Consider the following 57,014-nt stretch of genomic DNA (forward strand, 5'->3'; position numbering starts at 1 on the left):
AGCCCGGCTCGGGCACTCGAACCATTTTTGAAGACGCCTTGCGCCGCCACAACCGCACCCTGAATCGCTTTTCCAAAACAACAACCATCAGCGATTTTTCTACCATCAAATCTCTGGTTGCGGATGGTCTGGGGATCTCGTTTCTATACGAGGCAGCAGTATCCAAAGAATTGGATTCCGGGGTGCTGGCCCGGTTTGATCTGGCAGAAACGCCTATGAGCGGGGCCTTCTACTTTGTGTGCCTAAAAGAGAATCTGTTTGCCACCGACTGGATTCACTGGATGGAATGAGCACCTGCTTTGGGGTGCGGCCTTCTATGGTATTATCCTAACTTCAATCCGATTAACAATCTTTGGTCTGAGGCAAAGGCTTTTTGCACAACTTCAAGTCAGATGCCTGGGCGAATTACCGGATACTATTCAAAATACTTTTTGCTCTTTGGACGGCATCCGATTGTTCAGGGCGGTCTCGTTCTTGTAAAAATTTGCTTTAATTCTGAATACTACTAAATTGTTTTTCTAATTTCTAAATCGATTGCAAAAACGCGCCGCACAAATCGTGCGACACGTTTTGTGCCTATGGCATCAGCAGCTCCAGCAGCTGCCGGATATTCTTCTTTCCGAAGGAGATCTTCTCCCCACTGTTAACCACCAGGCAGGGCACGCTCATCACCTGATATCGCTCCCTCAAATCGGGAAAGTGATTCAAATCATATACTTGAGCGGAAATATCAGGATGAGCCGCAGCCAAACGCTGCGCCGCCGTCACCAGCTCCGGGCACATGGTACAGGAGAGGGACACCAGCACCTGAAGTTCCACCGGTTTCCGGATGGCCCGGATGGCCGCCTCAGTCTCCTCATCCAGAGCCTGGCCCGGTCCAGCCGCATTGTAGAGCCCCAGGACAAAGGAGGTAAACTCATGGCCGCCGGGCACGCCATGAAAGGCCAAGCCTGTCCAGCTGCCGTCGGAGCGGCAGATCAGGACACAGGGAAGATGCTCGACCTTGGACGGATCGCCCTGCTCCACCGACAGCTTGTCGCTCTGGGCAGCCAGCTCCTGCATATAGTGCTCCAGCTCGGCGGAGACAGGTGTTTCGTCCAAGCAGAGCCGCAGAATCAGGGAGGAAACCATCCGATCGAATACCGTGTGGAGCTGGGAGAGCATCTCCCCAGTAAACAGACCGTCTTTCGTCTGTGCCTGGGCCTCCGGTTCCGGTGTCCGGCTCTTGGGAGCCTGGGGCCGCAAACCGGTTTTCTGCTGCATGGCAGCGCACAGCCGCTCCAACTCGGTGGCAGCCAGAGCGCCGTCGCCCACAGCAGTAACCACCTGGCGCAGAGGCTTTACACACACATCACCAGCGGCATACAGACCATCCAATGTGGTCTTCTGGCTGCGGTCGGTAAGGATATATCCCTGTCCGTCCAGTTCAGCCAGACCACGGACCAGTTCGGTGGCCGGCTCATACCCAGCAAACACGAACACACCGAAGGTTTCCCCGTCCGCCGCCTGATGCTCCGTCTCCTGCCCGGTCTTGGTGTTGCGCATCCGGATGCTGCGCAGCGCAGTATCTCCGGAAACTTCCTCCACCACCGTATTGGTGAGAATGGTGATCTTCTCATGGTTCCGGGCAGCGTCCGCCGTGGCCTGGGCGCAGCTGAAGTCATCTCCCCGGATGAGGATGGTCACATGCCGGGCGTACTTAGTGAGAAACACACTCTCCTCCGCTGCGGCAAAGCCGCCGCCCACCACAAAGACATCTTTTCCGCTGAAAAACTCTCCGTCGCAGGTGGCGCAGTAGGCCACGCCCCGGCCCCGGAACTGCTCCTCACCCCGGAATCCCACCATGCGGGGATGGGCGCCGGTGGCCAGCAACACGCCGAAGCAGCTCAGCGCCCCACGGCTGGTGCGGACGGTTTTCACATCGCCCTCCAGCTCCAGGCCGGTGACCTCTGCCAGCAGGAATTCCGCGCCGAAGCCTTCCGCCTGTCTGCGCATGGTCTCGGTCAGTTCAGCACCGCTGGTGTGCTCCACGCCGGGGTAGTTGACCACCTCCGAGGTAATGGTGATCTGTCCGCCGAAGCGTTCCTGTTCCACCACCACCACACGATAACGGGCACGGGCCAGGTAGAGGGCGGCAGTCAGTCCCGCCGGGCCTCCGCCGATGACCACCACATCATAGAGATGTTCCATCTGTTCCATAGCTTACAGCTGCCCCACCAGATCCAGGCTGGGCTTCAGGGTCTCGGCGCCGGGCTGCCACTTGGCGGGGCAAACCTCGTCCCCATGCTCCGCCACAAACTGGCAGGCCTGAACCTTCCGCAGCAGCTCGTCGGCATTGCGGCCCACGTTGCCGGCGTTGACCTCGTAGGCCACAATCTTCCCCTCCGGGTTCACGATAAAGCTGCCACGCTCTGCCAAACCATCGGCTTCGATGTAGACCTCAAAATCCTTGGATAGGCAATGGGTAGGATCAGCCAGCATGGGATACTGGATCTTCTGAATACGCTCAGAGGCGTCATGCCAAGCTTTGTGGACAAAGTGGGTGTCGCAAGAGACTGCATAAATCTCGCAGCCCACCGCCTGGAATTTCTCGTAGAGGTTGGCCAGATCCTCCAGCTCTGTGGGGCAGACAAAGGTAAAGTCGGCAGGGTAGAAGAAAAATACGCCCCACTTGCCCAGAACATCCGATTTGCTAACGGCACGGAAGGTGTTGTTCTGATAGCACTGAACGGTAAAATCAGCAATTTCTTTCTGAATCAGGGACATAAGGCTTGCCTCCATTTATTATTTTGTTCGTTAGTTATAACTAACCTTGTGATGATTATACAGGACTCACAACCTGTCGTCAAGAGAAATTTTTGTAGTTGCCTATGGATCCCCCTGCCCTTTTTATTCTTACAACTTCAGATGGATCATTTTTACCATCCGCAAACGGTCTGAAACCAACATACTGATCCTTGTGGAAAATTGTAGGCCGTTTCTGGGGGTATGGCGATAGTAGGCTTCCTCAGCAAGAACCTTGACCCCGCCGCCGATTTTTTCGGCCAGCTCCACCGCTGAATTCACATAGAAGAACATCTCAGCATCCGCATGCCCCATCTGCTTCATATACTTCTTCCTCATCATGGTCATGCCGCTTTTGCTCACCGTGTCAAAAACAATCTCTATATCTCCAAACTGGCAGAGCATTCGGAACATTCCCAGGACTTTAGTATCTTGGAAATAGTGAAATAGACCGCCCGCAATGATCAAGAGGGGGGCATCTGGCACATCGGCTCGGACTCTCCTGATCCAATTCTCAGCAAAGGCATCACCAACAAGATAGACTTCTCTTTCTGCCTTTGGCAGCAGTTTTCGACGATATTCCATCACTTGTGGCAGATCCACAGCATACCAGAGTGTTCGTCCATCATCGCAACGATTATAGGTTGTTTCCAAACCGCATCCAATTTGGACAATCACACCATTTGGTTTGCGCGCCAGAAACGCCTGGATGAACCGATCCATATTGGCAGATCGAACAGCAGAGGCGATCAAGGTATACTGGCTCTGACTCTCCTGTTGCAGCACATTGGACGGCAGCTTTTCCTTCAGCTCAAGAGCCTTTTTATCATATAAGATTTGCGGGCAATGCTCACTGGCGTAGAACCTGCCCAACATGGGGATAAATAGCGTATCTTCCACAACACCTAATTTGGGCATAGCGACTCCTCCTTCTTTTTAGGGATTCTTCCTGACAGCATATATAATGCACCACAAGAAAATTCCATGGATAGAATTAAAAACTTCCTGTTTGAATCTTTCGTTGGGGTGTTAATCAGAGCGTGTTTTGATAAATTCGGTCACCAAGTCTATATAGTCCTCCAACCGCACCATCAGAGCCAAATGTCCACCGGTCAGCCTTTCAACTACTGTGGGGTTGGGCATCAGGTTAATTAGGTCATACTTACAGGCAGGGGTGAATGTTGTATCGTCTCTTGACAGAATCAACAGCACCCTACCTTCCCATGTAGCGAAATCATCCCGGGTCAAATCAAGGTAGTGCTTCGCGTCTATCAGAAAGTCGATCATATGCGCCTCATAAGGTTTAGTGAGCAGCTCCAGCATGGAATCGCACATTTCCTTTATTCCTGCCTTTTCCTCTGGCGTAAAGTCTTCCGTTGTGTTTTTCAGCACCATCCACTTCATAATCTGTTTAATGACGGAAAAAGGCAGGATAGACAGCCACTTTCTGAACTTCTGTTGGCCCTCAAGTATTCTCATCAGGTCCCGATATCCGGCCTCGCTCATGCTGCCGGATAATGAACAGGTATTCGAGAGAACCAAACCCTCTACTACATCCGGGTGACGCTGAGCAATAATTTGAGCTACAACGCCGCCCAAGGACTGTCCCACCAACCAAACTTTTTCCCTCAGACTGTGTAGCAGTTCCACTACAGCATCAGCAAACTCGCCATTGTCCGCAAAGGGAATTTGATAATCAAAGGTCAAAACCGAAAAGTCTCTGGAAAATCGGTCAAAGTGCCGGTAAAACAGATCCGATAAGCCAATACCGCCAGTAAGCAGCACCAGAGTTGCTCTGGCTTCAGGATTTTTATAGTAACGATAGAAAAATGTTTTTCCACTACTGACTATAAAAGCATCCTCAGGATAAACCTGGCGAAATTCTGCAAGTGTCATAAAAATACTCCTTTCAGATCCGGACGAACAGAGATCCGAAATAGTTTGATTTCATTTAGAATAGTAAAAACGTTTGCTTACCCCCTATCTGTGGCAAGTATTTTAAATCCATTTTGTCCCCCTTTGCCGATGTTCATTTAAGCTCCCAGCGCCACAGTTGGTGTTAATTTCCCAGACAGCTTTTGATTTTCTCAACCACTAAGCCTCCGCGATGCAGATGCGGTATTAACTGTTCTAACCCCAGCAGGAATACCATGCCGAGCCAGAACTCAACAACTGCAGGTACAAAAGACCATCTTTCCATGTCAGATGTTTGTTCCATTGCAGGCAGCAGACTCCAGATGGAAGCCTCTGCTATCACCCCGCAAAGCCGATAAGTACACGCTATACCAGCCCACTTTAAATTATCTTTTATAAAAAAGCGCAGAACGCACCCAATGTCGTCCCCGCAAAAGGAATCAGCAGTCCTTGCCATAGTTCAATCAGCATAACCTACTCCAATCTAATCGTAAATGTATTCTGCAAAGTCTATCCGGACGATCTGTAGGTGCATGAGTTCATCGGCCATCTTTGCCAGCAGTCGGTGGATAGGCCGAACCGCTGGAGCATGAAGCGATTGATAGCCCAGCATATAGCCCCGACTGGAAACCAAAAAAAGCTGCGACCAAGGTTCCAACTCCTGTTTGGCGTTCTTTACGGAAAAATAGGCGCCCACATCTCGAATACCCGCCTGCTTCACCCAAGTTTTCAGCATCAGTCGAACCGCTGCTTGTCCGGCTGCATCAAAAACAAGTCGCCCTCCAGGGAATCGTTTTGCGATATCTATGGTCAAAGATTTAACTGCTTCTGTTGTAAAATAGTAAAAAACTCCGGAGGCAAATAGTACTGCCCCCTCCGCAGGGTCGGTGCAGACGGCTTCCATCCAGCTCGGATTTTTCAAATCAAAGGCCAGGTTTTTTTCTCTTTCTCCGGCAGGAAGCAGGCGATCCCGAATCTCAATGACTTCCGGCAGATCGATGTTCCAGATGCTGCAATGGCCATTGTCACAGATTCGCCCGGTATTGTCCAAACCGCATCCCAGATTGATGACTGCAGCTTTGGGATGGACTTTAAGATAGTTTCGCACCTCCCAGGCGAGGTCATTCTGGCGCATAGCAACCTCCAGAGCACCGAAGGTATGCATCAAGCTGTTTGAGTGCCGTTCCAGCCGTGAAAAGTCATACTCTACTTTCTCTATCAGCATTGCCGCCGTTGTATCCTGATAAAGTTCGGGAAATCGTTGCGAGCAGAGCCGTCGGCCATACAGCGGGATAATAAGCGTTTCCTGAACAGAATTCTTCTCAATTTTGTATTTTTCCATACTCCCTCCTTAAAAATTGTGGTACTCTATATACGATTATAGTTAGCACTAGTTAACCGGTCAAGTCTTTTTCAATTCATTTTCACCCTGAATAACAGCCCTCCAAGACAACATAGTAAACATCCATAGCTCTCCATCTCTCCTGCTGTGTTAGAGATGCCTTAAAGAAACAAGCTCCTCAGATGTTTTCCTCTTGACAATTTCTAATTCCAACTATATAATAATCGCATCGGTTAGTTATTAATAACTAACCGATGCGATTAGATAGCAATCGGCAGATGCTTTTCTGCGCTGTGATTAGCCGTAGTAGCGAGGGAAAACCGTCGAGGATTCATCACAGCTTGATGGTTCAAACTCTAAAAACAAAAAAGAAAGGTTGTTATGTTCTATGCGTAAAGTTGCAGTTGTTTACTGGAGCAGCACTGGCAATACCGAAGCTATGGCTTCGGCCGTTGCTGAGGGTGCCAAAGAGAAGGGTGCAGAAGTATCCCTAGTTACGGCCGCCGCATTTTCTCCAGAACAGGTAAACGAATATAATGCTATCGCATTTGGCTGCCCCGCTATGGGAGCAGAGCAGCTGGAAGAGTGCGAGTTCGAGCCCATGTTCAGTGCCTGCGAAGGAAGACTGAGCGGAAAGAGCATCGCATTGTTCGGCTCTTACGGTTGGGGCGATGGTGAATGGATGCGCAGCTGGGAGAGCCGCTGTCAGGATGACGGAGCCAATCTCATTTGCGATAGCGTAATTTGCAACGAATCTCCGGATGACGATATCCTGTCGGCCTGCCGCGCATTGGGCGCATCTCTGACATAAACATCCCAAATACACTGGTAAGAGTGTTTTCCTCCCCTATTTCAAGCACTCTTCAAAAAAGCGAACCGGTTGAATTCCTCCCATTTTCCGCCGGTTCGCTTTATGTTGTATTGATTCTCGTTAGAACAGTTTTTAAAACACATCTTGTTTGTTCTGTCCTATTTATCCTATGGGAGAGCAGATATGTTGTACGAGTACTTATCCAATCAAAAACATATTTCATGGAATTCCAGTCTGCCCGGCGTAAAAATTTGCCAGTTTCATCTACAAGGTTGTTCCCAAGACAAGCGCTTGAAGCTCTCGGTTTTATCCAACACACATCATTTTGAAGCGTTCTTTTGCTCAGGCGGGCAACTGATTGTCGAATCCACAAGCACCTGTCCCGTTATACTTCAAGCACAGGGAATATTCCTTCTTTCTGATGAATCCAAACTGTGCTCTATTCAGATTAGTCAGGATCTGCAAGGCGTTCTAATAGCCGTGAACCCCAGTGCTGCTCAATCCAGTCTGTCCTCCATCTGCCATATCTTGGGGCTGAAACTGGACATCCATGCGATACGCAAAAAAATAACAAATCAAAATGGTTATGCCATTCTCACAGATATTCCCTGGGCTAAAGCGTTATTTGAGGATCTGAGACGTTTGCCACCGGATCATCGTGAGGGATACTGTGTGTTTAAAACGGTAGAGTTACTGTATTTATTTTGTGCCAACACTTCCACTGCCGGAGTTCTTTCTGAAACATCATCCAACGCCTATCCATCCCTCTCAATTTCTCAAGTAAAAGCTTATCTGGAAAGCCATTTGGAAGAAAAACATACTATTCCTTCTCTATGTCACCGTTTCTCCCTCTCCCCCACTTCTTTGAAAACTGGATTTCGCCGTATGTATGGGCAGCCTCTCCACCGCTGGCTGACACAGCAGCGGATTCATCGTGCGTGCGAACTTTTGCGTCAGTCAAATTTGCCCATCCTTACAGTCGCGCAAGCTGTAGGATACGACAGCGCCAGTCAGTTCAGCGTTGTATTCAAAAGATACTGCGGTATGACACCGGGCCAGTTCAAAAAAATGTCCGATTCCGGCGATCCGAGTCTTTTTTAATAAAGACAATTGCAACATCTGTCTGTATAATGATTAAAATACAGCCTGAAACTTGAGATGGGAGGCATTGCAGTGAAACAGCATCGATTTTGGGCTTGGGGTGCGCTCCTCTGTATGATCATGGTTATGATTACAGGTTACAAACGCAAATAAAGGAGGACATATATTGCGATGAACATTTACACAAAGTTGGCTTGTTTTGTAGGCGGGGCCCTTTTCGGATCTTTTGGCGTGAAGCTGTTGTCCAGCAAGGACGCCAAAAAGGCGTATGTACATGTGACAGCTGCCGGGCTCCGAATGAAGGATTCCGTGATGGAAACCGTTACTACCGTTCAGGAAAATGCCGCAGATATTCTGGCCTCGGCCAAAGATATGAACGAGGCCAGAGCAGCCTCGGAAGCAGAAGAGACTACTGCCGCCAGCCTTGAAAGCGACGAAACCTGATATATCCTGAGAGGGAGCTGCATGGGCGGCTCCCCTTTTTTGTAAAGGAGAACCGAATGAACGCAACCATATTGCATGAAAGCCGTGGCCGTATCCGGCTAAAACTGAGGCAAAAACGGATGACACTCACACAGGCGGATCTTCTGGAGGCCTGGCTTCAGGCAAAGCCATGGACTCGGCAAGTCTCTGTCCATGAACGTACCTGCTGTGTAATTCTTTATTACAGTGGCTCCCGGCAAACCGTCCTGGACGAACTCCGCCGTTTTTCCTGGTCGGACGCCAAGTTGTCACCCACACTTTCTGCACACAGTACCCGGGCATTAAATCGGGAGTTTGAAGAAAAGCTGGTGAGCAAAGTCTTGTGCAAAGCCGCATCCGCCTTGTTTCTCCCGCCGCCTGTACGAATTGTCCGGGTCTTGTGGCATATGATCCCTTTTGTAAAGCGCGGACTACTCTGCATCCTCCATCGAACAATAAAGGTCGATCTTCTGGATGCTTTTTCCATCTCCATTTCCGTGTGCCGCAGGGACTTCGGGACAGCAGGAATGGTCATGTTTCTTCTGGAAATAGGCGAACTGCTGGAGGAGTGGACCCGAAAAAAATCGGTGGAAGACCTTGCACGGTGTATGTCTCTGAATGTTGATCGAGTGTGGGTACGAACTCCACAGGGTGAAATTCTGGTTCCGATTTCTCAAGTTCAGCCGGGAGATGCTGTGATTGTTCGTGCAGGGGGAATCATTCCAGCAGACGGATCGATACTGGAAGGTGAATGCACGGTCAACCAGTCCTCCCTCACCGGCGAATCAATCCCTGTACCAAAACATCCTGGAAGCATGGTCTATGCAGGAACTGTACTGGAAGAAGGCGAGTGCGTTCTGGAAGTAAAACAATCCTCCGGACAAAGCCGTTACGACCAGATCGCCCACATGATTGAACAGTCGGAGCAACTAAAATCCTCTGTTGAAAGCAAAGCAGCCAACCTTGCCGACAAACTCGTTCCCTATACATTTGCCGGCAGTATTCTTAATTTTATTCTCAGTCGGAATATTACTCGGGCGCTATCCGTGCTGATGGTGGATTTTTCCTGTGCTTTAAAATTAGCCATGCCGCTGGCGGTAATTTCCGCCATGCGCGAAGCTGGAAAATCCCATATCACCATAAAAGGCGGGAAATTTCTGGAAGCAGTGGCTGCTGCGGACACAATCGTTTTTGATAAGACGGGCACCTTGACCCACGCATGTCCAAAAGTCGTTCAGGTGATACCCTTTGGCGGGAAAACAGAGACCGAGATGCTGCGCCTGGCCGCTTGTCTGGAGGAGCATTTTCCCCATTCTATGGCCAATGCCGTTGTGGAAGAGGCAAAGATCCGCGGCTTGATTCATGAAGAATATCATTCCAAGGTGGAGTATCTAGTAGCACATGGGATTGCCAGTACTGTAAATGGTGAACGTGTCCTCATCGGTAGTGCCCATTTTATATTTGAAGATGAACATTGTGTGATTCCAGCTGGAGAGGCCGAACGTTTCGAAAATCTTCCTCCGGAGTATTCCCATCTATACCTGTCGATCGGCGGGCAGTTAGCTGCAGTAATCTGTATTTCTGATCCCTTGCGGGAAGAAGCAAAAAGCGTTCTTGCTGCGCTCCGCACACTGGGCATTACTAATCTTATTATGCTTACAGGAGACAGCCATCGAGCGGCTTCTACGATTGCTGCTCAGGTTGGAGTGGATGAATTCCGCTCCGAGGTGCTCCCTGCTGACAAAGCCGATTTTATCGCACATCTCCGGAAATCTGGCCATACGGTATTGATGGTTGGAGACGGTATCAACGATTCCCCTGCTCTATCGGAAGCAGATGCCGGCATCGCTATTAGCGATGGTGCAGCCATAGCCCGGGAAATCGCGGATATTACCATCGCCGCCGACAGTCTCTGGGAATTGGTGGAGTTGCGTCGAATTTCCTTGGAACTCATGACACGCATTCACTCCAACTATCGTTTTGTTATTGGTTTTAATGGCACCCTGATCGCTTTGGGTATGGCCGGCATAATCTCCCCCGCCACATCCGCGATGCTTCATAATCTTTCCACTTTGGCTGTCAGTCTGCGGAGTATGAGTTCATTGCCGAAAAATAAAAAACCAGTTCTTTTAATTCCTGGTAACATTAGCAAAAGTCTCTAATCCAGCCGTTTTCTTCTTAGATAATTCAACTTAAAAACTGCGCATTTCTACTCAGCCCTGGAGTTCTAAAACATTTCGGCATTCTGTTAGTTGTTGAGGTTCAGCTCACATATGGCGGGCTTCCGGATGAAAAATAGTTTCGGGGCCAGGGCGTGGTCTACTGTGCCAACTGTAACGGAAAACTTTTCACCAGGAAGGATGTCTTTGCAGTCTCCCGCCCCATATCATGACGAGTGTTCCTACAGCATTTGAAAAGCTGTAAGAGCACTCGTTTTTATTATTTTTATCCAGCGATTTCAGCCGGGATGCAGTTAATGAACACTCTCTTCTGGGTATTGAGACGGTCACATCAGGAATTGGCAGGAGTAACATTTTAGAAAGCGTGCTTTCTCCCACATGGTTATAGTAGATGCGAAGCCTCTACTCCCACATACCGTTCATTTTTCCGCATTGTAAATCTCTACCTTCTCGACCAATCTGTTGAACATCCAGAGCGTAAGCTTGTATACTCAGGTATACTTTCGCACCAAAGAGATGGATAAGTTCCTGTCTGCCATTGGCCAGAACAGAAACCAAATCGCCAAGCGGGTCAATGCTCCGCTTATCAGGCCGATATGGAAGAGCTCTGCTGGAAAAGCTGATTCAGATATGGCACTTACAAAGACACATCCTATTAAGTCAACGCTGAAAGAGGCCATTGACAACATCTGCAGTCCTAACAAGATGATCAGAAAGCTATTAGTACCCTCATTGGAAGAGATGATGTACACCGACGGCGGCACTGCCGCCGAGACCGCCGTCAAGGCTGTCATCGCCGTAGGCGGCGCCGCCGCCCTGCTGGTGGTGGGCTGCATTGCGGCCCGGGGCATCCTGAGCATCTTCGGCGGAGTGGATTCCGCCATTGACAGCTCGGTGGACGCCGGCAAGAGCTTTATCGGCGGGGCCCTGAGCGCCGGCCAGAATTTCCTCAACACCCTGATGGGCCTGTAATGCCGGCCCGAAACATTTCAGATATCTTCTCTTTCCATAATCATGTTCCGGCGCCCTGAGAGGGCGGAAAAGCAGGACGTTCCCACCCGGGAGCGTCCTGCTTTTTGCTGCCGCTGCTGCAATGGGTACCGGCGCACAAAAGGCAGCCATCCCCCACAGGGGCCCAAAGAACATCTTGGACACGGTCAAATCGAATCAACGCCAAACAGCCCGCATCCTGCGCAATACAGGATACGGGCCGTTCCGTTGGTCTGCCTGTGGCGGCCTTTCTGACGGGAAAGCCGCTCTTAATGTTTTGGCGCAGGCGGGGTTACGAGATGCTGCGCTTCACCTGCAGCAGCACCAGCACCATGCTGACGCCCAGCAGGATATGCCCCACACCGGCCATGCCGGAAATGGCTGCATCCATGCCGGAGGAAAGGCTGGTGCCCAGCACCTGGAACACGCCCCGGATCACCAGCATCACCACCGTCAGGTTCAGGCCCACATGATAGACGGCCAGCACCCGGCCGGTCTTGGGACCGGTGAAGGACAGGTTCTTCTCCAGCAGGACCAGCAGCAGGAAAAACACCATTCCCAGCATAAAGTAATGGGTGTGCACAAAGCCCAGACTGGTTCTGCCGGTGAAACCAACGATTTTGGTGAACTCCCGGTAGAACACGCCGCCCACCATGGCGAGAATTGCGTAGATCAAAGCGGCATTCATATAGCGTTTCATCATGATGTATTTCTCCTTATCATTCGGCGGGCGCAGGCCCGTCGCCGCCCTGGGTTTCTTCAATATGAACGACGTTCATTATACAGCAAACCGCCGCATCTGTCAAGCGCTCCCCTTCCTTTGGGCTGGGTTCTCTTTTGCGCGTCGCACCGTTCCTTCCGCTTCTGGAGTGCAGCCTGTCGCCCCAAAAGTCCCACCGGTATACGGTTGACAAACGCCGGGGCCGGCTTTACAATATCTCTAATCGATAGATTGGGGGATGACATGGAATATCTGCTTTTGGGGCTGCTGATCCTGTCCCCCATGACGGGGTACCAGCTGCAGCAGTTCATCAAGAACAATCTGGCCCTGATCTGTTCCCACAGCGCGGGCAGCGTCCAGACAGCCCTGGCCAAGCTGGAGAAAGAGGGCAAAATCACGGCTAGCGAAACCGCCGAGGGCAAACGGCGGAAGAAACTCTTTGCCGTCACCGACGCCGGGCGGGAGGCCTTTTCGGTATGGGCCGCCCAGCCCATGCAGGCGGACAGGGTGAAAAACATGGAGCTGTCCCGGCTGTTTTTCGCCGGGCTGACCCGGCCTGCAGAGCGGCTGGACGCCATCCGGGATTACATCCGCCAGATGGAACAGACCCGGGGGATTCTCTGCGGGATTCGGGCCCGGTTTCAGCAGATGAACCCCGGCGAACTGCCGCCGGGGATCGACTGGCCCCAGGTACTGCGGTTTCAGGGGTACACCATCGAGTACGGCATCGCGGCCGCCGGCTTTGAAATCAACTGGTACACCCAGCTGCTGCACGAGTTGGAGAAGCAGCCCTGACCGCCCGCTCCCCGGGAAACGTCCGCTGACAGTGGAGCGGGACTTTTCCCTCTGCTACCCGAACTCTGCAAAACGATGGCCCAACCGGCCGGAAAGGAATTTTCCATGAATCTGTTATCCATTGCCATGTTGGTATTTATTGTGATGGAATCGGCCAACGTGGCCATCCTGTATTTCTGGCCCGGCAGCCGACTGGGCAACGGCGTGGGGGTGTTCAACGCCTTCCATCACAGCGAGAATGACGAACAAAAGCTGTTTGCCTCCTACCTGGTGAACTGGGTGGCCGGGGTGAAGCTGATCTTTATTTTTCTGCTGGGGGTCATCCTGATCCTCGGCGACGAAACGGTCCAGCTGTGGGCGGTGGTGGCCATGATTTTGTCCATTGCCACCTACTTCTGGCGGCTGCACCCCATCATCCGGAAGCTGGACGCCATGGGCTGCATTACCCCCAAGGGCTATTCCAAGGCCCTGGACGGCATGATCGCCGGCTTTCTGCTTCTGTTCACGCTGGCCCTGGCGGCACATATTCTGACAAAGGGGATCTGACCATGCAAAAAACTTCGAACGCCCTTGCCCGGCTGAAGCGGGCCGCGGTCATTCTGCTGGTGGTTGCGGCGCTGTGCGCCGGGGGCTTTCTCTGGTATGTATCCGACTACTACCGCGCCGAGGATGTGGCGCTGGAAGTGGCCGTCCAGGGCGTCAACCTGTCCACCCAGGGCAATCTGACCATCCTGAGCCCCAGCCAGCCCAGCGACACCGCCCTTCTCTTCTATCCCGGCGCCAAGGTGGAGGCCGAAGCCTATCTGCCTCTTCTGGACCAGATCCGCCAGCAGCTGGGCGTCACCTGCATCCTGGTGGATATGCCTTTCCACATGGCCATTTTCGACGCCGGCGCGGCGGAGGACGTCATCCCGCAGTTTCCTGAAATCCAGCACTGGTACATCGCCGGCCACTCCATGGGCGGCGCCATGGCTTCCAAATACGCCGCCGAACACCCCGACCAGGTGGAGGGGCTGATTCTTCTGGGGGCCTACATCTACGGGGACTACCCGGAGGAAAACACCCTGACCGTCTACGGTTCCCTGAATCAGAGCGTGGAGGATCACCTGGACTACACCCGGAACATTGTGGAAATCGAGGGCGGCAACCACGCCCAGTTCGGCAACTACGGCCCCCAGAAGGGGGATCCGCCCGCCGCTATTTCCGCCCAGGAGCAGCAGGCCCAGACTGTGGACGCCATCGAGGCCTTTCTGGACCAGCAGGCCGGGGACACGGAATAAACAAGACGCCGCGCCTTTGTCCGGGCGGCATCAAAACCAGCACAGCAGCCCGGGCACTGCGGAACACGACCGAAAACAAACAAGGAGGACCCAACCATGAAACTGGACACTTCCCGCCTGCAATGGACCCGGCAGCCGGCAGGCTGCGTCATTTCGCCCGACCGCATTGAGATCGTCACCCGCCCCCACACCGATCTGTGGCAGCGGACCTATTACCACTTCCGCAACGACAACGCCCCGGTGCTCCAGATGTCCACCGAAGAAGCCTTCTTCTCCTTTGTGGTCAAGACGGAATTCGCCGAGAGCCACCACCGCTTTGACCAATGCGGCGTGGTCCTCTATCTGGACAGCGAAAACTGGCTCAAGGGCTCGGTGGAATACGAAAACGACCGGTTTCAGCATCTGGGCAGCGTGGTCACCAACCACGGCTATTCCGACTGGGCCACCACCGAAATCCCCGCCGGCGTGAAATCCATGTGGTACCGGCTGAGCCGCCGGGAGGACGATTTCTGCATCGAGTGTTCCGAGGACGGCGCCGTATTCCATCAGATGCGGGTCTGCCACCTGCACGAGGCAAAGGGAGAAATCCGGTTTGGAATCTACGCCTGCAGCCCGGAGGACTCCTCTTTCCGCGCCGTGTTCACCCACATGGAACTGACCGAGTGCAAGTGGCTGGCCCACGACGGCCAGGCCCCGGACAAGGAGGTCTGACCCAGTCCCCCGACACCTGCAAAACAGGGCATCTTCTCTTCGATATCCCGCCCGCCGCTCTGCGGCGGGTTTTCCTTTGTCCGCCCGCTCCCTGCCGTCTGAAATACTGTGAAATCACACAACATTTGCTATAATGAATACATCCCCCGGTGCAAAAAGGCAGAACCGTTCCAGGGGCCGGCACGCCGCCGCCACAGCGGACGTTCAGGGGTATTACACGGAAAAGAGGGACCAAAATCGTGTTGCTGGTGCAGTTGAAAGAGATGAAAAACTCCACAAACCACGAAAAGGACATTGCAAACTACATTCTGGCCCACATGGAGCAAATTCCCGACATGTCGGCCGGCGAGCTTGCCAAATCCACCCTGACCAGCAAGGCCACCGTGGTCCGCCTGAGCCAGAAGCTGGGGCTTTCCGGGTACCATGAGTTCAAGCTGAAGCTGATCGCCGAGGTCAACCAGAACGAGCGGATCGGGCAGATTTTGGCCAACGAGCCCATCACCCCCCACAGCTCCTATACCGACATCATCCACACCCTGCCGGGTCTCTACGACAAGGCCATCACCAACACCCGCCTCACTCTCAACAAAAGCGATATGCTGCGCATTGACCGCCTGCTGCGGGAGGCGGAGTGCATCGACATTTACGCCACCGGCATCAGCTACACCCTGGCCCAGGCGGCCGCCTTCAAGTTCGCCACCCTGGGGGTGGAGAGCTCCGCCTATGAGAGCATCAACGGCCACTATCTGGCCGCACGCAAACACAAAAAGACCGTCGCCTTTGTCATCAGCTTCACGGGGGCCAACCGCACGGTGGAAACCATGGCCAAATACCTGCGCACCGCCACCCACAACCATGTGGTGGGCATCCTGGGCCCCCACAATCAGGTGACCCGGTCCTGGTGCCACGAGGTGGTGGAAATCCCCAACCGGGACTCGGTCCTCAGCCTGGACGTCATCACCTCCTTCGCCGCCTGCAACTACGTCTTCGACGTCTTTTTCTCCCTGCTCCTCTCCCACTGCCAGGAACAGCACGTCCAGTCCTCGCTGGAAATGATCCGGCACCGGGATCTTCTGCTGAACGAAAATTTCAACGTCTGAATCCCTTCCATTGAACCAATTTGAACCGATGTTTCAAGAACATCGGCTCTTTTTTGTTTATTTTGAACCACAGGACCAGAATGGGCCCATTATATTGTATTCAAGTCAAACCCATGCTATGTTTGTGTCACCGCATATCAACACACCCATAGACAGGAGGCAGATCATGGGTAAATACGCAGAACTGGCCAAAGACATTGTAAAAAATGTCGGAGGAAAGGAAAATGTGGTGGGGCTCGTCCACTGCATTACCCGGCTTCGCTTCACCCTCAAGGATGAGAGCAAAGCCAACGACGACGTGCTCAAGGCAATGAGCGGCGTCGTCACGGTCATGAAGAGCGGCGGACAGTACCAGGTGGTCATCGGCAACCACGTGGCCGAGGTCTACGACGATGTGTGCGCTCTGCTGGACCTGAAAGAGGACGGCTCCGCCCCCGCCGAGGTCAAAAAAGGCAAGCTGCTGGACCGGGCCATCGACGTGGTGTCCGGCATCTTCCAGCCCATCCTGGGCATCATGGCGGCCTGCGGCATGCTGAAGGGCTTCAACACCCTCTTTGCAACCCTGGGCCTGTATGCCACTTCCGACGGCATCTACATGATCATCAACGCCGCAGGCGACGCGCTGTTCAACTTCCTGCCGCTGTTCCTGGGCTATACCGCCGCCAAAAAGTTCAAGCTGAAACCCATGCTGGGCCTGGCCATCGGCGCCGCGCTGTGCTACCCCGCCATCCAGTCCAGCGCCCTGTCCGCCTCGGGCGAGGCCCTCTACACCCTGTTTGAGGGCACCATCTTCGCTTCCCCCGTGTACATCGACTTCCTGGGTCTGCCGGTGATCGCCGTGGACTACACCGGCACCGTCATCCCGGTCATTCTGTCGGTCTGGTTCGCATCCAAGTGCGAAAAGTTCTTCAACCGGATCGTGCCCGAGCTGATCAAGTTCTTCTTTGTCCCCATGCTCACCCTGCTGGTCACCCTGCCCATCATCCTCCTGCTGCTGGGACCTGTGGCCACCTTTGGCTCCACCCTGATCTCTGAGTTCACCCTGACCATCCGCAACTTCAGCCCCCTGGTGGCCGGCGCCGTCGTGGGCCTGACCTGGCAGATCCTGGTGATCTTCGGCATGCACTGGGGCTTTATCCCGGTGTACATCAACAACGTCATGACCCTGGGCTATGACAACGTGATGATGCCCTTCTTTGCCTGCACCTTCGCCACCTCCGCCGTCGTCCTGGCCATCTTCTTCAAGACCAAGGACAAAAAGCTGAAGGAAATGGCCATCCCCAACTTCATTTCCGGCATCTTCGGCGTCACCGAGCCCGCCATCTACGGCATCCTGCTGCCCCTCAAGAAACCCTTCGTCATCAGCTGCATTGCGGGCGGCATCGGCGGCGCATTCTACGGCCACTTCAACTTCCGCAAGTTCATCCTGGGCGCCATGGACCAGCTGACGCCGGAGGGGACCGTCTCCGACGACTACCGCATCGACTACTTAAAGACCCACATCCAGGCCATGATCCAGGCCATCGACCAGGACGGCGTGGACATCATGGGCTACACCGCCTGGGGCTGCATCGATCTGGTCAGCGCCACCACCGGCGAAATGTCCAAGCGGTACGGGTTCATCTATGTGGACCAGGACAACGACGGCTGCGGAACCAAAAAGCGCATCCGGAAGAAATCCTTCTACTGGTACCGGGACGTCATTGCCCATCACGGCGAAAATCTCTAAAGCGGAGCAGCAAAGCTCCATCCTTCATCCCTACACACCCGGAAAGAGCGGCCAGGAAACTGGCCGCTCTTTCTGGTTTTATCTTCTTTTTGTGCCGGGTCAGGCTTCGATTGCCCGGCGGAACATGGCCCAGGTGCTGACAAAATAACATCCCAGCAAGAGGGTCAGAACCGCCGCCGTGATGCCCAGCTGTACCGCCAGGGCGCCAAAGCCGATGTAGGCGACGATCTCGGCCTGCACCACCAGGACAAAGCAGCCCACCACTGCGCCTCCGGCCAGGGCCGCCGCCCCCACCGGCAGCCCGAACCAGAAGCCCAGCTGCCGCACCACCAGCCGCCCGATCTCTTTTTCCCCTACCCCCAGCTTGCGCAGCACCGAGAAGCGATACCGGTACTGCCCGGCGTCCAGCAGCTGCTGCAGGGACAAAACCGTCAGGCAAATCACCATCAGCACCACCGCCCCATAAATCATGGCCGCCTGCAACACAAAGTTGCCGGCCCGGGTGCTGTTGACCTGCAGGGTCCGCAGCCGAATGGAATAATTTACCCCGCCGGGGGCCTGTTCGGGGTAATGGTCAACAAAAAACTGTTCCAGAGCCCGGGCCGTCTCATAGGGTAACGGCTGGGCCGTCATGCTGTACCGGCATCGCATCACCGGCAAGAGCTGCTGACAGACGCTGTCCGGGAACACATACACCACATCGGTGTAGCTGTTGTAGAGGGTCTCCCCCATCGGTTCGTCATGCCAGGCCTGTTCCGACAGGGTCAGGACGCCGGCGTCGGTGGAAACAGTGGGGTGTTCGGCGAGGAACTGCTCCCGTTCCTCCTCCGAGGCGATGGTCTGCCACTGGGTGGTAAACTCCCCTTCCGCCAGCTCCACCGGCTCAAGGCCCAGCATGGCCCGCAGGGCGTTGTAGTCGCTGAGGGAAATCACCGCCGCGGGAAAGTCGTATTTCACCCGCTGGTGAAAGTCCTCCCGCCGGGGCAGATAGAGGCTGAAGGTCCGGTCTGCGGTGGTTTCGATTCCTTTTTCCGAGAGAAACGCGGTCACCGCCTGATAGCCGTCCCGGGGCAGGTCAGCCTCATTGTAGACGTTGTTGTAGCGGGAGTAGATCTGGATATCGTACATCGACCGGGCTTCCAGATAGCCGTCGGCCCAGCCCACCAGCACCGGGGCCGCCATGAAGAGAAAGATGGACAGCACCAGGGTGATGCTCACCAGGCTCATGGTCTTGCTGGTGGTGCGGAGCTTGGAAATCATCTGGCCGAAAAAGAACAGGTTGGTGCCCTGATAGCGGCAGGCAGCGCTGCGCTCTTTGCGCCAGACCAGCAGGGTGCTGGCCAGCCAGATCACCCCGCAGAGCAGGAAAAGCAGGTGGACCAGCAGAGCAGTCAGGGCCTGGCTGACCCAGCCCTCCCCGAACGCCAGCATATAACGGCGCCGGACCACCGGCACACTGGCCGCCGCCAGGATGCAGACAAGCGCCCTCGCCGTCAGGCCCAGCACCAGAACCGGAAAGCCTCCTTTCCGGCGGCGCACAGCCCAGACCGCCGTCCAGGCCAGCAGCCCCGCCGGGGCCAGAATGTTGGCCCAGAACATGACCTGCACCGGCGCCGGGAACCGGCTGTCCCCGTAAAAATACAGCATCCGGCCGGCCTGAACCGTCATGACCGCCGCAAGCGCCAGATACAGGGCGGCCACCCCCTGCATCCAGCGGCTTTGGGTGAGAGGGGCTTCGTTTTCACGGCCGGCGGTCAGCATCGAGAGGATGCGGGTCCGGCGGATGGTGCGGGTCTGGAGCAGCCCCACCGCCAGAAAGCTCAGCAGGAAAAAGCCCACCGTCCAGAGGACGGTATCCGGGAACAGGGTCCACGCCGGCCGATAGGGCTGGCCGTAACTGGTCAGCAGCAGGGCGGTGATGAACTGGGAGCACACTGCCCCCAGGCCGATGCCCAGCACCACCGACACCCCGCCCATCAGCAGGGTTTCGGCGAAAAACAGCCCGGCGATGGTCCGCTGGTCCATCCCCAGAATGGCCTCTAGGGCGAATTCCTTTTGGCGGCTGCGGAGCATATAGTGGTTCACAAACCGGATCAGGAACAACAGCAGCAGGGTCACGGCGCAGATGGCCATTTTCATCCCGCCGCTGAGGAGGGTGAAGTCGTACTCCACCCCGATGTCCGGCTTATAAAACCGGCTGGACACCGACAAAAACGCATAGAACAAGGCGACGCAGAGGGTCATGGTGACCAGATAAATCAGGTAATCCCGGGCCGAGCGCCGGGCGCTGCGGAGAATCAGTTTAGCGTACATCCGTCCCGCCTCCTCCCAGCGTGGTCAGCACCTGCAGAATCTTCTCAAAGAAGGCCCCGCGGGTCTGTCCGCCCCGCCGCAGCTCGGTGAAGATTTCCCCATCCCGCAAGAACAGAATCCGCTGGGCATAGCTGGCGGTAAAGGCGTCATGGGTCACCATCAGGATGGTGGCACCCAGCTGGCGGTGGATTCCCTCAAAGGTGGTCAGAAGCATCTGGGCCGAATGGCTGTCCAAGGCGCCGGTGGGTTCATCCGCCAGCAGCAGCCGGGGCCCATGGATCAGCGCCCGGGCGCAGGCGCACCGCTGCCGCTGGCCTCCCGACACCTGATAGGGATATTTTTCCAGAATCCCCTGGATATTCAGCCTCTGGGCCATGGCCTGGACCTGCGGCTCCACCCGATGGGCCGGGGTCTTGTTGATGGCCAGCACCAGGGCGATGTTCTCCCCGATGGTCAATGTGTCCAGCAAATTGAAATCCTGAAAGACAAAGCCCAGCTTTTCCCGGCGGAACCGGGCCAGATCTCCGGGCTTGATTGCGGTGACGTCCTGGCCGTCCAGGTAAATGTGGCCGGCGCTGACGGCATCTATGGTGGAGATGCAGTTGAGCAGGGTGGTCTTGCCCGATCCCGACGCCCCCATGATCCCCACAAACTCCCCTTCCTCCACCGTGAAGCTGATATCCCGGATGGCTTTGGTGATGCTGCCTCCATTGCCGTAGATTTTCTGGATGTGTTCCAGTTTGAGTATTTCTTTCATCTCGTTCACCTCCGGCTCCATTGTAAGGGATCGGCGGCCCGGAGTGTATCGGGTTTCCTTGCGCAGTTCTTACAAAAATGAAAGACCAGGCACAGCCTGGACTGTTTCGCATCGTCATACCACCTGCGCCCCGGCCGAGGGAGCGCAGCCGCGGACCAGGTGGGTTTCGATTTTATCTATGCACGCCGGCAATGGCATCGTTGACCGTGAAAACCAGACGGACGGCGGTCCCTTCCCCTTCCCGGGAATGGATTTCCAGCCCGATGCCCAGCTTGTCGCACAGCCGGCTGCACAGGTACAGCCCCATCCCGGTGGAGCTGTGGACCGTGCGGCCATTCCGGCCGGTGAAGCCTTTTTCCAGCACCCGGGGCAGGTCCTCCGCCGGGATGCCCATGCCGTTGTCCTCCACCACCAGGCAGACCTGGCCCGGCCGCTCCTCCGCGTCAAAGCGCAGCCGGGGCGACGGGCCCCGGTACTTGACCGCGTTGCCGATGATTTGATCCAGAATGAACCGGACCCACTTGTCATCGGTGCAGACGGTGCCGGCCAGGTTGCCCACCTCGATGCACATCCCGCCCTGCCGCAGCAGATATTTGTTTTCGGCGATGGCGCTGGAAACCAGGCTGTTCAGCTGGATTTCACGGATCAGATAATCTTTCTCGGTGTGCTCGCTGCGGGCATAGTAGAGGGCCTGCTCGGTGCAGCGGGTGATCCGTTCCAGCTGGGCCAGGATCTCCCGGGAAAGCGGGCTGCGGTGGTTTTCACAGAGAAGCTCTGCCGCCGTGATGGGCGTCTTGATCTCATGAACCCACTGCTCGATGTATTCCCGATAGGCTTTGCGCTGCCGCTGGGCCTCCGCAACCTGTTCCAGCATCGACTTTTCCGCCATCTGCAGCAGCCGGCGGTATACCGCTTCCTCGGCCGTCACCGGCGGAGGAAGGATTTCGGGCAGCAGATACCGCTCTTCCAGCTGTTCCGCCTGGCGCAAAATGGCGTCCAGACGCCGCTTTTCCAGAAGGCACCCGGCAATCAGCCAGCAGGCCAGCACCGCCAGCCAGACGGCGGCGATCAGCACCACCGTTCCCACGGCATTGCCGCCGGCCAGCAGAAACAAAGACAGCATGGTCAGCCCCACCAGATTCACCACCACCGCCGGGAGGCGGTCCTGCACGTATCTCATATCTTGTACCCCTGCCGGTGTTTGGTCTGGATGAAGTCGGTCAGCCCGATGGAGGCCAGCTTGTCCCGGATGCGGCTGACGTGGACGCTGAGGGCGTTGTCGTCGATATAGAGCTGGTTGTCCCACAAAAAGTCCACCAGATCCGCCCGGGCGCAGATGGTCCCGGCGTGCCGGAACAGATAATACAGGATTTTCTGCTCGTTCCGGGTCAGTTCCACGGTCCGGCCCCGGTATTCCAGCGCGCCGCTTTCCAGGTGGAGAAGGGCGTCCTTCCAGCAGAGGGTTTCTTCCGCCGCGGCGGGATAAGCCCGGCGCAGCAGGGCGGCGATTTTGGCCAGCAGGATGGCCGGGTTATAGGGTTTGGTGAGAAAGGCGTCGCCGCCCAGCAGGATGCTGTTCAGCTCGTCCAGGTCGGCGTGGCTGCTGGTGACAAAGACGATGGGCACCTGTGAAAAGCCGCGGATCTGCGCGCACAATTCAAGGCCGCTGGCTCCCGGCAATCCGATATCCAGGAGCACCAGCTGGGGCGCAAAGGTTTTCATCCGGTCCAGCGCCGCCGGGGCATCCCCGGCGGCCTCCACCTGGTACCCGCTGCCGGCCAGCAACAGCTGCAGCTGCTGCCGGATCACCGGGTCGTCCTCCACCACAAGGATTTTATAGGGCATAGGCAAAACTTCCTTTGGGTTGGTTTGAGCCTATTATAGCAAAACAGGCCCCCGAGCACAAATGCCGGGGCAGAAAGAAACCCTGCCGGCGAACGCACGGCGCCCCTGCAGGGCGGTGGAGGGGCCACGGAGAAAGTAGCTTAGTCCGGCTGGTTTGCGGCGTGCATGCATTTTGGGCATCTTCGCGGATAAGGAATAAGTATTCGACATTTCACCCTGCTGATTTTATAATAGAAGCAGAAAAAGTCTTGGGGCCGCCGGGCCCCTGGAAACATCAGCCGCTTCCATGGAGAAAGGAGAATCCATCATGCAATACACCACCCTGGGCAACTCAGACCTGAAAGTCTCCCGCATCTGCATGGGATGCATGGGGTTCGGCGACGCCAAAAACGGCCAGCACAGCTGGACCCTGGACGAGGAACACTCCCGGGAGATCATCCGCCGCGGCCTGGAACTGGGAATCAACTTTTTCGACACCGCCATTGCCTACCAGAGCGGCACCAGCGAACAGTATCTGGGCCGGGCCCTGCGGGACTTTGCCCGCCGGGACCAGGTGGTGGTGGCCACCAAGTTCTTGCCCCGCACCCCGGAAGAAATCCAAAACGGCATCTCGGGCCAGCGCCACATTCAGCAGATGATCGACACCAGCCTGAAAAATCTGGGGATGGACTATGTAGACCTCTACATCTACCACATGTGGGACTACCAGACGCCCCTGTACGACATTCTGGACGGGCTGAACCGGATCGTGAAGGCCGGCAAGGCCCGCTGCATCGGCATCTCCAACTGTTTCGCCTATCAGCTGGCCAAGGCCAACGCCCTGGCCGAGAAGGAAGGGTTCGCACAATTTGTCTCGATTCAGGGGCATTACAACCTGATTTTCCGGGAGGAAGAGCGGGAAATGGCCAAGCTCTGCGCCGAGGACAACATCGCCATGACGCCTTACAGCGCCCTGGCGGGCGGACGGCTGTCCAAGCACCCCGGAGAGACCTCCAAGCGGCTGGAGGAGGACAGCTATGCCCGATTCAAATACGACGCCACCGCCCAGCAGGATGCGGTCATCATCCAGCGGGTGGCCGAGCTGGCGCAAAACCACGGCGTCACCATGACCGAAGTGTCCCTGGCCTGGCTGCTGACCAAGGTCACCGCGCCGGTGGTGGGGGCCACCAAACTCCATCACGCGGAGGGGGCCGCCCGGGCCGTCGATCTGGTCCTGACTCCGGAGGAGCTGCTCTATTTGGAAGAGCCCTATGTCCCCCACAATCTGGTGGGCGTCATGGCCCAGAACACCCCCGCTGCCGCCAGCCAGGACCACGTCTGGTCCACCGGCAGCCAGACCATCGAATCCTGAATCCTGCCGGGTGCCGTGTGCGGCGGCCCTGAGAACAACCAAAGGCGCAGCCCTAAACCGGCTGCGCCTTTATTTCATGAAAAGATCCGGCAAAGCGGACGACGCCTGTCTGCAAAAGGGCGGGCGTGGGTTTTGCGGCTCTCCCAAACCAGCACAGGCCCCCGGCTGGACCGGAGGCCTGTGTGCGTTTGATGGGTTCAGACAGTCACCCGCAGCCCTTGTGCGGGGAGGTCGAGGGGTTCCGCCGACACCACCAGGCGGAAATGCCGGGTGAGGTACAGGCGGTACTGCCGCGCGTTCTCCTCATTCCACTGGACGCTCTCCCCATCGCGGTACAGGGCATCCGGGTCCAGCGAAAAGCCCAGGCTGTCGGGCAGGTAAAAATCCACCCATCTGCGCCCGGTATCCTCGCCGATGCCTCTGTACCGGGTCACCGGCCGGGGCTGGCCTTCGGTATACGGGCCGGGGAGCTGATCCTCCTGAAATTTGGGGCTGAGCCAGACCGTGACCTCCTGCAGCTGGCCGCTTTCGATCTGGGCCAGGTCCTCTCTGGACTGGAAAAACAGCCCGGGCACATCCTCGATCGCCAGCATGGCGCCGCCGATCAACAGCGGAAACACTATGCACACCGCCGCCAGCGTTACCGGGACGCCGCCGCTTTTCCGGACCGCCAGCGCGGTCCCAACCGCCGGCAGCGCCACCGCCGCAGCCACGGCCAGCATCAGCAGAACATACCAGCTGCTGTAGCCCTGGAGCAGAGCCTCCGGCGTTTGGGCGCCGTTCAGCAGCCCTTCCAGCAGAATGGGGCTGATGGAAAGCCAGAGAACCACAAACCCCAGAAACATCCCGGCAAACGGGAGAAAGATGGCCGCCATGGGCCGGACCGCCTCACGGACAGGGGCCGGCTCCTCCAGCGTGGGGTCCATTCTCTCAAGACGCCGGGCGTCTTCCTCATAGGTGGTGGGGACGAAATGGTCGGCGGTCATGTCGCCCGGCCTCTCTGCGCCGCCCGTCCGGAAGGCCCCTTGCAGCGCAGGCACCGCCCCCAGCAGGGTGAACAGGTAGAGCATGACCAGATTGCCCCAGTAGGCATTTTGGCGCAGATAGCCCGCCTCTAGCAGGTCATCGATGGCCCGGAAGGCGGTGAACACATCCACCCCGGCCCAGCCTGCGATGTTCACCGCAAAATCCACCCGGTTGGCCACATAAACCATGACCACCGCAAGGGCACAGACCAGCACAGCGCCCTTTCGGCTCATGGTGCCGCTGAACCATGCATAGCCCCGGAGGGCGCAGACCACCATCACCAGTCCGCTGACGGCCGCCACAACCCCCAGCTGTCCCAGGAGCACAATACAAGCCACTCCGATCAGGGAGCCAAGAAAGGCTCCCACCAGTCCGGCCACAACGTTTTCGGTTTTCTTGGGTTCCATGAAATTCCTCCTGTACAAACCGGGCGGCTCAATCCGCATGAAGCTTCACGAACTTTGATTTCAGACCGGCCCCATTCATCACCACCGCATAGCCCCGCCCCGGTTCCGCCTGAAACGAAACCTGCGTCCGGATGGAGCGCGGCCTCTTGCCCATATACAAATCTTCCACCCAGGAGGCTTTGACGTCCAGCTCCACCGGACCCGGGGCCACATAGCAGGCAAACCCCTTCTTGATGCCGAAATCCGGCGCGTTTCCGGCGTCAAAAATCGGGGACACGGTGCCCTTCCGGCTCACAATCTTTCCGTCGTTCCCGGGGGCATCCTCAAGGTAAACGTAGAGCAGGGCGGCGTTGGGATATCTGCCCAGAAAGTCCCGGGCAATGGTTTCCGAGCGCCGCCGCGCCCGCCACCGCACCAGCAGCAGAAACGCCGCAAACACCAGAACAATCCCCATCGCTTCCTTGATCCCCACCACGTGGTTTCCAAGGTCCATGGCTTTTCCTCCTTTGCCCCAGCCGCCGGGGCTTTGCCTTGCTCCGCAATTCCACTGTCATTTTAGCAGAAAGTGACACTTCCATCAATACAGCCTGCGCTCCCCTGCCGCCGGCTCTGCGCAAAACCAAACGCCCCCGGCCGAGCCAGGGGCGTTCCATTTCTTCAAAAGGGGCGGAGCCTTCACAGGGAATCCGGCCTGCCGCCCCGCCGGGCGATTCATTTTTTCTTCCGGAGTTTCAGCTCCACGCCCCGCCGGTCTGCGATCCGGCCCAGGGTCTGGGCGGCAAAAAGAGCTTTTTCCTTGAGGGGCAGGGCCTCCTTTTCCCGGAGGCAGGCTGCGGCTTCCTGCAGCTCTTCCCAATCCAGAAGGTTGACCGCCACACAGAAAAGGGTCTTGCGGCGGCCGTCGTTGAAGTGTTCCAGCAGATATTGCAGAAACGCCGCTTTCGCCTGCTGTTCCCGATTGTAGGCGTCCAGACCGATTCGCTGCGCCTTTTCCAGGTCCTGCATCTGCCGCCGGTGGGTGATGAAGGAGTCGTATTCCTCCGCGCCCTGGTATTTCTCACAGGGATAGCAGCTGCATGCAAAGCAATATTCCACCTTTCCCTGTTCCAGGCTGCACCGGGCGATGGGACAGGACTGGTTCCCATGGCCACAGCCGCCGCAGTAATCCCCCAGGCGCATGGGGCACAGGCCGCAGTTCAGGCCGCAGAGGGAAAGCCAGGGGTTGGTTCGTTCAAAGCCTCGCATCGGGTCACCTTCTTTCAGCGGGAGGCGCTGGTTTTTTCCATCCGGGTCAGGGCGCGCTGGGTATCCACCACCAGCAAAATCATACGGTCCCCTCTCCTTTTTCCGACAAGTGATGGTCTCATTATAGCACAGCCCGGCCGGTTCCAACAGGGGCGGCAGACAACAAAACCCCCTTTATGCAGCGGACTGCGCCGCATAAAGGGGTTTTAGGAGGGAACAGATGGGTTTTATCTGGATGTCATGGGAAGAGGAGGTAGTATAGAGGGGTTATGGCGCAAGTGGTTTGGGGCCGGGGTTACTTCTCGGCGATGGCCTCGATCTCGCACAGGGCGCCCTTGGGCAGCTCCTTCACGGCCACACAGCTGCGGGCCGGCTTGGAGGTGAAATAGCGGGCATACACCTCATTGAAGGCGGCAAAGTCCTCCATATGGGCCAGGAAACAGGTGGTCTTGACCACCTTGTCCAGGCCGGAGCCGGCAGCTTCCAGAATGGCGCCCACATTTTTGCAGCTCTGCTCGGCCTGGGCGGCGATGCTTTTGGGCATGGTGCCGGAAGCAGGGTCCACCGGCAGCTGGCCGGAAGTAATGATCAGGTTCCCGGTGACGAACCCCTGCGAATAGGGACCGATGGCGCCGGGGGCGTTCTGGGTTGCAATGACAGTCATTTTCCAATCCTCCTTGGGGGTAATTACAGGCCGGTGTGCAGGTATTCTTCGCGCATTTCCGGGGGGACCATCCGGCCGCCGGTGGCCCACGCAATGTGGGTGGCCTGGCTCATCTTGTCCTCCAGGCCCTGGGCGCGGATATAGGTCTCCAGGTCCGCCGGACGGATCAGGGCGGCGAAGGCAGCGCAGGAACTGGGCTCGATGAAGGTGTTTTCGGTGTCCAGCAGGGCCCGCATCAGGTCATACAGGCGGTGGTCGTCGATGGTGGCGATGCCGGACAGCATGGGTTCCACCACCCGGCCCACAAACGCCGAGGGACGGCCTACGGCCAGGCCGTCGGCGTCGGTTTTGCCGCTGATATCAAAGTCCCGCACCGAGACGCCGTCGTGGAGGCCGGTGGCCATCCCCAGCATCATGCAGCAGGCCTGGGTGGGCTCGGTGAAGAAGCAGTGGACATGGTCCCCAAACACCTGTTTGAGGCCATAGGTCACGCCGCCCGGCGCGCCGCCGATGCCGCAGGGAATGTACACAAACAGGGGGTGGTCCTGGTCCACCGGAATGTTCTGGGCTTCCAGCTGGGCGGCCAGGCGCTTGCCGGCCACCGCATAGCCCATAAACAGGTTGACCGAGTTCTCATCGTCCACAAAGTAGCTCATGGGGTCCAGGTCCGAATTTTTGCGGCCCTGCTCCACGGCGGCGCAGTAATCGTCCTGATACTCCACCACCGTCACGCCGCGGCTGCGCAGCAGGTCCTTTTTCCACTGCTTGGCGTCGGCGGACATATGGACGATGACCTTAAAGCCCAGCTTGGCGCTCATGATGCCGATGCTGAGGCCCAGGTTGCCGGTGCTGCCCACCTGCACGGTATGGCGGCCGAAAAAGCTGCGGAACCGCTCCTCGGCCAGGATGCTGTAATCATCCTCCGGGCGGAGCATGCCGGCCTCAAAGGCCAGGTCTTCGGCGTGCTTCAGCACTTCATAAATACCGCCGCGGGCCTTGACCGAGCCGGCGATGGGCAGGTCGCTGTCCTTTTTCAGCATGAGGCGGCCGGTGATATGGGCGGCGAACTGGTTGTTCAGGTAATCCTTCATGGCGGGGATCTCGGCCAGCTCCGACTCGATCAGGCCATGGTTTTCGGCGGTCTCGGGAAAGACCCGCTCAATGTAGGGCGCAAAGCGCTCCAGGCGGGCCCGCGCATCCTCGATCTGCGCGGGGGTCACTGCGGTGATCTGCTGGCGCTCCGCCGGAACCATCCGGTCGTTCAGCCAAAAGGTCTCCCGCAGGGCGGCGGCATCTGCCACCGCCGGAATGGCATCAATATACTTCTGGAAACGGTTGTCCATCTCAATTGGCTCCTTCTATTTCTTCATGTTCGGTGGTCAAGTATCCGTTTGCGGGGTCAAAAAACTCTTTGGTCAGGGCCCGCACCCTGGGGGCCATCCACAGCAGGGCCGCCACATTGGGCAGAATCAGCAGGCCCAGGGCGCAGTCCTGAATGGACCACACCAGTTCAATGGAGGTCATGCTGCCCAGCAGGATCAGAACCGGGAACAGCACCCGGTACACCACAGCCCCGGAGGGCTTTTTCAGGTAGGTCAGGCTCACATGGCCAAAATACCACTGGCTCATCAGGGAGGTGAGGGCGAACAGGATCAGGCTGACCGACACCACATACTGCATCCCCGGCAGCACCGACCCAAAGGCCTCCGCCGCCAGATTGGCCGCGTCGGTACCGGTGGTCCATGCGCCGGTGATGAGCACCACAAAACCGGTGGTGCTGCAGATCACCATGGTGTCCACAAACACTTCCACAATGCCATACAGGCCCTGGCGCACCGGGTGGTCCACCTGGGCGCCTGCGTGCATGACGGCGGCCGAGCCTTCCCCGGCTTCATTGGAGTACAGGCCCCGGGCCACGCCGTACCGCATGGCCTCCCGCATAGTGATGCCGGCAGCGGCGCCCATCCCCGCCTGCAGCGAAAAGGCGCCGCGGAAAATCTCCGCGAACATGGCCGGGATCTCCGGGGCATGGGCCAGCAGCACCACCAGGCCGCCGGCCACATACAGGCCGGCCATCAGGGGAACGGTCTTTTCCGCCACCAGAACCAGACGGCGGAACCCGCCGCTGATGACCAGCACCATCAGCACAGCCACCAGAATCCCCGCAGCCCAGACCGGGATATGAAAGGACGACTGGATCACGTTGGCGATGGTATTGGACTGGATCAGGGTAGCGCAGGCGTTCTGAGTGAACAGCAGCACCGCCACCAGCGCGCCCAGCCAGGGCTTATGGAACGCCTCGGCGATGTAATACATGGGGCCGCCCAGGATGCCGCCGTCCTTGTCTGTGCCGCGGTAGCACATACCCAGCACGATCTCGCCGAACTTGGTGGCCATCCCGAAAAAGGCAGCCGCCCACATCCAGAACAGGGCCCCCGGCCCGCCGGCCAGGATGGCCGTGGACACGCCCACGATATTGCCGCTGCCCACGCAGCTGGCTATGGCCGTATACAGAATCTGCAGGGAGGAAAAACCGCCGCCCGCATGCCGGGACTTGCGGCGCAGCTGTCTGCGGACCCCGCGCAGCAAAAACGGAAGCCGCCGCAGCTGAACAAAACCGGTGATGGCGGTATAGACGATGCCCAGGCCCACCAGCACAAACAGCAGCCAGTTGCCCCAGAGAGCATCCGCCAGCGCACCGATCTTCAGCTCCAGATAGGTAAGGACTTGCTGCATGGAACAGACCCTCCCTTTCAGGCCAGACGGTTGACGCCCTCCGCATCCGGCAGCGAGACACCCATCATGGCCGCCAGGGTCGGTGCGATGTCGATCAGCTCAAACTCGCCCGGGTCGCTGCCGGGGCACACGCCCTTGCCCCACAGCATGAAGGAGGCACGCATCTCGGGGAAATTCTCGCTGTAGCCGTGCTGGGCCTTCTGGGTCAGGCGGGTGCGGCAGTAGTCCCCTGTCACATCGTCCCGCAGCTCATAGCCCTTTTTGGCCACCAGCACGTATTCCGCGTCGGGGAAGCCGCCGCGGGCCCGGGCGCCCTCCCGGTCCACCACTTCCAGAATGCCGCTGTCGGGGTCCTCCGCCAGCTGCTTCATGATGCCCGCCAGGGTCCGGCGGGTTGCCTCGTCCTGGGGGTCCGCCATCCGCACCTCGGCGGTGCCGCCGGCGCGCTGGCTCCAGGCCTTCCAGGAGGTCACATTCCCCTCCGGGTTCAGCTCGATCAGGCCGGCCTGATGCAGCAGAACGTTGGGGCTGATGTTGTAATGATTGTCCAGGGTGCCGTGGTCGGACACCACGCACACCACCAGGTCGCCCTGGGTGATGCGCTCGGCTTCCTCGATCAGCCGGCCCAGCATGGCGTCGATCTTTTCCAGGCTGCGGGCCGCTTCCCGGCTGTAGACGCCGTACTGGTGCGCGCTCTCGTCAAAGCTGGCAAAGTAGGCCGACAGGAAGAAGGGCTTCTGGTCGATCTGGGGAGCCAGTTTGTTTTGCAGCATCCACAGGGCTGCGGCGCCGCGCTGGGCGTCGCCGCCGTCGCTCAGGTCCAGGCCGCCGGCATAGCGGCCGATATCGGCCTCCATCTCGCTGATGAGGCCCTGGGGACAGGACACCATATCAATAAAAATGCTGTCCAGCTCGCTGCCGTCCCACCAGAATTCCGGGGCAATGTAGTCCCCCTTGGCGCCCACCGAGGTGGGGAACGCCACGCTGGCGGAACAGTATCCGCCCTCCTTGGCGGCCTGCCAGAGGGTTTTCACCTTCCGGTTGGCAAACCAGTGCCATGCGCCCAGATGTTTGCCGGTGGGGTCAAACATCCCGTTGTTGACAATGCCATGGGTTGCAGGCCGGGTTCCCGTGATGATGCTCTGGTGACAGGGATAGGTAAAGGTGGGAAACACACTCTTGACCCCCTTGCGGGTCACCATGCCATTTTCCAGGAAATACCGCGTCATGGTGGGCAGGTTGACCCCCAGGCGCTGCTGCTCCAATACAAACTCGGGTTTCAGTGCATCCACCGAAACCAGAAGAACACTCGGCTTGCGTTGACGATTCATAAAATGTCACTACTCCTTTGTCAGGTGCCTTCAGGTACCACGACCGGTATGCCAGCTTTCTGGAAAGGTTCGATCTGCTCCGGCGTGGCCTTTGAATCCGTGATAATCATACGAATGCGGTCGATGTCACACATTTTCACCATGGAGTTGGACCCCAGCTTGGAACTGTCTGCAATGATGATCGTTTGATCTGCAGCCTGCATCATCTTATCCTGCACAACGATCTCGTCCATGCGCTGATAGGTAATGCCCCGCTCCACCGATACACCGCAGGTGGTGAGGAAAAATGTGTCGACGTTCAGTCGGGAGAAGATCAAGGTGGCAAAATCGGAGGAAAACGCGTCCTCGTCCGGGCGGTAAACCCCGCCGGTGACCACCACCGTAATGCCGGGAGCGGTGCCCAGCTCCTGAAGGACAGACAGGGAATTGGTCACCACCGTCAGGTTATGAAATCTCTGACGGATGACCCGGGCCAGCGCCAGCGAAGTGGTGCCGGAATCCAGGGCAATGGCCTCCCCTTCCCGGATATAGTCCGCCGCCAGCTGCGCAACCTCTTCCTTCAAAGCGGCGTTCTGTGTTTCGCGCTTTTTAAAAGAAGTATACGGCGAGCTGGCAGCAGAGTCCTCCAGCGAGATGGCCCCGCCATGAATCCGCCGCAGCAGGCCCTGGTCCTCCATGGCCTCCAGGTCGCGCCGGACGGTCTCGCCCGATACGCCCAGCTTCTGGCGGATGGTCCCGCTCTTGACACTGCCTTCCTTGCTCAGAAGGTTCATGATCTCTCTGTATCTTTGTTCGGCCAGCATATTTCAAGACTCCTTTGCCGCAGAATTTCCGTTCACATCCACAGTATAACACAGAATCCCACACAGTTCAACGCAAGCATTCCCAAAATATCGCACAAAAATCCACATTCGCAATTGTACATTCACACGAAATCGCAACAAACCACTTGAAATCGCACAGAAACGCAGATATAATGAGGTCGCTGCGGAGCCGTTCACACCTCTGTGCAAAGAACAATGGTAAGGAGTGACATGACGGATGGAACAGATGACCTCATCCAATACAAAAAAGAAATGGATATCTTTTGGCACCCTGATGCTGGGCGCCGGCACCATTTATAAACTGGGCTTTTTGAAAGACGCCTTCTACGCCCCCATGCAGGAGTTCATGGGGCTGACCCACATGCAGATCGGCACCGCCATGAGCGTCGCCGGCCTGATTTCCACCTTTGGCTTTTTGGCGTCCATCTATTTGACCGACCGCATCTCCAAGAAAATCATGATCCCCATGTCCCTGTTCGGCATCTGCCTGTGCGGACTGTGGCTGAGCACCTTCCCCTCCTACGGGGTATTTCTGCTGATCTACTGCCTGCTGGCGGTCTGTGCCGATATGCTGTACTGGCCCACCATGCTGAAAACGGTGCGCCTGCTGGGCAACGAGGACGAGCAGGGCCGCATGTTCGGCATTATGGAGGCCGGCCGCGGCCTGATGGACACCATCGTGGCCTTCTGCGCCCTGGGCGTGTTCGCCGCCTTTGGCAGCAACGCCTTCGGCCTGCGGATGGCGATTCTGTTCTACGCTGTGGTCCCCGGCGTCATCGGCGTGATCTCCTATTTCCTGCTGGAGCCCGACACCGCCCCCACCGCACAGGACGGAAAAGCCACCAGCAAAAACAAAGCAGCCTGGGACGGCGTGGTCCGTGCCCTGAAAAACCGCAACATCTGGCTTGTCTCCCTGAACATTTTTATGGTTTACAGCGTTTACTGCGGCCTGACCTACTTTATCCCCTTCCTGGAGGAAGTGTACGCCCTGCCCATGACCCTGGTGGGCGTATACGGCATCATCAACCAGTACGGCCTGAAGATGCTGGGTGGTCCGGTGGGCGGCTTCGTGGCGGACAAGGTCACCCATTCCGCCATCAAATATCTGCGCATTGTCTTCCTCATCACGGCGGCCGTCCTGCTGGTCTTTAACTTCCTGCCCCACCAGCAGCTGGGCGTGGTGGTGGGCATGAGCATCACCCTGAGCATCGGCGCTCTGGTGTTCAGCATGCGCGCCATCTATTTCGCCCCCATGGACGAGGTCCAGGTGCCCCGCGAAATCACCGGCGCCGCCATGTCCCTGGGCTCCTTCATCGGCTATCTGCCGGGCGCCTTCATGTATGCCGTCTACGGCGGCATCCTGGACCGCATCCCCGGTCTGGCCGGCTACCGCGTGGTCTTTTTCATGATGGCGGTCTTTGCAGTGCTGGGCTTCCTGCTGAGCAGCTACACCTTCCGCATCGTCAAAAAAGAACGCCAGGCCAAATCCTGACCCTGCCCCGCCTGGCAGTCCCTGCATTCCTATACCCATTCTCATTCCTATTTCTTATTCCTTCAAAGTCCAAGCAGAAAGCGGCCCGGTTCAGCCAACGCTGTTCCGGGCCGCTTTCTGTTGTTTTGAGGCAAAGGGCAGATATGCGCCGCATACCCAGATGGGCGGACAGATCACAAAAGCGCGCTTTCAAACCGAGCAGCGCACATTTTCACGTTCTGCCGTCTCTGAACCGTCCGCCCTGCGGGGTTTTCGGCATACAAATACGCCGGGGAACAAATTCTTCCCCGGCGTTGGTTTTGGGTTTATTCAGCTTCTTGTTCCCGATACACCGCCAGCAGGCGCAGGGCAGGCTCGGCCCGGGATGCTGTGATGCAGACGGTCACCTGTTTCGCCCGGACGGGTGCAAAGCGGCAGATCCGCTTGTGGCCCACCACCGTGAAGGCGGCCACCGTCCGGCCGTCGGCCCGGATTTCACCGGCCTCGATGTGCTGGCCGGCGGGCAGGTACTCCCCCAGCACCACGCAGGAGATCTCCTGGGGCTGGGCAAAGGTGAGGGTCAGGGTGGGCTGCCCTTCGCCGGGGGCACTCTGCCACCAGGTATCGCTGCGGCCATCGGCGGCGCAGGCAGGCGGGTGGCCTTCGGCGCTGCCCGGGGCGCTGAGCTCTCCCAGACCGGTGCGGTCCAGCGCAAACAGGTTCTGAATCTTCCGGCCCAGCCCAGCCAGGGCGGCGCAGTCGGGAGGGGCGATCCGCCCATTGGGGGCGGGCGGCACATTCAGCAGCAAAGCCGCATTGCCGCCCACCGCATCCAGGTAGATGTCCAGCAGTTCTTCGGGGGTGCGCACCTGGCTGTCCTCCTCGGGGTGGTAGAACCAGCCCGGCCGGATGGAGGCATCCACCTCGGCGGGGTACCAGGCCAGCTCCCCGGCCGCGGCAATGACTTCCCGGCTGCCCAGGTCCTCGTCCTGCCGGTCCACCCGGCGGGAGAAAGTCCCATCGTCGGCCTGCTGGGAGCGGCCGGCGGTATAGGCGGCATCCATCAGCTGGGCGGGCACCACGCTCCATTCGCTGGGACGGCAGTGTCCCGCCTCGTTGCCGCACCACCGGACATCCGGCCCGCACACGCTGAGCACCGCGCCCGGCTGGAGCCGGCGCACCGTCTCATAGTACCGGGGCCAGTCGTAGACCTGCCGTTTGCCGTTGGGGCCCTCGCCGCAGGCCCCGTCCATCCAGACACAGAACAGTTCCCCATAGCGGGTGCACAGCTCGGTCAGCTGGTGGACGTAGTAGTCGTCGTAGGGCCTGCCGGTGCCATAGCGGGGGTCGTGGCGGTCCCAGGGGGACAGATACACCCCGAACTTCAGCCCGCCCCGGCGGCAGGCCTCCGCCGTCAAGGCCACTACGTCCCCTTTGCCCTCCCGCCAGGGTGCATTCTTCACGCTGTATTCGGTGAAGGCGCTGGGCCACAGGCAAAAGCCGTCGTGGTGCTTGCAGGTGAGGATCAGGCCCCGCATGCCGGCGCTTTTCAGGGCGGCCACCCATTGGTCCGGGTCCAGGTCCTCTGGGTGAAAAAGCCGTGGGCTGTCGGTTCCATCGCCCCATTCCCGCCCGGCAAAGGTATTCATGCCGAAATGAATGAAGCCGTAAAATTCCAGCTGCTGCCAGGCCAGCTGGCGGGGCGACGGCGTCACCGACGCCGCACGCCGCAGCTGCTGTTCCGAAATGTTTATGCAATGGGGTACCATTTGATCTCGTTGGCCTCCAGATGCAGGTCAAAGCTGCTGCCGTCCCCGCGGTAAACGGTGGTGTCCTGGGGCTCATAGGTGTTGTTGACCACGCAGTACTTGTTGTTCTTGACGTAGGCGTGGACTTCCACATTGTAGTTGGAGCTGAACCAGGTGTGGAGCTCCTCCTCGCTGTGGGCGCTCCACAGGATGGCGCGGTAGAGGGCGCGGCTGTTGGCGAAGCTGTAGGGCAGGCCGCTGATGTAGACGCCGCGGCCCTTGCCGTAGTCATGGACCGCCAGCTGGACTTCCTTCTCCCGCTGGATCAGGATTTCGGCGTCCTCCAGGGCGAACACGCCTTTTTTGCCCTCGCCAAAGTCCATATCGTGGTGGGGGCAGTCGGCCAGGATGAAGTGATCCCGATGCTCCTCCCAGTTGTACTTGTCGTAGTTGAGGGTGAAGCCGGTTTCCTTCTCCACGCCCAGCACGGGGGCCAGCTGGAAGAACCGGCCCTGATACTGGTGGCCGCCGGGCTCGCCCACGCCGATGAGGCCGCCGCCCCGATGGACAAAGCCCTTGACCGCTGCCGCCACGGCGGGGTCCTCCCAGACCGCGCCGCCGGTATGGGCGGTGTCGGCGTCGCCCACGTTAATCAGGACGTCAATGTTGTTCAGCAGGCTGGGATCGGCCTTGATGTCGTCGAAGCTGATGAACTGGACGTCGAAGGGTGCGCCGCTCAAAGCCTCAATGACGCCGGCGTAGCTGTAGTTCTGCTTCTGGTAGAGGGCGTGGTGGACCATATGGCAGCCCCAGGCGCGCATCTTGCCCCAGCTGTTCAGGACGGCCACCCGCTTGACGCAGTAAGGAGTGGTGCCCTTGATGTTCTCATACAGTTCCCGGAACTCATCGCAGACGCTCTCCACGTAGGTCAGGAACTCGGGGAACTCACAGGCCAGTTTCAGGTAGCCGCCATAGCCGATCCGGTCGATGGGCTTGCGCAGGATGGCGCGGCGGGCGGTGACCCAGTTCTCCTTGGCCTCCCGGATGGGGTCGCCCCCCTCATGGAAGGTATCAGGGAAGAAATAAGGCAGGAACCGGCCCTCGGTGTACTTGACGCCGGGAATATCGGAAATCAGCCGCAGGGTGGAGCCATTGCCCACGCTGCCCACGATGGCGTCCACGCCCGACTGGGCAAAGACCGGGCCGAAGGGTTCGGTGCCGATCCAGTGGTCCCCCAGGAACATCATGGCTTCCTTGCCGTATTCGTGGACGATGTCGGTCATCTCCCGCACCAGGCGGTTGACCTCCCGCTGCTGGAAGGCCTGGAAGTCCTTGAACTCTTTGCTGGGGACGCGGTACTGGTTGTTGTAATAGCCCTGGTCGATGATGTACTCGGGGCGGAATTTGTAGCCCACTTCCTTCTCGAACTGTTCCAGGATATAGGGGCTGACCGAAGCGGAATAGCCGTACCAGTCCACGTATTTTTCCCGGCGCAGCTCATCGAACACCAGGGTGAACAGATGGAAGAATGTAGTGAACCGCACCACGTCCACATAGGGATGGCTCTCCAGGAAGCGGCGCAGGCGCTCCAGGGTATACTGATGGGTCTTGGGCTGGCGGACGTCAAAGGGGATCTGGTGCTCCACATCGGTCCAGCCGTTGATGACCGAATTGTACATATGGACGGGGTCCCAGATCAGGTAGGCCAGGAAACTGACGGTATACTCATGATAGGCGGCGGGGGCGGAAATCACCACCGCTTCCTTGTCCGCGTCATAGCTCCATGCGCCGGCGGGCAGGGGCTGGCCGGTGGTGCGGTCCATGACTTCCCACCAGCGGGCGATGTCGTCCCGGTCGTTGACCTGCAGCAGCTCCCGGCTGATCCCCTTCATCAGGGGAATCTGCAGCGCGCCCTCTCCATCGGCGGTGAAGAAGGGGGTCATGATATAGCACTGCTGGATCTCGTCGGGGTTGGCCTTGGCCCATGCGTTGTCCTTGCGGGTGGTGTAGTAGGTGGCGTACACCTTGGCCCCGGTATTGCGCAGGGCCTCGGGGAACTCGGTGCCGTCACAATCCCGGATGGCGTCGGCACCCCAGCGCTGCATCAGGGTCAGGGTCTCGGGTACGGCGTCCAGATCGGTGGGTATGGTGACCCGGCCGGTGCGTTTTTCGTCCATCATAACATAATCCTTTCCGTTGTCGTTCAAGTCAGTCCAGATACAGCCCTTCGGGGCACTGGGGGGTAAAGGCGAGAACCGTTCCATAGCCTGTGCAGCCGTCGGCGCACAGCAGTCCCGCCTCGTGGGGGCCTGCCTGCCAGCTGAACAGTACCGTCCGGCTCTGGCCGTCTTTGTCCACCCGGACTCCCTGGGCCAGGCGGGAGGCAATGGGCTTCCCTGCCCCGTCGGTCACCGGCACAAGCCGGGCGTCGCAGGGGCCGCCCAGGCTCAGCACCCACACCAGCGCCGTTGTGCCGCTGGTGGAGGCCGTCAGCCGGAGGGACGGCCCGGTGCAGAGGGTGTTGTACACCGGGGCGCGGGGGGATTCAAAGGCACAGCCCGTCTGGCCGCTGAGCCAGTGGAGCTGGGCACAGGTGCGGCTGCCCTTCCAGAAAACATTGCGCGGATTGAGGGTCAGGGTTCCCTGTCCAAAGTGGAAGTAAGCTTCCGCCTGGTGGCCGCCTGCGCTGCGGATGAGATCCGCCCCCACCAGAAGGTCCGGCTTGAGAAAGACCAGACGCCGCTCCACCAGGGCTCCCCGGGACAGGTATCCCCCATGCCCTGCGAACAGGTAATCCGCCGCCGGGTCAAAGCAGGCCCGGGCCGGCAGGGGCTGGGCGATGTTCTCCCACTCCCAGGTGGCGCGGTACTGGGTGAAGTCGGTTTCATCCAACCGGAGGGTATTGTGGGCGGCGGGGCTTTTCAGCGCCTGGCGCCGGGGGCCGTCCACATAGGTCAGGCGGCCGGGGTCCACCAGCACCGCCTCGCCCCCATGCCACACGTCCAGATGCAGCAAATCTCCATGTCCGTGGCCGCCGCCCAGGCGTCCGGCCCGCAGATGGATGAAGGTATCCTCCGGCTGCCAGCCGCTGCGCAGCATATAGTTGCCGCTGGCTTCCAGCTTCTGGGAGGGGCATTCGGGCCAGGCGGCCGGCAGGGCGGCCAGCCGCGCGGCGGCATCGGGGCCGAAGTCCCACAGGGTTTCCTCACACAAGGGGCCCCGGGCCGCCGCTGCCAGCAGGGGGTCCTCCCACAGCAGGGCGCCCGCCGCCAGCAGATCCCCGGCGTCGATGACGTCGCTGTCCCCCTGGGGCAGGATGGTGCGGTCGGGGGCGGCCCACACCGCCAGAGCCCGGCACATGGCCCGGGCTTTTTCTTCCAGGATGGGCGGCGTGGGGATATCGTTCTGTTTCGCCAGCAGCAGGGTATCCAGAACGGTATGGAGCACCTCACAGTGATACATGGGGCTCTGTTCCCACTGGACGCCGTCGAGCAGGACGGCGCGGCGGAGATTTTCCGCCAGACGGTCCAGAGCCAGCTGCTGCCAGTCCTTGCGGCCCAGCCACAGGCCGATCAGGAACAGGCCGTGGGCCTGGATGGCCCCCCAGTTGCTCAGTTTCTGAAACGGTCCATGGGCCGACGCCAGATACGTCCCGTGGCGGGCCAGGCTCTCGTCGGCCTGGGCCCGCAGGCTCTCGGGGACAGCTCCCCGGAACAGGCAGAAAGCGCGCAGCCAGTTTTCCGGCCGCAGGCCCGCCTCCAGGGCACGCCAGGTGGTGGACTCACTGGCGGGGGTATGGGGCACCTGCCGCAGCCAGTCCTCCAGCAAAAACACAAAGGTATCCCGGTAAAGGGGCCGGCCGGTATACAGCCAGGCCTTGCCCAGATTCACAAAGATGGTGTGGCGGTTGAGGGCATAGGTCCACTCGGGGTCCCCTGCGGGGACGGCGTCCCACACCATCCCATCGGGAAAGCGGACCGGCTGGCAGGTGGGTTCCATCTCCCAGTGGTCCTGAAACAGAAACTCCCGCCGGCAGATTTCATCCGCCCGGGCAATGGCGGCAGCAGCGGCGCCGGGGCAAAGGTTCCGCACCGCCCGCGCCGTGGCGGCGGTCTCGTTTTCAGCCCATAGGATCATACGCGTTCTCCCCTTTCGGTCTCACAGGCCAGGGCAAACCGGCCCCAGCGGCGGGCAAGCAGCAGGCAGACGGCCAGGGCCGTCCCCGCCATCACCGCCCACAGGGCCAGCACGGCGCCCCAGCCAAAACCCTGGGCCGCTGCGCCGATCCCCCATGTGGCGATGGCCGCCCCCAGGTAGGTGATGGCATTGAGACTGCCGGACAGGAATGCGGCCCCTGCGCGGCGGCCCGCCCGCACCGGCATGACGTTGATAAACATGGTATTGATGCCCAGCATCAGGGCGGTGGTGGCCGCCAGCAGGGCCACCGACAGAGGCAGGCTGTAGTTTACCGCCGCCGGCAAAGCCAGCAGGCAGACCAGCGCCCCGGCGAACAGGGCCGCCGAGGTTTTCACCTCGTTGCGGAAGACGCAGCGGTCCAGCCAGCCGGCGCCATAGGCCCCGGTGAGGTTCACCAGAGGCAGCGCCATCGAGACGGCCGCCGCAAAGGCGGGGCCCACCCCGAAATTGCTCTGGATCATGCTGGGGACCCAGCTGGTGACCCCGTCCTTGAGGCCGCCGTGGAGCATGGCGGGCAGAATCAGGCCCATCAGTCCGGCCCCCGCGAGGACAGGCAGCAGCCGAACTCCCGAGGGCTCTTTTTCCGCCGCCGGGACGGGGGCTGCGGCCGGACCGGACTGAACCGCCCGGCGCAGAGAGGGCGTGCCCAGCATCCACAGCACCGCAGCCGCCAGCATCACCGCGCCGCATCCCCAAAACGCCATCTGCCACCCGGCCAGGGCCATGGCCGCCGCGCTGAGGGCATAGGCCGCCAGGGTTCCCGCCGGGGTGGTGGAGTTGATGGAGACGCAGGCCTGGTCCTGCTGCACCAGGGGCATACATTCGGCGAACAGCCGGACGATGGGCGGCCAGACCATGGCCTGAAACAAGCCGTTGGCCGCCCACAAGATGGGCATGGCTCCGGCTGGGGCCATGCCCATTCCCATATTGCACCCCGCCGAAAGCAGCAGTCCCGCCGGAATCATCCCAAAGGGCGAAACCCTCTGGCTCAGCAGGCCGCAGAGCACCTGCCCCACGGCGTAGCAGACAAAATATCCGGTGGACACGGCCCCCGCCGCCGGGAGGCTGAGAACTCCCTCGGCGGTGATGGCCGCCATGACGGCGGAATAGTTGTACCGGCCCACATAGGCGGCCGCATAGGCCGTCCAGCTGAGCAGGAACAGACGCCGGCCCTGCTGTCTGGTTTCCAGGCGGGCAAAGTTCCCCTTCCTCATGCCCAATACGGCTGCCAGCCGCGGGTCCGCCGGGTCAGGGCCTCCATGTAGAAGTAGTCGCCCCAGAGGTTGGCCTCGTCAATGCCGTAATCCTTGACGGTATTGTAGGGGCTGGACTTGCAGTAGACGCCGTGGAGCAGCACGCCGCCGCCCGGACGGGATGGGCCGGCGGCGCAGGGCCGGGCCAAAGCCAGCAGCAGGCGGTCTGCCGCCTCCCCCAGCTCTGCCTGTTCCTCCGGGGTCAGATGGGGCAGGGCCTCATAGATGCCGCAGGCCGCAATGGCGGCCGCCGAGGAATCCCGGGGCTCCTCCCCCTGGGTAAAGACCAGGTCCCAATAGGGTACGCCGTCCTCCGGCAGGCGCTGGAGGAAGAACTGGGCGCAGGCCCGGAACCGGTCCAGATACTCTGCCTCACCGGTGAAGCGGTAGGCCAGCGCCATGCCCAGGATGCCCCAGGCCTGGCCCCGGGCCCAGGCGCTGTCGGCCTTATAGCCCTGGGCGGTCATGGCCCGCACCGGCGCGCCGGTCTCGGGGTCTATATAGCAGGTGTGGCTGGTGGAGCCATCGGGGCGGAACAGGGTCCGGGCGGCGGTGGAGGTATGGGCCCGGGCCATCCCGGTATAGCGGTCATCCCCCGTCTCGCGGCCCGCCCACCACAGCAGGGGCACATTCATCAGGCAGTCGATGATGAGGCGGTATTCCGCCGGGTCGCCGCAGCGGCCCCAGGCCTGGATGAACTGGCCCACCGGCTGGAACCGCTTGGTCAGCCGCCGGGCTGCCTCCAGGGCGGCCTGGCGGCCGGTTTCGCTGCCGGTCAGCTGCCAGGCGGCCACGCAGGAGGGAGTGTAGAGAAAGCCCAGGTCATGGTGATCCAGGTTCTCCCCCACTGCCAGCCGCCGGGCAAAGCTGTCCACCTGGCGCAGGGCCGCCGCCCGGAAGCGGTCGTCCCCGGTGGCCTCATAGGCCAGCCAGCACTGGCCGGTAAACAGGCCGGGGGTCCAGTCGGTATTGATGCCCACGGGGTACACCCCGTTTTCGGTGCAGGGCAGCGGGAAATCCTCCCCAAAGTGGGTGATGTTGCACTTCACCTGCTCTGCGGCAGACCGCAGGGCCGATGCAAAGAGATCCATCCGGTCCATCCTCAAAAGCTCCTCTCAGTCGTCCAGCCAATAGGCGTTGGAATAGGCGCGGCGGCCCGAGCCATCCCGGCATTCCACCCGGATGTACTCCTCATCGCCCCGCAGGGGGAATGCTGCCCCAGTCAGGGTCTGGCCCGGGGCCGCCAGTTCCATCAGGCAGCGGCGGCCGCTGGTCACCACATAAATCTTCTCCACCGGGCTGCAGGACACTTCCAGCGCGCCGTTCCGGATCACCAGGTGATGGATTTCCGGGCCGGTGGAGGCGTAGAAGTTCCCCTGCCGCAACGCCTCGATTACCTCGGCATAGCCCAGGCGGGGCAGCTTGAGCATGGTGAACCCGCCGAAGGCGTCGCACCGGGGGTCCCCCGGCTCATAGACGTTGTGGTTGTCGTCGGTGGACAGGCAGAACAGCCGCCGGCCGGTCCGCAGCATTTCATCGTAGGCCTGGGGCGCATAGCCGTACAGGCCGTCCAGCTCGCAGCCGTGGTTGTAGATCTCCATGGCGAACACATGGTCCAGATCCTTATAGTCCTGCCAGTTCTGCAGCGACCAATAGGGGTGGTTGTAGCAGCACAGGAAGCCTTCCGCTTCCTTCCCGGCCAGGAACTCGTTCAGGGCTGCCAGGTCGCCATAGCGCTGGGGCGGCTGCTGGGCCTCAAAGCCGGTGCGGGTCTCGGGGTGGGTATCGTAAAAGTTCAGGTGATAGGTCCGCACCCGCTGAAAGTCTCCCGACGGCGGGAACGGCTCATTCAGGTCGGCCTCATAGGCCGCCAGCGGGATAAAGGTCTCATCCATCAGCTCGGGGTGCCAGCCATAATGGCGGTGGTCGGTGAACGCCACCACCGAATAGCCCCGCTTCTGATACTCTGCCTTCACCTGCTCTTTGGTCCAGCGTCCGTCCGACAGAACGGTATGGCAGTGAAGATTGGCCTTGTAAAACTGCCCGGCCTCAGGCAAAAGCGCGCGGTCTTTCATTTTTCTCGACTCCTCGACTTAACCCTTGACGGCGCCGGCGGTGATGCCCTCGACGAAGTACTTCTGGCACAGGAAGAAGGCAATGATGACGGGCACCAGAACCAGGGTGGCGCCGGCCATCTGGGCGCCGTAGTCCTGGGCCAGGCCGGAGGCCAGCAGTTTGATACCGACCGAGATCATCTGCATGTTGATGTCGGAAATGTACAGGTAGGGGCTCATGTAGTCGTTCCAGCTCCAGACAAAGCTGAACAGCAGCATGGTGGCCACCTGGGGCATGCACAGGGGCAGGATGATCCGGCGATAGATGGTGAAGTGATTGCATCCGTCGATGCGGGCGGCCTCGCTCAGGGCCTCGGGCACCGCCACAAAGGCCTGGCGCAGCAGGAACACAAAGTAGACGTCCACCGCCGCGGGCAGGATCAGGGACCACATGGTGTTCAGAATGTGCAGTTCCTTGAAGATGATGTACCGGGGCATGATCATGATGTCGCTGGGGATCATCAGGCCGGCCAGCAGCACCAGGAAGATGGCGTCACGGCCGGGGGACTTGATTTTGGCGAAGCCGTAGGCCGTGATGGTGATGATGAAAAACTTGAGGATCAGGGTCAGGCCGGTCATGACAACGGTGTTGCCGAACCAGCGGAAGAAATCATAGAACTCGTTTTTGAACAGGGTCTCGAAGTTCATCAGGGTGAAGTTCTTGGGGATGATCTGCAGCGGGGTGGACAGGACGTCGCCGCTGGGTTTGAAGGACGACGACAGCATGAAGATGAAGGGATAGATGCAGCAGATACCCAGCAGCACCATGATGACGGTGATGACGATCTTGAGGATATGCTCTTTCTTTGCACGCATGGCGGGATACCTCCTTACTGGTCAGCCCACTTCTTCTGGCCGCGCCACTGGATCAGGGTGATGACCATGACGATGGCGAACATCACCAGGGCCTGGGCGGCGGCGTAGCTGGTCTCATACTTCACGAAAGCGGTGTTGACGATGTTCAGGCTCATGACGGTGGTTGCCTGGCCGGGGCCGCCGTCGGTCAGGGACTGGATGACGGTAAAGTTCTGCAGGCTGGTGATGATGGAGCTGATGGTCAGGAAGAAGGTGGTGGGCGCCACCGCCGGGATCACCACGTTGCGGATCTGCTGCCACTTGTTGGCGCCGTCGATCTCGGCGGCCTCGATCTGGGATTTATCCACGTTCTGCAGCGCGCCCAGATAGGTCAGGAAGTTCAGGCCGATGCCCTTCCACACGGCGATGAGCACCACCGCCGGCAGGGCCCATTTCTGGTTCAGCAGCGGGATGATGGGGTCCTCCACCCCAAAGAACTTCTGCAGCAGGTAGAAGGGGCCGCGGGGTCCCAGAATCAGCTGGAACACGACGGCAACGGCCACCATGTTGGAGACGTAGGGCAGGAAGAACATGGAGGGGATGCCCTTGGCCCAGAACACGCCCTTGTTCAGCAGGTAGGCCAGGATATTATAAGTCGAAACCCATTTCTTAAAATAAGCAGAAATTGAAGTCCGTCTGCATTTTTTGACTTAGTACAAGAACAGCCGATCCATGTCAATTTCTGCAGATGCGTCCCCTGCCCTGCCCGCAGAGGCGCAAAAAGCCGTCCCAGCCACCGGGAGGCAGATGGGACGGCTTGTGTCGGGTCAGAACCCGCGCCATGGCAGAATCAGCTCCACGCGGGTGCCCAGGCCCGGCTTGCTCTGGACCCGCAGGCAGCTGGAAGAACCTGCGTACAGGCGCAGACGGGCGCTGATATTGTGCAGGCCGATGCCGGTGCTGCGGTGGTTGGCCCCGGCCTGGGGCTTGCGGCCATGGAGAATCTGCTGGCGCAGAGCCTCCAGGGCGGCGGCATCCATGCCCACGCCGTTGTCGGTCACCGTCAGGACCAGGTTGTCCCCCCGGTGCCAGGCGGCCACCCGGATGCGCAGGGTATGATCCAGCCCATCCATGCCGTACAGGAGGCTGTTCTCCACAATGGGCTGGAGAATCAGCTTCAGCACCTCCACGTGCTCGGGGTCACAGCCGTGCATCCGCACTTCATAGTCCACCTTGTTGCCGTAGCGGCTGCGCTGGATGTTCATATACATCTGGACGTGTTCCAGCTCCTGCCGCAGGGGGACAAACAGGCCGCCCGAAATGCTCAGCCGGTACAGTTTGCCCAGGCTGGAGGCCAGTTTGCCGATATCGGGCCGGCCCGCCTCCCCTGCCTTCCAGACGATGGACTCCAGGGTATTATAGAGGAAATGGGGGTTGATCTGGCTCATCAGCACCTGCATTTCCAGGTCCTGACGGCGGCGCTGCATCCGCATCTTCTGCTCGATGCCCAGACGCAGGCTGTCCAGCATGGCGTTGTAGCCCTCCATCATCTGGACCACTTCCGCCGGGCCATGGGGCTTGACGTGAGCGTACAGGTCCCCGGCGTCCACCCGGCGCATGGCCTGTTCCAGCTGGGCCAGCGGCATCATGAACCGGCGGTAGAGGTAGACAATCAAAACGGCAAACACCAGCAGGCAGCCCAGCAGCACCCCGATGATCTGGACGTACAGCGAATAGGTAACGGCGGTGATCTGTTCCACCGGCACCAGCAGCAGAACCCGCCAGCCGGTGGACTCCCCTACGGCGGTGGCCACATTGTACAGCACGCCCCCCACCCGGACGGTGGCGGAGTCCTCCTGCAGGCCGGCGGCCGCCTTGACACGGCCCCGCCGGGGCGGTATCATGGGGCCAAAAGACCGGCCGCATTTTCCCCGTTTGTGCTTGAGAGAGGAGCGTTTGTCTATGAAGATTGCCGTGGTCACCGGCGCATCCAGCGGGCTGGGGCGGGAACTCACCCTCCAGCTGGCCCGCACCGAAAAGCATCTGGACGAAATCTGGGTCATCGCCCGCCGGCGGGACCGTCTGGAAGCCCTGCGCCCCCTCTGCCCTGTCCCCCTGCGGGTGCTGCCTCTGGACCTGACCGCCCCCGGCGCAGCGGACGCCCTGGAAGCCGGGCTGGCAGCCGCCGCCCCTGAGGTGGCGGTCCTGGTGAACGCCGCCGGCTTTGGCCGGATGGGCGACTGGCAGGCCGTCACCCGCCGGGACAGCGCCGCCATGATCCAGCTGAACTGTCAGGCCGCCGTGGAGGTCACCCAGATTTGCCTGCCTTACATGGGGCCGGGCGGGCGGATTCTGGAAATCTGCTCCACCTCGGCCTTCCAGCCCTTCCCCTATCTGAACGTATACGCCGCCACCAAGGCCTTCCTTTATCATTACAGTCTGGCGCTGGGGCGGGAGCTGCGTTCCCGCCGCATCACGGTGACGGCGGTATGTCCCTACTGGATTCGGGACACCGAATTCATCCCGGTGGCCCGTCAGGGCGAAAGCCAGGCGGTGCGGCATTTCCCGCTGGCCTCCACCGCCCGGCGGGTGGCCGTACGGGCCCTTCTGGACAGCCGGCACGGCCGGGCGGTCTCCACCCCGGGGCCGGTCTGCACCGTCCACCGGGCCGCCGCCAAATGTCTGCCCTCCGGCGCCCTCATGACCCTCTGGGAGGGTCTGCGCCGCCTCTGATCCCCCAAAACAGCAAGCCGCCCGTTCCCTCTCCGGGAGCGCGGCGGCTTTTTTGTGCGTTCAGGGCTTTTTGGGGTTCAGGGTCTGCTGGGCGCAGGTGATGAAGGCTTTCAGGAGGGGGCGGTCCTTCCAGCTCTTGTAATAGAAGCCAAAGGAAACCGGCTGGCCCCCTTCCAGGGGGATCTGGCGCAGGCCGGGCAGGGCGGGCACCAGCACCGACGGCAAAACCGACACCCCATAGCCTGCGGCGGTCAGCACCGCCACGGCCTCCACCGTATCGCAAAAATACAGTTCGACGGGCATCCGGTCCCCCAGCAGCGCCTCCTGCTGATGGTGGACATCGGGCGGCACCTGGGAGGGGTCGGACACCACCAGCCGCACCTTGCGCAGGTCCTCCGGCGACACCACCGCCTGTTTTGCCAGGGGGTGGCCCTCGGCGCAGATGCACACCATGGGCGAGCGGGTCAGCTCCTTATACAAAAAGGACGAGGCCGCGCCGCTTTGGAACTCCGCCACCAGGTCCAGGCTGCCCTCCTCCAGCAGGCGGTAAATATGCCGGAAGGGCACCACATGAAACTGGGGGCGAAAGGCGGGGTGGTCCTTCTGCATGGCGGCCAGGGGCCCGGTCAACAGGGACATGGACTGCATGTGCATACACCCCACCGTCAGCGTCTCAAAGGTCTCGGAGGAACGGTGGACAAACCGCTTGCGGGCCCGGTCGGACACCGCCGCGATCTGCCGCGCGTCGGGCAAAAACAGCATCCCCTCGTCGGTCAGGCGGACCGAATGGGTGCTGCGGTGGAACAGCCGCACCCCCAGCTCCTTTTCCAGGGCGTGGAGCTGCTGGGTGACGGCGGGCTGGGTGATGTGCAGCTGTTCGGCGGCCCGGGCAAAGTTCAACGTGTCGGCAATGGTCAGGAAACACTGAATCTGCGAGGTGTTCATGGCGCCCTCCTTGCAATAAGAATCTCTTATTAAATATAACAGATTTTGAATTCCATTTCCAGAGCAGATGTGTATAATAGAGTTCGCCAGCAGATTGTTTGTAAGCGTACAGTCCGCAAGCGAACTATTTAACAAAAAGGAGGCGATCCACTCTATGGCAGGGCATATCCTGTTTCTTGTGCACCGGCTGAACACCGCGCTGGAACAGCAGGTCCGGGCCCGGATGTCCGAGCGGTTCGGGCTGACCACCACCCAGGCGCTGGTTTTGAACTTCATGCTGCAGCAGAACGGCGAGCCGGTCTGTGCCGTGGACCTGCACCGGCACCTGGGAACGTCCAAGGCGGCTCTGTCCGCCGCCCTGAAAGACCTGCACCAGCAGGGCTTTCTGACCGTGACCTCCTGCCCCGGCGACGACCGCAAAAAGCAGATCCGGCCCACCGACAAGGCCGCGGCGCTGCAGCGTCAGATTCAGGAGCAGATGGCCGGGCTGGAACAGCAGGCCTGCCGCGGGCTCACCCCCGGGCAGGCGGACGCCGTCAAGCTGTGCATGGAACAGATGCTGCGCAATCTAGGCGGCCCCGCGGAGGACCGCTCTTCACGAGATGGGAGGAAGATACAATGTTGAAAACCCTTATGGCACAGATACGCCAATACAAGAAATCGGCCATTCTGGCGCCCCTGTGCACCGCGGGCGAAGTGCTGATGGAAGTGCTGATCCCCTTTGTCACCGCCGCCATCATCGACCAGGGCATCGAGGCCGGCAACATGAACAAGATCTACCAGTACGGCGCTCTGATGCTGGTGCTGGCCCTGTTCAGCCTCTGCTTCGGCGTGCTGGCCGCCCGGTTTTCGGCCCGGGCGTCGGCGGGCTTCGCCTGCAACCTGCGGGACGCCATGTACTGCAACGTCCAGACCTTTTCCTTTTCCAACATCGACAAGTTCTCCACCGCCGGTCTGGTCACCCGCATGACCACCGACGTCACCAACCTGCAGAACGCCTTCCAGATGATTCTGCGGGTGGCCGCCCGGGCCCCTCTGATGCTGCTCTGCTCCATGTTCATGTGCTTTTTCATCAACGTGCAGCTCAGCCTGATCTTCCTGGTGGCCATTGTGGTGCTGGGCGCGGCCCTGGCCGCCATCATGCTGCGCACCACCCCCATTTTTGACAAGGTGTTCCGCAAATACGACGACCTGAACGCCAGCGTACAGGAAAACGTCAGCGCCATCCGGGTGGTGAAGGCCTTTGTCCGGGAGACCTTCGAGAACGAAAAGTTCAAAAAGGCCGCCGAAAACCTCTATCGGATGTTCGTCAAAGCCGAAAAGCTGCTGGCCCTCAACAACCCCATCATGATGCTGGTGGTCTACAGCTCGATTCTGGGCCTGTCCTGGTTCGGCGCCCACTTCATCGTGGCCGGCAGTCTCACCACCGGCGAGCTGACCAGCCTGCTGAGCTACGTCATGAGCGTCCTCATGAGCCTGATGATGCTGTCCATGGTGTTCGTCATGATTACCATGAGCACCGCCAGCGCCGAGCGTATCGCCGAGGTGCTGACCGAGACCCCCGACCTGACCCAGCCCGAAAAGGCCGACAAGAACATCCCCAACGGCAGCGTGGACTTCAGCCACGTCAGCTTTTCCTACAAGCACGGCAGCGGCGAAAAGACCCTTCACGACATCACCCTGCACATCAAGTCGGGCGAGACCATCGGCATCATCGGCGCCACCGGCAGCGGCAAGTCCAGCCTGGTGAACCTCATCAGCCGTCTGTACGACGTGGACACCGGCCGGGTCAGCGTGGGCGGCAAGGACGTCCGGGGCTATGACCTGGAAACCCTGCGCAGCCAGGTGGCTGTGGTGCTGCAGAAAAACGTCCTGTTCTCGGGCACCATTCTGGATAACCTGCGCTGAGGCAAAGAGGACGCCACCGAGGAGGAATGCCGCGAGGTGTGCCGCGCCGCCTGCGCCGACGAATTCATCGAGCGGTTCCCCGACGGGTACAACACCTGGATTGAACAGGGCGGCACCAACGTGTCCGGCGGACAGAAGCAGCGCCTGTGCATTGCCCGGGCCCTGCTGAAAAAGCCCAAGATCCTGATTCTGGACGACTCCACCAGCGCGGTGGACACCGCCACCGACGCCAAAATCCGCCGGGCCTTCGCCCAATACATCCCCGGCACCACCAAAATCATCATCGCACAGCGGGTTTCCAGCGTCCAGGACGCCGACCGCATCCTGGTGCTGGAGGGCGGCGCGGTCAACGGCTTTGACACCCACGAAAACCTCCTGAAAACCAACAAGATCTACCGCGAAATTTACGAAGCCCAGACCCAGGGCGGCGGCGACTTTGACCAGCCCGCCCCCGACGCGGCCCTGGACGGAAAGGACGGTGCACAGGCATGACAACCAACAAACAGACGGTCAAAACCAGCCGGATGCTCCATACCCTGGGGCGGGTGCTGGGCTACATTCTCAAGCGGTACAAATTCTCCTGCCTGGTGGTGGTGCTGTGCATTCTGGGCTCGGCGCTGGCCTCGGTGCAGGGCGTGCTGTTCACCCAGAAGCTGATCGACGACTACATCGCCCCCATGGTCCGGGCCGGCTCCGCCGACTACGGCCCCCTGGCCGCAGCCATGCTGCGGGTGGCTTGCATCTATGCCGCCGGCATCCTCTGCGCCTACGGCTACAACCGCATCATGGTCAACGTCAGCCAGGGCACCATGCGCAACCTGCGGATCGAACTGTTCCAGCACATGGAATCCCTCCCCATCCGCTACTTTGACACCCACGTCCACGGCGACATCATGTCGGTGTACACCAACGACGTGGACACCCTGCGCCAGCTCATCAGCCAGAGCATTCCCCAGCTGCTCAACTCGCTGGTCACCATCGTCACCAGCCTGGTCAGCATGATTCTGCTGGACCTGCCCCTGACCGCCATCACGGTGGCCATGATCTGCGTCATGGTGATGGTCAGCAGCCGTCTGGCGGGCAAGTCCTCCCGCTATTTCACCAAGCAGCAGAGCGACCTGGGCGCCGTCAACGGCTACATCGAGGAGATGATGGACGGTCAGGCCCGGGCCATGGTCTGTTCCACCGCGGCCCGGTCGGGCATGGAGCGGATGGCGCCCTTTTTGGTGGTGACCAGGTAGGCCGCCGCATTGGCAAACCGGAGCATCTGGTCCAGGTCGTCGGCGGTGAGGCCATCCAGGCCGTGTTCCAGCACAAAGTTCAGGACGCTGGCGCAGAAGGTATCCCCTGCGCCGGTGGTCTCGATGACCCCGCCCAAAGTACACCCGGGCTGGAAGGTGTGCCGGCTGCCATAGAAGGCATAGCTGCCGGCGGCTCCCGCCGTCACGTTCAGCAGGCGGATGTTGGGGTACTGGCGCTGCAGCATGGCCGCGCCCTCGGCGAAGTCCTCCCGGCCGGTCATGAACAGCAGCTCATTGTCCGCAATCTTGAGGATATCGCACTGGCTCAGGCCCCAGGCGATCTGGGCCCGGGCATCCTCCAGGCTGGGCCAGAGGGGTTCGCGCAGGTTGGGGTCAAAGGAGATTAGCGCGCCGGCTTCTTTGGCCAGGGCCACCGCCCTTTGGGTGGCGGTGCGGCAGGGTTCCCCGGTGAGGGACAGGGTGCCGAAGTGGAAGATCCGGCAGTCCCGCAGCAGTTCCTCATCCAGGTCCGACGCCGCCAGGTTGGCGTCGGCGCCCGGCTTGCGGTAAAAGCTGAAATCCCGGTCGCCTCCCGGCAGGGTCTGGACAATGGCCAGGGTGGTGGGAATCTCGGGGTCAAACCGGAGGGCCCGGGTGTCGATGCCCGCCTCCTGCACCACCTGGGCCAGCTGGCGGCCAAAGCCGTCCCGGCCCACCTTGCCCATGAAGGCGCAGCGCTTGTCCAGCTTCCGCAGCATGGCCAGCACGTTGCAGGGCGCGCCGCCGGGGTTGGCCTCAAAGAGGCTGTTGCCCTGTTCACTGAGGCCGTTCTGGGTGAAATCCATCAGCAGTTCCCCCAGGGCCACCACGTCAAATCCTTTCCGGTTCATTCTGCGTCCTCCTGCCCGAAGTTCAGGCTGTAGTGTTCCACGTCGATGTAGGCGGCCCCTTCCACCACCTCAAAGCTGACCGACTGGGCCGACAGCGGGGTATAAATCACCATGCTGGCCGCCTGTTCGCCGTCGTTGACAAAGACTTCCAGGCTGTACCGGTCCATGACCACCCGGATCTTGACCGCCCCGTCCCGGGGGCGCACCGGGAAATCCCGCACGTTCACAATATCATAGGGGAAGCCGCTGTGGGTGCGGTCCAGACGCAGGGTGCTGTTGGCCACCTTATACCGGATCAGGGTCTCCCGCTGGCCGTCCTTGGCCAGGTGGATCTTGAAGGCCTGATAGGAGGGCCGGTCGTCCACCGGGCGGACCGTCACCGTCAGGTCCATCAGGCGGCCCGACACCCCGCTCAGGTTGGTCTCCCCCGTCACCAGCAGGTCCTGATAGCTGACCTTGTGGCCACGGTAGTTTTCCAGCTCCCGCACCGGGTTCTGGATCAGGCGGCCCTCCCGCAGGGACAGTTCCCGGGGCAGGGTCATCTGGCCGAACCAGCGGGTCCCCTGGGGCTGACAGTTGGTGGTGGCCCAGTTCTGCATCCAGGCAATCATAATCCGGCGTCCGTCGTAGCTCTGGAGGGTCTGGGGCGCATAGAAGTCGGTGCCGTAGTCGATGGACTGAATCCGCTGCCGCGCAAAGCGGCGGGCGGCGGGGTCATAGCGGCCCATCAGGGCGATGGACCCGAACCCCGCATGGAATTCCAGGCCGGCGGCGGTCATCTCCTGGGGACTCACCAGCATCACCTGCTGGCCGTCCAGGGGGAAGAAGTCGGGGCACTCCCACATCCGGCCATACTCGTTGCGGCTGGAATCCAGGGTGCAGGCGTAGCTCCAATGGGTGCCGTCGGGGCTCTCAAACAGCCGGATGGCGCCGCTGCCGTCGGGGGTGCGGTTGCCCGCCACCATATAGAATGTACCATCCGGGTCCTGCCAGACCTTGGGGTCCCGGAAGTCCAGCACGCTGCCTCCGGCCGGCAGGTCGCTGCCGTCCAGAACCGGGTTGCCGGGGTATTTCTCGTAGTTGACCCCGTCCCCGAAGGCCACGCACTGCTGCTGGAACGCCTCCACCTGTCCGTCGGCCCGCCGGGTCTCATACACGCCGGTATACACCAGCATCTGCCGCCCGTCGGCCAGCTCGATGGCGCTGCCCGAAAAACAGCCGTCCCGGTCGGCGTCGGTGTCGGGGGCCATGGCGGCGGGCAGCCGCTCCCAGCGGATGAAATCCCTGGTCTTTACATGGCCCCAGTGCATCGGGCCCCAGTTGTTGCTGTAGGGGTGGTACTGATAAAACAGGTGGTACTCCCCTTGATAGCAGGAAAAACCGTTGGGGTCATTGATCCAGCCCACCGTCCCCGTCACATGAAAGGCCGGGCGTTCCCCGTCGGGGATATAGGCCCCGTACCGGGCTTCAAAATCGCGTGCGCGCTGTAACTTCTCACTGATCATGGAGCTTCCTCCCGAATGATGAAATATTCTGCCCCTTCCCTGTCCCGCCCCGCTGCGCTGCGGGACGGGACTGCCCTGGAAGGAGAAATGCAGGAAATTGGCTTGGTTTACGCCTCGGTGTAGCGGGCGTAGGCGTTCTTGTAGACTTCCAGCAGCTTGTCCATGCCGCAGGTGTCGCTCAGCATCTGCTTATAGGCCTCCCACTCCTCATCGGTGGGGCCGCCGTCCCGAATCCACAGGCCCTCCTGCTCCGAGACCATGCTCTCAAAGTCGGACTTGTAGCGGTCGATGGTGTCCAGCTCGTCGATGGTGAACACGCAGTCCACCGGGTAGACGCTGGTATCGGTGACCTGGGGCAGCCAGTAGTCGTACAGGTCGGTCAGGCGCTCCACGGCCCGGTCCTCCATGTGGAAGTTCTCCTCATAGTACTGGGAGAGGATCAGCTTGGGACCGGCCACCTCATACTCGCCCTTCAGCTCGCCGGCGCTCTTGCCGAACTGGGCCTGGGCCTCGGCGTCGGTGATGGAGTTCCAGACGCCGTTCTCGTCCTGCTGGGTGAAGTAGACGCCGATGGGGCCGTACTGCAGCTGCATGACGTTCTCGCCGGTGTACCACTGGTCGAAGAATTTCAGCAGGTTGATGGGGCTCTGGCACACCGAGGTGATGGACAGCTGGCCCGAGTTGGTGCCGCCGGTGCGGACGGTGACGTTCCTGGTGCCGTCGGGGCCGGCCAGAACCGGCAGGAACACATAGTCCTTGGCGTAGTCGCCCATCAGCTCGTCAATGTACCACCAGGTGGACACGCCCACCCAGCCCTGCTGGCACTTGGACATCAGCTGGGTATCCGACTGGGAGAACATCTCCACATCCATCAGACCCTCGGCGTACCAGTCGTGGAAGTAGGTCACCGCCTCGCGGTACTTGTCGTTGACGCGCATGAACTGGATGGTGCCGTCTCCCTGGAGGACCAGGTCGTTGCAGACGTCGTTGGGCCAGTTGGTGAAGCCGAAGCCGGCGTAGAAAATATTCTGGCCCCAGCACCACTGGTCAAAGCCGGTGGACATGGGAATGGTGGTGCCGGCGTCGTTGCCATAGAACTTATGGCTCATGTCGTTGTCCTTGAAGGCCTTCAGGGCGGTGTGCAGCTCCTCCAGGGTGGTGGGAACCGCCAGGCCCAGGTCGTCCAGCCATGCCTTGTTGATCATGGAGAACTGGGGGATGGTGTAGATGGAGTAGTCCTCCTCCTTGCCGATGCCGGCGGTGCCCATCTGCTCGGCGGCGGGCAGGCCGTAGATGCAGCCGTCGCTCATGGTGATGGCCGAGCGGATGTTGGGGTTCTGCTCCAGGATGGCGGACAGGTTGGGCATGATGTCGGGGGTGATGTAGGGGTCCAGGTTGATGAAGGTGCCGTCGGCGCCGTAGTTGGTCAGGTCATAGTTGGAGAAGCCCACACCCATGAAGGCGTCCGGCAGGTCGCCGCCGGCGATGCGGATGTTGACCTGTTCGGCCAGGGAGTCGCTCATGGTGTTCCACTCGATGGAAATGCCGGCGTTCTCCTGCATGGCGTTCAGGACCTGGTTGTCGGCGTAGCCGGGCGACAGGGCCGACTGGCCGCCGATGATGGTGAACTGGGTCTGTTCGGTGCCCTCCACCACGCCGTTTTCATTGGCCACCGGGGCATTGCTCTTGGACCCGCAGCCGGTCAGGGCGGAAGCAGCAGCGCGTACAGCTGCCAGTTCTCTGCAATGCGCCGGCCCAGCGTCTTTCTGCGGTGCCCCTGCGGGAGCTGGACCGCCGCTGTGCTCGCTTGTACTTTGGAACGCATGATGTTCCCTCACTTCCTTTCAAAGAATCACAGAGATACGGACAACGTTCAGCAGGCACTCCTCCTTTCCTGCCAGCGGGATGCTTCCGGCCCTCCCAGTTCTGTGTAACGTTTCATAGTTTTCTGTAAAACAAAGCCCGACAGGCCGGGCTGCGCTTCATCGTGAAACGTTACATGTTTGGTTCGCCTTTATGATAATCCAGATTTTTTCTGTTGTCAAGGATATTTTTTGTGGAAAGCGCTTTTTCCAAATTGCACAAAAGGAGGACATCTGGATTGTCAGCCATCACAAAAAGAGGCGTTTCACGGCCTGTTTCATGAAATTCAATTTATTTTCCAGGGGGAAGTTGCTATAATGAAGCCAACAAACATTGGAAAATCGTCGCGGGCCGGGCTGGAAAGCCCCTTTCTTTTAAAAGATTTCATGAAACGTTCCACTCAAACACCCCGTCCACGGCCTGTAAGGAAGGATTCTATGGCTAAAAAGACAACCACCGCCCCCACCATGAAAGACGTCGCCGCCGAAGCCGGCGTGGCGCTGGGCACCGTGTCCAAGGTGTTCAACCACATTCCGGTGGGCGAGGAATACCGCCTCCGGGTGGAGGAAGCCGCCCGCAAGCTGGGCTACCAGGTCAACAGCTACGCCCGGGGCCTCAAGACCAACAAGACCAACACGGTGGCCCTGATCTGGCCCAACCTGCGGCATCCCTTTTTCGCCAGCCTGTCCGACGCCATCATCGGCACCCTGATGAAGCGAGGCTACCGCACCATTGTGACTATTACCAATTACGACAGCACCGCCGAGCAGCAGTGCATCGACCTGGTGCGCCAGAACAAGGTGGACGGCATCATCGCCCTGACCTACAATCCCAACCTGGAAGTAGACCCCCAGCTGCCTTTTGTCAGCATCGACCGGCATTTCCGGGCCGAGATCCCCTGCGTGGCCTCGGACAACTTCGGCGGGGGCCAGCTGGCCGCCCAGAAGCTGCTGGAGCTGGGCTGCCAAAAGCTCCTGTTCCTCCGGCAGGGGTCCAATGTGGCCGGCGAGGCCGACAAGCGCCGGATGGGCTTTGAGGCGGTCTGCCGGGAACGGCAGGTGGAGTTTGAATCCCTGTACCTGCCCAACGAGGCCGGGTTCGCCCCCTTCGAGGCCTTTCTGGCCTCCCACACCCACGACGGGGCCTTTGACTACGACGGCATCTTCTGCAACACCGACCGCCTCTGCTATGAAATCCAGAAGCGGCTGGAACTTCTGGGCCTGCGGGTGCCCCAGGATGTCCAGATGATCGGCTTCGACGGCATCCAGCGGTTTGACAGCGACGACTATTACTGTTCCACCATCGTCCAGCCCGTCCCCCAGATGGCCCAGACTGCGGTGGATCTGCTGCTGAGCACCGACCGTTCCAGCCTGCCGGCGCTGATCTGTCTGCCGGTACGGTATCAGCCGGGCGGCACCACCCGCGACTGTCTCTGACACAGGAAAGGAGGACACTCCCTGTATGGCAAGCCTATACCTGAACTGGAAATTGCGGGATGTGAAGCCCGATCCCCTGCCCCCGGACCCCACGCCTCGCCAGAAATGGCGGAACTGGTGGCACTATCACAAGGGAATGGTGATCGCCGGGGCGGTGGTCGGTCTGGCGGTGCTGGACATTGCCCACAGCGCCCTGGGCCTGGGACAGGTCCGGCCCGACTACCAGGTCGCCTATGTGGGGGAAAACGCCCTGCCCGACGCCACGGCGGCAGCCATCGAGGAGGCCTTTGCCGCCCTGGGCAGCGACGCCAACGGGGACGGCCAGGTGGCGGTGCAGCTCCATCAATACTTGATCTCGGACGCCATGGACGAGAACGCCGAGTATTCCTACGCCAATCAGATCACCCTCATGGGGGATCTGGAGGACTGCGACAGCTACTTTTTTCTTTTGGAAGATTATGAAACGTTTCAAGCAGACTATGCCCTGCTGACCGGC

The 57,014-nt window shown here is 59.9% G+C and carries 51 protein-coding genes and 1 pseudogene (1 of these 52 running past the window's edge); 20 read left to right on the forward strand and 32 right to left on the reverse strand.

Translation table 11 applies throughout. From position 1 onward, the window contains the following. Nucleotides 1-290: LysR substrate-binding domain-containing protein (locus tag B5F27_RS03645; RefSeq protein ID WP_242962060.1), on the forward strand; the 290-nt coding region annotated here is incomplete at its 5' end. 286 nt (nucleotides 291-576) lie between these two features. On the opposite strand, the gene B5F27_RS03650 is transcribed toward B5F27_RS03645, so the two are convergent. The 5 genes from B5F27_RS03650 to B5F27_RS03670 all read right to left on the reverse strand — a co-directional run bounded on the left by B5F27_RS03650 (nucleotide 577) and on the right by B5F27_RS03670 (nucleotide 6,040). Continuing rightward, nucleotides 577-2,199 (reverse strand): FAD-dependent oxidoreductase, encoded by a 1,623-nt coding sequence (locus tag B5F27_RS03650; RefSeq protein WP_087364757.1) that lies wholly within the window; start codon nucleotides 2,197-2,199, stop codon nucleotides 577-579. Between the two features lie 3 nt (nucleotides 2,200-2,202). Beyond that, nucleotides 2,203-2,766 (reverse strand): alkyl hydroperoxide reductase subunit C, encoded by a 564-nt coding sequence (gene ahpC / locus B5F27_RS03655; RefSeq protein ID WP_087248780.1) that lies wholly within the window; start codon nucleotides 2,764-2,766, stop codon nucleotides 2,203-2,205. 129 nt (nucleotides 2,767-2,895) lie between these two features. Continuing rightward, the gene (locus B5F27_RS03660; RefSeq protein ID WP_087364759.1) at nucleotides 2,896-3,702 is read right to left on the reverse strand and encodes a class I SAM-dependent methyltransferase; all 807 of its coding nucleotides are present in this window, start codon (nucleotides 3,700-3,702) and stop codon (nucleotides 2,896-2,898) included. A gap of 111 nt (nucleotides 3,703-3,813) precedes the next feature. Beyond that, nucleotides 3,814-4,680 (reverse strand): alpha/beta hydrolase, encoded by an 867-nt coding sequence (locus B5F27_RS03665; protein ID WP_087248784.1) that lies wholly within the window; start codon nucleotides 4,678-4,680, stop codon nucleotides 3,814-3,816. Between the two features lie 502 nt (nucleotides 4,681-5,182). Then, the gene (locus B5F27_RS03670) at nucleotides 5,183-6,040 is read right to left on the reverse strand and encodes a class I SAM-dependent methyltransferase (RefSeq protein WP_087364761.1); all 858 of its coding nucleotides are present in this window, start codon (nucleotides 6,038-6,040) and stop codon (nucleotides 5,183-5,185) included. Nucleotides 6,041-6,428: 388 nt separating this feature from the next. Here B5F27_RS03670 and B5F27_RS03675 point away from each other — a divergent pair, with 388 nt between their 5' ends. From B5F27_RS03675 to B5F27_RS03695, 5 genes are all read left to right on the forward strand, one after another. Beyond that, nucleotides 6,429-6,851: a flavodoxin gene (locus B5F27_RS03675; protein ID WP_087248788.1), complete on the forward strand. Its 423-nt coding sequence runs from the start codon at nucleotides 6,429-6,431 to the stop codon at nucleotides 6,849-6,851. Between the two features lie 183 nt (nucleotides 6,852-7,034). Next, nucleotides 7,035-7,952, forward strand: a complete 918-nt coding sequence (locus B5F27_RS03680; RefSeq protein ID WP_087364763.1) for an AraC family transcriptional regulator — start codon at nucleotides 7,035-7,037, stop codon at nucleotides 7,950-7,952. A 171-nt stretch (nucleotides 7,953-8,123) separates the two neighbouring features. Further along, the gene (locus B5F27_RS03685; protein ID WP_087364766.1) at nucleotides 8,124-8,396 is read left to right on the forward strand and encodes a DUF6110 family protein; all 273 of its coding nucleotides are present in this window, start codon (nucleotides 8,124-8,126) and stop codon (nucleotides 8,394-8,396) included. A gap of 56 nt (nucleotides 8,397-8,452) precedes the next feature. Then, a complete protein-coding gene (locus B5F27_RS03690) occupies nucleotides 8,453-10,576 on the forward strand; it encodes a heavy metal translocating P-type ATPase (RefSeq protein WP_087364768.1) in 2,124 nt (707 codons plus the stop codon). 759 nt (nucleotides 10,577-11,335) lie between these two features. After that, nucleotides 11,336-11,566, forward strand: a complete 231-nt coding sequence (locus B5F27_RS03695; protein WP_162610657.1) for a hypothetical protein — start codon at nucleotides 11,336-11,338, stop codon at nucleotides 11,564-11,566. Nucleotides 11,567-11,876: 310 nt separating this feature from the next. Here B5F27_RS03695 and B5F27_RS03700 read toward each other — a convergent pair whose 3' ends face one another. Continuing rightward, nucleotides 11,877-12,284 (reverse strand): DUF2871 domain-containing protein, encoded by a 408-nt coding sequence (locus tag B5F27_RS03700; RefSeq protein ID WP_087364879.1) that lies wholly within the window; start codon nucleotides 12,282-12,284, stop codon nucleotides 11,877-11,879. 264 nt (nucleotides 12,285-12,548) lie between these two features. On the opposite strand from B5F27_RS03700, the gene B5F27_RS03705 reads away from it, so the two are divergent. From B5F27_RS03705 to B5F27_RS03730, 6 genes are all read left to right on the forward strand, one after another. Beyond that, nucleotides 12,549-13,100 carry a PadR family transcriptional regulator gene (locus tag B5F27_RS03705; protein WP_087364771.1) on the forward strand — a complete coding sequence of 184 codons (552 nt, stop codon included), beginning with the start codon at nucleotides 12,549-12,551 and terminating at the stop codon, nucleotides 13,098-13,100. Between the two features lie 105 nt (nucleotides 13,101-13,205). After that, the gene (locus B5F27_RS03710) at nucleotides 13,206-13,646 is read left to right on the forward strand and encodes a hypothetical protein (protein WP_087364773.1); all 441 of its coding nucleotides are present in this window, start codon (nucleotides 13,206-13,208) and stop codon (nucleotides 13,644-13,646) included. A 2-nt stretch (nucleotides 13,647-13,648) separates the two neighbouring features. Then, on the forward strand, nucleotides 13,649-14,380 hold the full coding sequence (locus B5F27_RS03715; RefSeq protein ID WP_087364775.1) for an alpha/beta fold hydrolase: 732 nt from the start codon (nucleotides 13,649-13,651) through the stop codon (nucleotides 14,378-14,380). A 96-nt stretch (nucleotides 14,381-14,476) separates the two neighbouring features. Beyond that, a complete protein-coding gene (locus B5F27_RS03720; protein ID WP_087364778.1) occupies nucleotides 14,477-15,091 on the forward strand; it encodes a DUF1349 domain-containing protein in 615 nt (204 codons plus the stop codon). A 239-nt stretch (nucleotides 15,092-15,330) separates the two neighbouring features. Then, nucleotides 15,331-16,191, forward strand: coding sequence for a MurR/RpiR family transcriptional regulator (locus tag B5F27_RS03725; protein ID WP_087364781.1), 861 nt, complete (start codon nucleotides 15,331-15,333; stop codon nucleotides 16,189-16,191). Nucleotides 16,192-16,357: 166 nt separating this feature from the next. Continuing rightward, entirely contained in the window at nucleotides 16,358-17,920 is a 1,563-nt protein-coding gene (locus B5F27_RS03730; RefSeq protein ID WP_087364783.1) for a family 1 glycosylhydrolase, read from the forward strand. A 99-nt stretch (nucleotides 17,921-18,019) separates the two neighbouring features. Here the strand turns inward: B5F27_RS03730 and B5F27_RS03735 are convergent, their stop codons facing one another. The 4 genes from B5F27_RS03735 to B5F27_RS03750 all read right to left on the reverse strand — a co-directional run bounded on the left by B5F27_RS03735 (nucleotide 18,020) and on the right by B5F27_RS03750 (nucleotide 22,835). Continuing rightward, entirely contained in the window at nucleotides 18,020-20,233 is a 2,214-nt protein-coding gene (locus tag B5F27_RS03735; RefSeq protein ID WP_087364785.1) for an ABC transporter permease, read from the reverse strand. Next, nucleotides 20,223-20,990 (reverse strand): ABC transporter ATP-binding protein, encoded by a 768-nt coding sequence (locus tag B5F27_RS03740; RefSeq protein ID WP_087364881.1) that lies wholly within the window; start codon nucleotides 20,988-20,990, stop codon nucleotides 20,223-20,225. The genes B5F27_RS03735 and B5F27_RS03740 overlap by 11 nt, the downstream gene beginning before the upstream one ends. Before the next feature lie 172 nt (nucleotides 20,991-21,162). Then, nucleotides 21,163-22,170, reverse strand: coding sequence for a sensor histidine kinase (locus tag B5F27_RS03745; RefSeq protein WP_087364787.1), 1,008 nt, complete (start codon nucleotides 22,168-22,170; stop codon nucleotides 21,163-21,165). Further along, entirely contained in the window at nucleotides 22,167-22,835 is a 669-nt protein-coding gene (locus B5F27_RS03750) for a response regulator transcription factor (RefSeq protein ID WP_087364789.1), read from the reverse strand. Before B5F27_RS03750 ends, B5F27_RS03745 begins: the two co-directional genes overlap by 4 nt. A gap of 307 nt (nucleotides 22,836-23,142) precedes the next feature. Between B5F27_RS03750 and B5F27_RS03755 the strand changes: the two genes are divergently transcribed. Further along, nucleotides 23,143-24,186: an aldo/keto reductase gene (locus tag B5F27_RS03755; RefSeq protein ID WP_087364791.1), complete on the forward strand. Its 1,044-nt coding sequence runs from the start codon at nucleotides 23,143-23,145 to the stop codon at nucleotides 24,184-24,186. A gap of 197 nt (nucleotides 24,187-24,383) precedes the next feature. Here B5F27_RS03755 and B5F27_RS03760 read toward each other — a convergent pair whose 3' ends face one another. From B5F27_RS03760 to B5F27_RS03795, 8 genes are all read right to left on the reverse strand, one after another. Next, on the reverse strand, nucleotides 24,384-25,619 hold the full coding sequence (locus B5F27_RS03760; RefSeq protein WP_087364793.1) for a hypothetical protein: 1,236 nt from the start codon (nucleotides 25,617-25,619) through the stop codon (nucleotides 24,384-24,386). Nucleotides 25,620-25,647: 28 nt separating this feature from the next. Then, a complete protein-coding gene (locus B5F27_RS03765) occupies nucleotides 25,648-26,112 on the reverse strand; it encodes a hypothetical protein (protein ID WP_087364795.1) in 465 nt (154 codons plus the stop codon). Nucleotides 26,113-26,330: 218 nt separating this feature from the next. Continuing rightward, nucleotides 26,331-26,864: a DUF3795 domain-containing protein gene (locus B5F27_RS03770; RefSeq protein WP_087364797.1), complete on the reverse strand. Its 534-nt coding sequence runs from the start codon at nucleotides 26,862-26,864 to the stop codon at nucleotides 26,331-26,333. Between the two features lie 295 nt (nucleotides 26,865-27,159). Beyond that, entirely contained in the window at nucleotides 27,160-27,528 is a 369-nt protein-coding gene (locus tag B5F27_RS03775) for a RidA family protein (protein ID WP_087364799.1), read from the reverse strand. Nucleotides 27,529-27,551: 23 nt separating this feature from the next. Beyond that, nucleotides 27,552-28,871: a D-serine ammonia-lyase gene (locus B5F27_RS03780; RefSeq protein WP_087364801.1), complete on the reverse strand. Its 1,320-nt coding sequence runs from the start codon at nucleotides 28,869-28,871 to the stop codon at nucleotides 27,552-27,554. Between the two features lies 1 nt (nucleotide 28,872). After that, on the reverse strand, nucleotides 28,873-30,264 hold the full coding sequence (locus B5F27_RS03785) for a sodium:alanine symporter family protein (RefSeq protein ID WP_087364803.1): 1,392 nt from the start codon (nucleotides 30,262-30,264) through the stop codon (nucleotides 28,873-28,875). A gap of 17 nt (nucleotides 30,265-30,281) precedes the next feature. Next, nucleotides 30,282-31,595 carry an ectonucleotide pyrophosphatase/phosphodiesterase gene (locus B5F27_RS03790; protein ID WP_087364805.1) on the reverse strand — a complete coding sequence of 438 codons (1,314 nt, stop codon included), beginning with the start codon at nucleotides 31,593-31,595 and terminating at the stop codon, nucleotides 30,282-30,284. 20 nt (nucleotides 31,596-31,615) lie between these two features. Beyond that, nucleotides 31,616-32,398 carry a DeoR/GlpR family DNA-binding transcription regulator gene (locus tag B5F27_RS03795; protein ID WP_087246585.1) on the reverse strand — a complete coding sequence of 261 codons (783 nt, stop codon included), beginning with the start codon at nucleotides 32,396-32,398 and terminating at the stop codon, nucleotides 31,616-31,618. Between the two features lie 238 nt (nucleotides 32,399-32,636). Here B5F27_RS03795 and B5F27_RS03800 point away from each other — a divergent pair, with 238 nt between their 5' ends. After that, nucleotides 32,637-33,911, forward strand: coding sequence for an MFS transporter (locus B5F27_RS03800; protein ID WP_204228814.1), 1,275 nt, complete (start codon nucleotides 32,637-32,639; stop codon nucleotides 33,909-33,911). 305 nt (nucleotides 33,912-34,216) lie between these two features. Here the strand turns inward: B5F27_RS03800 and B5F27_RS03805 are convergent, their stop codons facing one another. The 9 genes from B5F27_RS03805 to B5F27_RS03845 form a co-directional block, all read right to left on the reverse strand. Further along, complete coding sequence (locus tag B5F27_RS03805; protein ID WP_087364806.1) at nucleotides 34,217-35,659, reverse strand: alpha-L-fucosidase; 1,443 nt, start codon at nucleotides 35,657-35,659, stop codon at nucleotides 34,217-34,219. Further along, nucleotides 35,641-37,815, reverse strand: coding sequence for a 1,3-beta-galactosyl-N-acetylhexosamine phosphorylase (gene gnpA, locus B5F27_RS03810; RefSeq protein WP_087364883.1), 2,175 nt, complete (start codon nucleotides 37,813-37,815; stop codon nucleotides 35,641-35,643). The genes B5F27_RS03805 and gnpA overlap by 19 nt, the downstream gene beginning before the upstream one ends. A 31-nt stretch (nucleotides 37,816-37,846) precedes the next feature. After that, the gene (locus tag B5F27_RS03815) at nucleotides 37,847-39,775 is read right to left on the reverse strand and encodes a heparinase II/III family protein (RefSeq protein ID WP_087364808.1); all 1,929 of its coding nucleotides are present in this window, start codon (nucleotides 39,773-39,775) and stop codon (nucleotides 37,847-37,849) included. Next, nucleotides 39,772-41,049: an MFS transporter gene (locus B5F27_RS03820; RefSeq protein WP_144066474.1), complete on the reverse strand. Its 1,278-nt coding sequence runs from the start codon at nucleotides 41,047-41,049 to the stop codon at nucleotides 39,772-39,774. The genes B5F27_RS03815 and B5F27_RS03820 overlap by 4 nt, the downstream gene beginning before the upstream one ends. Next, complete coding sequence (locus B5F27_RS03825) at nucleotides 41,046-42,188, reverse strand: glycoside hydrolase family 88 protein (protein WP_087364812.1); 1,143 nt, start codon at nucleotides 42,186-42,188, stop codon at nucleotides 41,046-41,048. Before B5F27_RS03825 ends, B5F27_RS03820 begins: the two co-directional genes overlap by 4 nt. A 15-nt stretch (nucleotides 42,189-42,203) precedes the next feature. After that, nucleotides 42,204-43,163, reverse strand: a complete 960-nt coding sequence (locus B5F27_RS03830) for a phosphoesterase (protein ID WP_087364814.1) — start codon at nucleotides 43,161-43,163, stop codon at nucleotides 42,204-42,206. Nucleotides 43,164-43,181: 18 nt separating this feature from the next. Then, nucleotides 43,182-44,018, reverse strand: coding sequence for a carbohydrate ABC transporter permease (locus B5F27_RS03835; RefSeq protein ID WP_087364817.1), 837 nt, complete (start codon nucleotides 44,016-44,018; stop codon nucleotides 43,182-43,184). Between the two features lie 14 nt (nucleotides 44,019-44,032). Beyond that, entirely contained in the window at nucleotides 44,033-44,617 is a 585-nt protein-coding gene (locus tag B5F27_RS03840; protein WP_242962062.1) for a sugar ABC transporter permease, read from the reverse strand. Nucleotides 44,618-44,824: 207 nt separating this feature from the next. Next, a complete protein-coding gene (locus B5F27_RS03845) occupies nucleotides 44,825-45,901 on the reverse strand; it encodes a sensor histidine kinase (protein WP_087246579.1) in 1,077 nt (358 codons plus the stop codon). Between the two features lie 58 nt (nucleotides 45,902-45,959). Between B5F27_RS03845 and B5F27_RS03850 the strand changes: the two genes are divergently transcribed. Next, nucleotides 45,960-46,730: an SDR family NAD(P)-dependent oxidoreductase gene (locus B5F27_RS03850; protein WP_087364820.1), complete on the forward strand. Its 771-nt coding sequence runs from the start codon at nucleotides 45,960-45,962 to the stop codon at nucleotides 46,728-46,730. 60 nt (nucleotides 46,731-46,790) lie between these two features. Here the strand turns inward: B5F27_RS03850 and B5F27_RS03855 are convergent, their stop codons facing one another. Further along, the gene (locus B5F27_RS03855; RefSeq protein ID WP_158098183.1) at nucleotides 46,791-47,675 is read right to left on the reverse strand and encodes a LysR family transcriptional regulator; all 885 of its coding nucleotides are present in this window, start codon (nucleotides 47,673-47,675) and stop codon (nucleotides 46,791-46,793) included. A 154-nt stretch (nucleotides 47,676-47,829) separates the two neighbouring features. Between B5F27_RS03855 and B5F27_RS03860 the strand changes: the two genes are divergently transcribed. From B5F27_RS03860 to B5F27_RS03870, 3 genes and pseudogenes are all read left to right on the forward strand, one after another. Beyond that, nucleotides 47,830-48,300 (forward strand): MarR family transcriptional regulator, encoded by a 471-nt coding sequence (locus tag B5F27_RS03860; protein ID WP_158098184.1) that lies wholly within the window; start codon nucleotides 47,830-47,832, stop codon nucleotides 48,298-48,300. Beyond that, a pseudogene (locus tag B5F27_RS03865) lies at nucleotides 48,294-50,075 on the forward strand (ABC transporter ATP-binding protein). Before B5F27_RS03860 ends, B5F27_RS03865 begins: the two are co-directional and overlap by 7 nt. Beyond that, the gene (locus B5F27_RS03870; RefSeq protein ID WP_087364824.1) at nucleotides 50,072-50,824 is read left to right on the forward strand and encodes an ABC transporter ATP-binding protein; all 753 of its coding nucleotides are present in this window, start codon (nucleotides 50,072-50,074) and stop codon (nucleotides 50,822-50,824) included. The pseudogene B5F27_RS03865 and the gene B5F27_RS03870 overlap by 4 nt, the downstream one beginning before the upstream one ends. On the opposite strand, the gene B5F27_RS03875 is transcribed toward B5F27_RS03870, so the two are convergent. From B5F27_RS03875 to B5F27_RS17385, 4 genes are all read right to left on the reverse strand, one after another. Then, nucleotides 50,743-51,714 (reverse strand): carbohydrate kinase, encoded by a 972-nt coding sequence (locus B5F27_RS03875; RefSeq protein ID WP_087364826.1) that lies wholly within the window; start codon nucleotides 51,712-51,714, stop codon nucleotides 50,743-50,745. The two genes, B5F27_RS03870 and B5F27_RS03875, sit on opposite strands and share 82 nt — an antisense overlap. Next, nucleotides 51,711-53,219, reverse strand: a complete 1,509-nt coding sequence (locus B5F27_RS03880) for a glycoside hydrolase family 32 protein (protein ID WP_087364828.1) — start codon at nucleotides 53,217-53,219, stop codon at nucleotides 51,711-51,713. Before B5F27_RS03880 ends, B5F27_RS03875 begins: the two co-directional genes overlap by 4 nt. Nucleotides 53,220-53,326: 107 nt before the next feature. Further along, complete coding sequence (locus B5F27_RS03885; protein WP_242962063.1) at nucleotides 53,327-54,892, reverse strand: extracellular solute-binding protein; 1,566 nt, start codon at nucleotides 54,890-54,892, stop codon at nucleotides 53,327-53,329. A 29-nt stretch (nucleotides 54,893-54,921) separates the two neighbouring features. After that, nucleotides 54,922-55,044: a hypothetical protein gene (locus tag B5F27_RS17385; protein ID WP_275533103.1), complete on the reverse strand. Its 123-nt coding sequence runs from the start codon at nucleotides 55,042-55,044 to the stop codon at nucleotides 54,922-54,924. Between the two features lie 475 nt (nucleotides 55,045-55,519). Here B5F27_RS17385 and B5F27_RS03890 point away from each other — a divergent pair, with 475 nt between their 5' ends. Both B5F27_RS03890 and B5F27_RS03895 read left to right on the forward strand, forming a co-directional pair. Further along, entirely contained in the window at nucleotides 55,520-56,518 is a 999-nt protein-coding gene (locus B5F27_RS03890; protein WP_242962064.1) for a LacI family DNA-binding transcriptional regulator, read from the forward strand. Between the two features lie 25 nt (nucleotides 56,519-56,543). Continuing rightward, nucleotides 56,544-57,014 carry the 5' portion of a hypothetical protein gene (locus B5F27_RS03895; RefSeq protein WP_087364830.1) on the forward strand. It continues 255 nt past the right edge of the window, so 471 of the gene's 726 nt are visible here — the first part of the coding sequence; the start codon lies at nucleotides 56,544-56,546; the stop codon falls past the right edge of the window.

The sequence above is a fragment of the Faecalibacterium sp. An192 genome, from assembly GCF_002160175.1.
GTDB lineage: Bacteria > Bacillota > Clostridia > Oscillospirales > Ruminococcaceae > Faecalibacterium.

Bases quoted from the DNA above. Each gene is read 5' to 3' on its own strand.
- B5F27_RS03695 (WP_162610657.1), top strand. From the start codon at position 11,336: ATGATGTACACCGACGGCGGCACTGCCGCCGAGACCGCCGTCAAGGCT.
- ahpC (WP_087248780.1), bottom strand. From the start codon at position 2,766: ATGTCCCTGATTCAGAAAGAAATTGCTGATTTTACCGTTCAGTGCTAT.
- B5F27_RS03705 (WP_087364771.1), top strand. From the start codon at position 12,549: ATGGAATATCTGCTTTTGGGGCTGCTGATCCTGTCCCCCATGACGGGG.
- B5F27_RS03765 (WP_087364795.1), bottom strand. From the start codon at position 26,112: ATGGACCTTGGAAACCACGTGGTGGGGATCAAGGAAGCGATGGGGATT.
- B5F27_RS03800 (WP_204228814.1), top strand. From the start codon at position 32,637: ATGGAACAGATGACCTCATCCAATACAAAAAAGAAATGGATATCTTTT.
- B5F27_RS03820 (WP_144066474.1), bottom strand. From the start codon at position 41,049: ATGAGGAAGGGGAACTTTGCCCGCCTGGAAACCAGACAGCAGGGCCGG.
- B5F27_RS17385 (WP_275533103.1), bottom strand. From the start codon at position 55,044: ATGCGTTCCAAAGTACAAGCGAGCACAGCGGCGGTCCAGCTCCCGCAG.
- B5F27_RS03875 (WP_087364826.1), bottom strand. From the start codon at position 51,714: ATGAACCGGAAAGGATTTGACGTGGTGGCCCTGGGGGAACTGCTGATG.
- B5F27_RS03660 (WP_087364759.1), bottom strand. From the start codon at position 3,702: ATGCCCAAATTAGGTGTTGTGGAAGATACGCTATTTATCCCCATGTTG.
- B5F27_RS03790 (WP_087364805.1), bottom strand. From the start codon at position 31,595: ATGAATCGTCAACGCAAGCCGAGTGTTCTTCTGGTTTCGGTGGATGCA.
- B5F27_RS03675 (WP_087248788.1), top strand. From the start codon at position 6,429: ATGCGTAAAGTTGCAGTTGTTTACTGGAGCAGCACTGGCAATACCGAA.
- B5F27_RS03760 (WP_087364793.1), bottom strand. From the start codon at position 25,619: ATGGAACCCAAGAAAACCGAAAACGTTGTGGCCGGACTGGTGGGAGCC.
- B5F27_RS03700 (WP_087364879.1), bottom strand. From the start codon at position 12,284: ATGAAACGCTATATGAATGCCGCTTTGATCTACGCAATTCTCGCCATG.
- B5F27_RS03795 (WP_087246585.1), bottom strand. From the start codon at position 32,398: ATGCTGGCCGAACAAAGATACAGAGAGATCATGAACCTTCTGAGCAAG.
- B5F27_RS03890 (WP_242962064.1), top strand. From the start codon at position 55,520: ATGGCTAAAAAGACAACCACCGCCCCCACCATGAAAGACGTCGCCGCC.
- B5F27_RS03720 (WP_087364778.1), top strand. From the start codon at position 14,477: ATGAAACTGGACACTTCCCGCCTGCAATGGACCCGGCAGCCGGCAGGC.
- B5F27_RS03670 (WP_087364761.1), bottom strand. From the start codon at position 6,040: ATGGAAAAATACAAAATTGAGAAGAATTCTGTTCAGGAAACGCTTATT.
- gnpA (WP_087364883.1), bottom strand. From the start codon at position 37,815: ATGGACGAAAAACGCACCGGCCGGGTCACCATACCCACCGATCTGGAC.
- B5F27_RS03830 (WP_087364814.1), bottom strand. From the start codon at position 43,163: ATGAAAGACCGCGCGCTTTTGCCTGAGGCCGGGCAGTTTTACAAGGCC.
- B5F27_RS03880 (WP_087364828.1), bottom strand. From the start codon at position 53,219: ATGATCAGTGAGAAGTTACAGCGCGCACGCGATTTTGAAGCCCGGTAC.
- B5F27_RS03685 (WP_087364766.1), top strand. From the start codon at position 8,124: ATGAACATTTACACAAAGTTGGCTTGTTTTGTAGGCGGGGCCCTTTTC.
- B5F27_RS03825 (WP_087364812.1), bottom strand. From the start codon at position 42,188: ATGGACCGGATGGATCTCTTTGCATCGGCCCTGCGGTCTGCCGCAGAG.
- B5F27_RS03755 (WP_087364791.1), top strand. From the start codon at position 23,143: ATGCAATACACCACCCTGGGCAACTCAGACCTGAAAGTCTCCCGCATC.
- B5F27_RS03780 (WP_087364801.1), bottom strand. From the start codon at position 28,871: ATGGACAACCGTTTCCAGAAGTATATTGATGCCATTCCGGCGGTGGCA.
- B5F27_RS03730 (WP_087364783.1), top strand. From the start codon at position 16,358: ATGGGTAAATACGCAGAACTGGCCAAAGACATTGTAAAAAATGTCGGA.
- B5F27_RS03785 (WP_087364803.1), bottom strand. From the start codon at position 30,264: ATGCAGCAAGTCCTTACCTATCTGGAGCTGAAGATCGGTGCGCTGGCG.
- B5F27_RS03870 (WP_087364824.1), top strand. From the start codon at position 50,072: ATGACAACCAACAAACAGACGGTCAAAACCAGCCGGATGCTCCATACC.
- B5F27_RS03650 (WP_087364757.1), bottom strand. From the start codon at position 2,199: ATGGAACAGATGGAACATCTCTATGATGTGGTGGTCATCGGCGGAGGC.
- B5F27_RS03815 (WP_087364808.1), bottom strand. From the start codon at position 39,775: ATGATCCTATGGGCTGAAAACGAGACCGCCGCCACGGCGCGGGCGGTG.
- B5F27_RS03735 (WP_087364785.1), bottom strand. From the start codon at position 20,233: ATGTACGCTAAACTGATTCTCCGCAGCGCCCGGCGCTCGGCCCGGGAT.
- B5F27_RS03805 (WP_087364806.1), bottom strand. From the start codon at position 35,659: ATGGTACCCCATTGCATAAACATTTCGGAACAGCAGCTGCGGCGTGCG.
- B5F27_RS03715 (WP_087364775.1), top strand. From the start codon at position 13,649: ATGCAAAAAACTTCGAACGCCCTTGCCCGGCTGAAGCGGGCCGCGGTC.
- B5F27_RS03690 (WP_087364768.1), top strand. From the start codon at position 8,453: ATGAACGCAACCATATTGCATGAAAGCCGTGGCCGTATCCGGCTAAAA.
- B5F27_RS03775 (WP_087364799.1), bottom strand. From the start codon at position 27,528: ATGACTGTCATTGCAACCCAGAACGCCCCCGGCGCCATCGGTCCCTAT.
- B5F27_RS03845 (WP_087246579.1), bottom strand. From the start codon at position 45,901: ATGATACCGCCCCGGCGGGGCCGTGTCAAGGCGGCCGCCGGCCTGCAG.
- B5F27_RS03740 (WP_087364881.1), bottom strand. From the start codon at position 20,990: ATGAAAGAAATACTCAAACTGGAACACATCCAGAAAATCTACGGCAAT.
- B5F27_RS03860 (WP_158098184.1), top strand. From the start codon at position 47,830: ATGGCAGGGCATATCCTGTTTCTTGTGCACCGGCTGAACACCGCGCTG.
- B5F27_RS03710 (WP_087364773.1), top strand. From the start codon at position 13,206: ATGAATCTGTTATCCATTGCCATGTTGGTATTTATTGTGATGGAATCG.
- B5F27_RS03750 (WP_087364789.1), bottom strand. From the start codon at position 22,835: ATGCCCTATAAAATCCTTGTGGTGGAGGACGACCCGGTGATCCGGCAG.
- B5F27_RS03770 (WP_087364797.1), bottom strand. From the start codon at position 26,864: ATGCGAGGCTTTGAACGAACCAACCCCTGGCTTTCCCTCTGCGGCCTG.
- B5F27_RS03850 (WP_087364820.1), top strand. From the start codon at position 45,960: ATGAAGATTGCCGTGGTCACCGGCGCATCCAGCGGGCTGGGGCGGGAA.
- B5F27_RS03855 (WP_158098183.1), bottom strand. From the start codon at position 47,675: ATGAACACCTCGCAGATTCAGTGTTTCCTGACCATTGCCGACACGTTG.
- B5F27_RS03835 (WP_087364817.1), bottom strand. From the start codon at position 44,018: ATGCGTGCAAAGAAAGAGCATATCCTCAAGATCGTCATCACCGTCATC.
- B5F27_RS03745 (WP_087364787.1), bottom strand. From the start codon at position 22,170: ATGAGATACGTGCAGGACCGCCTCCCGGCGGTGGTGGTGAATCTGGTG.
- B5F27_RS03665 (WP_087248784.1), bottom strand. From the start codon at position 4,680: ATGACACTTGCAGAATTTCGCCAGGTTTATCCTGAGGATGCTTTTATA.
- B5F27_RS03680 (WP_087364763.1), top strand. From the start codon at position 7,035: ATGTTGTACGAGTACTTATCCAATCAAAAACATATTTCATGGAATTCC.